Origin of the sequence: Paenibacillus aestuarii (genome assembly GCF_027789125.1) — a bacterium.
GTDB classification, from domain to species: Bacteria; Bacillota; Bacilli; order Paenibacillales; family NBRC-103111; genus Paenibacillus_E; species Paenibacillus_E aestuarii.
Genome location: NZ_JAQFVF010000069.1, coordinates 1 through 57,671, shown reverse-complemented (window position 1 = coordinate 57,671; position 57,671 = coordinate 1). Strand labels below are relative to the sequence as shown.

At 46.3% G+C, this 57,671-nt stretch carries 38 protein-coding genes, 1 pseudogene and 1 riboswitch (1 of these 40 running past the window's edge); of the genes and pseudogenes, 3 read left to right on the top strand and 36 right to left on the bottom strand.

The features are described from left to right. From O9139_RS24605 to O9139_RS24570, 8 genes are all read right to left on the bottom strand, one after another. On the bottom strand, positions 1-347 hold the start of the coding sequence (locus O9139_RS24605) for an ABC transporter permease (protein ID WP_270884404.1). It extends 565 nt beyond the left edge of the window; only the first 347 of its 912 coding nucleotides appear in the window; it begins with the start codon at positions 345-347; the stop codon falls past the left edge of the window. An 80-nt stretch (positions 348-427) separates the two neighbouring features. Then, the gene (locus O9139_RS24600) at positions 428-2,071 is read right to left on the bottom strand and encodes a type 2 periplasmic-binding domain-containing protein (protein WP_270884403.1); all 1,644 of its coding nucleotides are present in this window, start codon (positions 2,069-2,071) and stop codon (positions 428-430) included. A 209-nt stretch (positions 2,072-2,280) separates the two neighbouring features. After that, positions 2,281-4,596 (bottom strand): helix-turn-helix domain-containing protein, encoded by a 2,316-nt coding sequence (locus O9139_RS24595; RefSeq protein ID WP_270884402.1) that lies wholly within the window; start codon positions 4,594-4,596, stop codon positions 2,281-2,283. Between the two features lie 85 nt (positions 4,597-4,681). After that, positions 4,682-5,809 (bottom strand): alginate lyase family protein, encoded by a 1,128-nt coding sequence (locus tag O9139_RS24590; RefSeq protein ID WP_270884401.1) that lies wholly within the window; start codon positions 5,807-5,809, stop codon positions 4,682-4,684. Between the two features lie 355 nt (positions 5,810-6,164). After that, positions 6,165-6,350: a hypothetical protein gene (locus O9139_RS24585; RefSeq protein ID WP_270884400.1), complete on the bottom strand. Its 186-nt coding sequence runs from the start codon at positions 6,348-6,350 to the stop codon at positions 6,165-6,167. Between the two features lie 143 nt (positions 6,351-6,493). Continuing rightward, positions 6,494-12,883 carry an S-layer homology domain-containing protein gene (locus tag O9139_RS24580; protein WP_270884399.1) on the bottom strand — a complete coding sequence of 2,130 codons (6,390 nt, stop codon included), beginning with the start codon at positions 12,881-12,883 and terminating at the stop codon, positions 6,494-6,496. Positions 12,884-12,894: 11 nt separating this feature from the next. Next, on the bottom strand, positions 12,895-17,988 hold the full coding sequence (locus O9139_RS24575; RefSeq protein ID WP_270884398.1) for an Ig-like domain repeat protein: 5,094 nt from the start codon (positions 17,986-17,988) through the stop codon (positions 12,895-12,897). 143 nt (positions 17,989-18,131) lie between these two features. Further along, complete coding sequence (locus tag O9139_RS24570; RefSeq protein ID WP_270884397.1) at positions 18,132-22,568, bottom strand: AAA family ATPase; 4,437 nt, start codon at positions 22,566-22,568, stop codon at positions 18,132-18,134. 665 nt (positions 22,569-23,233) lie between these two features. On the opposite strand from O9139_RS24570, the gene O9139_RS24565 reads away from it, so the two are divergent. Then, complete coding sequence (locus O9139_RS24565) at positions 23,234-23,404, top strand: hypothetical protein (protein WP_270884396.1); 171 nt, start codon at positions 23,234-23,236, stop codon at positions 23,402-23,404. Between the two features lie 681 nt (positions 23,405-24,085). Here O9139_RS24565 and O9139_RS24560 read toward each other — a convergent pair. From O9139_RS24560 to O9139_RS24475, 18 genes are all read right to left on the bottom strand, one after another. Beyond that, a complete protein-coding gene (locus O9139_RS24560; protein WP_270884395.1) occupies positions 24,086-24,511 on the bottom strand; it encodes an exosporium protein C in 426 nt (141 codons plus the stop codon). Between the two features lie 353 nt (positions 24,512-24,864). Further along, positions 24,865-25,863 (bottom strand): endo-1,4-beta-xylanase, encoded by a 999-nt coding sequence (locus tag O9139_RS24555; protein ID WP_270884394.1) that lies wholly within the window; start codon positions 25,861-25,863, stop codon positions 24,865-24,867. Positions 25,864-26,114: 251 nt separating this feature from the next. Beyond that, positions 26,115-27,623 carry a response regulator gene (locus tag O9139_RS24550; RefSeq protein ID WP_270884393.1) on the bottom strand — a complete coding sequence of 503 codons (1,509 nt, stop codon included), beginning with the start codon at positions 27,621-27,623 and terminating at the stop codon, positions 26,115-26,117. Beyond that, positions 27,616-29,265: a sensor histidine kinase gene (locus O9139_RS24545; RefSeq protein ID WP_270884392.1), complete on the bottom strand. Its 1,650-nt coding sequence runs from the start codon at positions 29,263-29,265 to the stop codon at positions 27,616-27,618. Before O9139_RS24545 ends, O9139_RS24550 begins: the two co-directional genes overlap by 8 nt. Before the next feature lie 199 nt (positions 29,266-29,464). Then, positions 29,465-30,982 (bottom strand): response regulator transcription factor, encoded by a 1,518-nt coding sequence (locus tag O9139_RS24540; RefSeq protein ID WP_270884391.1) that lies wholly within the window; start codon positions 30,980-30,982, stop codon positions 29,465-29,467. Positions 30,983-31,108: 126 nt separating this feature from the next. Further along, positions 31,109-32,020, bottom strand: a complete 912-nt coding sequence (locus O9139_RS24535) for a carbohydrate ABC transporter permease (protein WP_270884390.1) — start codon at positions 32,018-32,020, stop codon at positions 31,109-31,111. Between the two features lie 13 nt (positions 32,021-32,033). Next, positions 32,034-33,008: an ABC transporter permease gene (locus O9139_RS24530; RefSeq protein WP_270884389.1), complete on the bottom strand. Its 975-nt coding sequence runs from the start codon at positions 33,006-33,008 to the stop codon at positions 32,034-32,036. A 71-nt stretch (positions 33,009-33,079) separates the two neighbouring features. Then, positions 33,080-34,756, bottom strand: a complete 1,677-nt coding sequence (locus O9139_RS24525; protein WP_270884388.1) for a type 2 periplasmic-binding domain-containing protein — start codon at positions 34,754-34,756, stop codon at positions 33,080-33,082. A 623-nt stretch (positions 34,757-35,379) separates the two neighbouring features. Next, positions 35,380-35,769 carry a hypothetical protein gene (locus O9139_RS24520; protein WP_270884387.1) on the bottom strand — a complete coding sequence of 130 codons (390 nt, stop codon included), beginning with the start codon at positions 35,767-35,769 and terminating at the stop codon, positions 35,380-35,382. An 87-nt stretch (positions 35,770-35,856) separates the two neighbouring features. After that, a riboswitch (cyclic di-AMP (ydaO/yuaA leader) is annotated at positions 35,857-35,991 on the bottom strand. A 599-nt stretch (positions 35,992-36,590) separates the two neighbouring features. Then, positions 36,591-37,820, bottom strand: a complete 1,230-nt coding sequence (locus O9139_RS24515; protein ID WP_377526121.1) for a serine hydrolase domain-containing protein — start codon at positions 37,818-37,820, stop codon at positions 36,591-36,593. A 566-nt stretch (positions 37,821-38,386) separates the two neighbouring features. Beyond that, positions 38,387-39,313, bottom strand: coding sequence for a nucleoside hydrolase (locus O9139_RS24510; RefSeq protein WP_270884385.1), 927 nt, complete (start codon positions 39,311-39,313; stop codon positions 38,387-38,389). Positions 39,314-39,532: 219 nt separating this feature from the next. Next, positions 39,533-40,042 carry an AAA family ATPase gene (locus O9139_RS24505; protein WP_270884384.1) on the bottom strand — a complete coding sequence of 170 codons (510 nt, stop codon included), beginning with the start codon at positions 40,040-40,042 and terminating at the stop codon, positions 39,533-39,535. A 245-nt stretch (positions 40,043-40,287) separates the two neighbouring features. Next, complete coding sequence (locus O9139_RS24500) at positions 40,288-40,554, bottom strand: hypothetical protein (protein ID WP_270884383.1); 267 nt, start codon at positions 40,552-40,554, stop codon at positions 40,288-40,290. Positions 40,555-40,911: 357 nt separating this feature from the next. Further along, on the bottom strand, positions 40,912-42,015 hold the full coding sequence (locus O9139_RS24495) for a GerAB/ArcD/ProY family transporter (RefSeq protein WP_270884382.1): 1,104 nt from the start codon (positions 42,013-42,015) through the stop codon (positions 40,912-40,914). Between the two features lie 21 nt (positions 42,016-42,036). Further along, the gene (locus O9139_RS24490; protein ID WP_270884381.1) at positions 42,037-43,158 is read right to left on the bottom strand and encodes a Ger(x)C family spore germination protein; all 1,122 of its coding nucleotides are present in this window, start codon (positions 43,156-43,158) and stop codon (positions 42,037-42,039) included. Positions 43,159-43,320: 162 nt separating this feature from the next. Then, the gene (locus O9139_RS24485) at positions 43,321-44,817 is read right to left on the bottom strand and encodes a spore germination protein (RefSeq protein WP_270884380.1); all 1,497 of its coding nucleotides are present in this window, start codon (positions 44,815-44,817) and stop codon (positions 43,321-43,323) included. A gap of 366 nt (positions 44,818-45,183) precedes the next feature. After that, the gene (locus O9139_RS24480) at positions 45,184-45,543 is read right to left on the bottom strand and encodes a YmaF family protein (RefSeq protein ID WP_270884379.1); all 360 of its coding nucleotides are present in this window, start codon (positions 45,541-45,543) and stop codon (positions 45,184-45,186) included. A gap of 1,031 nt (positions 45,544-46,574) precedes the next feature. Further along, positions 46,575-46,769 carry a copper amine oxidase N-terminal domain-containing protein gene (locus tag O9139_RS24475; protein ID WP_270884418.1) on the bottom strand — a complete coding sequence of 65 codons (195 nt, stop codon included), beginning with the start codon at positions 46,767-46,769 and terminating at the stop codon, positions 46,575-46,577. Positions 46,770-46,939: 170 nt separating this feature from the next. Between O9139_RS24475 and O9139_RS24470 the strand changes: the two genes are divergently transcribed. Then, positions 46,940-47,725 carry a glycosyltransferase gene (locus tag O9139_RS24470; protein ID WP_270884378.1) on the top strand — a complete coding sequence of 262 codons (786 nt, stop codon included), beginning with the start codon at positions 46,940-46,942 and terminating at the stop codon, positions 47,723-47,725. A 27-nt stretch (positions 47,726-47,752) separates the two neighbouring features. On the opposite strand, the gene O9139_RS24465 is transcribed toward O9139_RS24470, so the two are convergent. Together O9139_RS24465 and O9139_RS24460 are read right to left on the bottom strand one after the other, a co-directional pair. Beyond that, a complete protein-coding gene (locus tag O9139_RS24465) occupies positions 47,753-48,316 on the bottom strand; it encodes an LOG family protein (protein ID WP_270884377.1) in 564 nt (187 codons plus the stop codon). 392 nt (positions 48,317-48,708) lie between these two features. Then, on the bottom strand, positions 48,709-49,464 hold the full coding sequence (locus tag O9139_RS24460; protein WP_270884376.1) for a YheC/YheD family protein: 756 nt from the start codon (positions 49,462-49,464) through the stop codon (positions 48,709-48,711). A gap of 481 nt (positions 49,465-49,945) precedes the next feature. Between O9139_RS24460 and O9139_RS24455 the strand changes: the two genes are divergently transcribed. Further along, the gene (locus O9139_RS24455) at positions 49,946-50,578 is read left to right on the top strand and encodes a hypothetical protein (protein ID WP_270884375.1); all 633 of its coding nucleotides are present in this window, start codon (positions 49,946-49,948) and stop codon (positions 50,576-50,578) included. Positions 50,579-50,764: 186 nt separating this feature from the next. On the opposite strand, the gene O9139_RS24450 is transcribed toward O9139_RS24455, so the two are convergent. From O9139_RS24450 to O9139_RS24415, 8 genes and pseudogenes are all read right to left on the bottom strand, one after another. Next, positions 50,765-51,709: a glycosyltransferase gene (locus O9139_RS24450; RefSeq protein ID WP_270884374.1), complete on the bottom strand. Its 945-nt coding sequence runs from the start codon at positions 51,707-51,709 to the stop codon at positions 50,765-50,767. Next, positions 51,706-52,650, bottom strand: a complete 945-nt coding sequence (locus O9139_RS24445; protein WP_270884373.1) for a glycosyltransferase — start codon at positions 52,648-52,650, stop codon at positions 51,706-51,708. The genes O9139_RS24450 and O9139_RS24445 overlap by 4 nt, the downstream gene beginning before the upstream one ends. Next, a complete protein-coding gene (locus O9139_RS24440; protein ID WP_333742874.1) occupies positions 52,640-53,821 on the bottom strand; it encodes a UDP-N-acetylglucosamine 4,6-dehydratase family protein in 1,182 nt (393 codons plus the stop codon). The genes O9139_RS24445 and O9139_RS24440 overlap by 11 nt, the downstream gene beginning before the upstream one ends. 171 nt (positions 53,822-53,992) lie before the next feature. Next, positions 53,993-55,153, bottom strand: a complete 1,161-nt coding sequence (locus tag O9139_RS24435; RefSeq protein WP_377525967.1) for a DegT/DnrJ/EryC1/StrS family aminotransferase — start codon at positions 55,151-55,153, stop codon at positions 53,993-53,995. Between the two features lie 45 nt (positions 55,154-55,198). After that, positions 55,199-55,861 (bottom strand): acetyltransferase, encoded by a 663-nt coding sequence (locus O9139_RS24430; protein ID WP_270884372.1) that lies wholly within the window; start codon positions 55,859-55,861, stop codon positions 55,199-55,201. A 565-nt stretch (positions 55,862-56,426) separates the two neighbouring features. Continuing rightward, a complete protein-coding gene (locus O9139_RS24425) occupies positions 56,427-56,675 on the bottom strand; it encodes a tautomerase family protein (protein ID WP_270884371.1) in 249 nt (82 codons plus the stop codon). Positions 56,676-56,736: 61 nt separating this feature from the next. Beyond that, the gene (locus O9139_RS24420; protein WP_270884370.1) at positions 56,737-57,474 is read right to left on the bottom strand and encodes an SDR family NAD(P)-dependent oxidoreductase; all 738 of its coding nucleotides are present in this window, start codon (positions 57,472-57,474) and stop codon (positions 56,737-56,739) included. A 23-nt stretch (positions 57,475-57,497) separates the two neighbouring features. Then, positions 57,498-57,671 (bottom strand): annotated as a pseudogene (locus O9139_RS24415) (NAD(P)H:quinone oxidoreductase, type IV); the annotation flags it as partial.

The following is a 57,671-nucleotide window of genomic DNA, read 5'->3' as shown; positions in this document are numbered from 1 at the left end:
ACGGTCTGCACCGTTCGTTTGAAGAAAGCGTGTTTCAGCTCATTGAGCAGAAGCGCCAGAATGATAGGCGCCGGGAAGCCGAATAACAGCTGGTAAAAGCTGATCAGCACCGTATTTTTAATGGTTCGCCAGAAATAGGGTCCTGTGAAAAATTCCCTGAAATGTTCAAATCCGACCCAATCGCTCCCCCAAATCCCGAGCCTCGGGGTGAAATCCTTGAAGGCAATTACGGCGCCGTACATCGGCACATAGTGGAACACGACATAATAGAGCAGAACTGGAAGCAGCATCACATAGAGCAGTTTATTTTTATGAATATCGAGCAGCAGCCCCATTCGGAATCTCATCCCCCTCTCCAATCACGGCCAGGTTCTGGCGGGAGAGGGATACGGAAATGTCCTTCCTTCGCCAGATTTGCCGCTGATTCTTACCGCTTGTTGTATCGATCCAGTGCGCCTTGATAAATTTCGGTCACCCGGTTGATCCCCATGTCTTTGATCCGTTTCACGTAATCATCAAACTTGTCGATCGGTTCTTTCCCCATCACGAATTTAACAAACATTTCCTCTTTATAACTGGAAATCGCCGTATTCAATTTGGCCAACTCTTTGCTCTCTTCCGCTGTAGGCGTCAGGAAGAGCGGCATCACATGCTTGACGGCATCCGTTTGCCCCCAAATCTGGATCGCCTCATCCTGCTCCTTGAATGTATTGAAGCTTTTCCGGCTATCCCCCAGGAATGGGCCATTTGGCTTCGTATACTGGGAAATCATCTGCTGCAGGTTGTATTTGGGATCTTTCGTGATTTTATCGGAAAACTTCGGCACGCCGTCCACGAGGTTATAGCTTTCTCCTTCGATCCCGAAGTTGAAGAGCATACTCCCTTTCTCGCTATAGGCATAATCCATCCATTTGACGGCGAGCTCCGCATGCTTGGAATCCCCTGACAACGCTTTACTTGCAGCCGGGTTATATTTGAAGTCTCGTTGGCCGATAAACGCCCGTTCCCCTTTATTCAGTGTTGGATAGGGTGCGGCTACCAACTGGAACTTCGGATTTTTCTTTTTACCGGTATCCATCCATCTGCCCATACCACCGCTTAATAACCCGACAGTGGCTCCCGAAGCATCGCTCATTAATTTCGTATCCAGCGATTTGGAGTCCGTATTAAGTGCGAAGTCTTTATCCAGCAATCCTTCGGCATACCATTTGTGCAGCAAGCTCAGCGCATCCTTGAATTGTGGGTCCGTCGGCCCGTACTTCACTTTGCCCTGATCGTCGATATAGAAGCGGTTCGCTGTTTTGAAGGCGCCAATGAACGCGTCCTGAATATTCAATTCATTGCTGTACTGAGCCGTAAATGGCGCGCTGGCCCCTTTCTTCTCCTTGAAAGCCTTAAGAACCGTATACCATTCATCAATCGTCACAGGCACTTGCAGGTTGAGCTCATCCAACCAGTCTTTGCGAATCATCGGTCCCCGGAACACCAGGCCGTTATCCGGACGGATCATTGGGAATGCATAGTAAGTGCCGTTGTCCGTTTTGATCATTTTGTCCAGCTCTTTATCCTGCTGCAGCAGTTTCTTTAAATTAGGCGCACTCTTATCGATTAAATCGTTAAGTGGAAGGATCACTTTGTCAGCGATGGCCTTCTCGGGTCCGCCCGGGTACGCTGCCGATCCCCCGCCTCCCCAGTTGTACTCAATGACATCCGGCAAGTTATTTGAAGCGATCAGCAGATTAAATTGATCTTTCGATTGACCGTCGGCCGGGTGCGTGTATTTGACCTTCACGCCCGTTTCACTCTCCAACCGCTTGCCGAACGGCGACTCGGCCAGGTTGGGAACGAAAGAAGCCAGGTTCGTATCGATTTGCTCCCAAGAGGTTAAAGTCTCTTGCGTGCTAATCGGATATTGGACTGCTGCGGCTGAAGGCGCTGCCGTGGCTTTTGCGGCTCCAGTCTGGCTTGGGCTTTCCGAAGAACCATCTTTGGAACAGGCGACGAACAGATTGGAGGCTGCCACAACGCTCAGAGCCAGGCTAATGGATTTATGTGCGGATCGTGTCCTCATGTGAATCCCCCTCGTATGAATTCGTGCAGATTGCTTCTTTGCTGCACTGTAGCTTTAGTATGGGGGGAAGCCCCCCTGATTGGGTATCGTCAAAACTGCGAATCACTCATTAAAATTCGTAACAAGCCATCATTAGAATCCAAAATGGTCATGCAAAAAATGAAAAGTCGCGCAAGCAAGCTTGTACGACTTTCGTCCATGCGGGAATTTCACTTTAGCTCTTTGAATTTTCCCGGTGTAATGCCTTCGAACTTCTTAAATATACGGTTGAACGTATTGATGTCCGCATAACCGACCTTTCGGGCAACTTCCATAATGGAGACGGTTTGCTCCGTTAACAGCTTCTTGGCTGCTTCCAAACGTGTCCGGCTTATATAATCGAGCAGCGCGTCACCGGTTTGCATTTTAAACTGCTTGGATAAATAGGAAGGGGTCATTCCGAATTTCTCCCCGATCATCGATATGTTCAGATTTTCTTCGGCATAATTAGCCTTCACATAAGCACGGACAAGCTCACCCAGCGGTCTCATCTCCTGCTTGCGCTCCGCTTGAACGGACTGGCAGACCTGCTCGAGAATCGAAAGAATTTCCCTTCTCATCTCTTTAATCGTTTCGCATCCGGATAGCCGTTCAACAGGATTGAATGGGTCCATGAACGACTTCAGATGGCCCTGCGTGCCGATTTCATTCATCGTTTTCAGCATCGTGCTGGCCAGATCGAACATCAGGCATTTGCCGAGCGGCACCGATAACACGGCATTGGATACGTTCGTTTCCATTATTTGCTCAATGATCGAGCTCGACTTCTCATAGTCACCGATCTTGACGAAATTGATCAACTGCTGTTCCACATGTAAAGGATAGTAATAATTGCCAGCCTGGCGGAGAGCTTCGGAACTCGGTAATTCATCGTAACCGATGATAGCTCCACTGCCGATGACAAGGCGATAAGCCATTGCTGACAACGCCTCTTGATAAGCTTCGGCAATACCGAACAATTCGCAATGGATTCCGCTGATGGATACTGTTAAATGGACATGGAAGTGGTCAAGCAGGAACAGTTGGACCTGCTCGGCCATTCGACGCAGCTCTGCCGGGTCTTGTTCGGAGCCAAAGTTAAACATGCACGCCAGCATATCGTCAATCTCCGTCGTGAAGCCCCGATGCTGACTACCGATCACTTCTTCCACCACGTTCATGAGAATGAACTGCACCAACTTGACCTTCTGCGAATGCACCGGGACGTCTTCCTGAAATTTGCCGAAATGATCAATGTGAAATAACAGAACGGCAAAATGAGGTGAAGCCAACTGGATGTCATGTGCAGAAAGCGATTCGTGTACGGGAATGTCCTGCTCCAGATTCCCCTTCAGAAGCCCCTGTAAGAAATGCGAGCGGATGGCGTCCCGGTGCTGATGCAGCCGGCGATCGACCTGCTCCTTCTCCGCAAAAGTGTTGTTCAGAGCCTCTTGCAGAAAGCCGTACTCATTCGTCCCCTCGGCAAACGAAATCCCCGCTTTCGTCGAGAAGCTCCGGATGAGCACATGTATCGGATTGTAATTTCTGCGAAGAAACAGGATTGTGACAACCCCTCCCAGTAGAAGACTTAGCAAAATACTGGCATATACAAGTCTTTTCATATATTTCATCTTGTCGTCAAAACGCTCAGCGGGGATCATGGAGACATATTTCCAGCCTGTTCGAGCTGAAGTGGTATACGTAACAGCGACTTTCTTGCCGGTCACATCTCCGTAGAAAAGGCCGTTCTCCCCAACCAGCTTGTCGTAGGCGAGAAACGCCGGACCTTGCTCCAGTCCGCTTGAGGCGACCACCCGGTTTTCTTTATCCAGCACGGCAACGGACGTCGCTTCAGAAGGCGGAATATTGGCCAGCAGCTTGGAATCCTTCATGACGAAAAGCAGCACCGCCCCCGGCTGATCCCGATTCGCCAAGGTCACGGATTTGGCAAACACAACGGCTTTATAAGGAATGTCGTCTTCCATCATCGTAACCGGAACATATTCCTGGATATATCGGCGGTCCAGAAACAACTTCCACGCCTCGAAGCCTTGGAGGTTCTGTCCGTCCAGCATTTGGAACAAAGTGCGGCTGTCCGTCCGATTGCGCGTAGATATCACCGTATCACTGTTTTTATAGTACAAATAAATTTGTTCGATGAAATCGTTAGCTGTCTGGTAAACCCGCAAATCGTTGGAAATCGTGACTAGATCATAGTAATCGTTATCCGTAAGCGGCTGTGAAGTATTTATGAAAGCGTTTACTTGTTTGTTAAGGGAAACTTCCAAACTCAAACGTTCAATGCCGCCCAGACTGTTGTCGATCGCTATTTCCATCTGCTTGAGTGCGTTATTGTTGGCCCGGTTCACTTCCGATTCGACCACATGCCAGGAAGCCGCATATAAGATCCCGCTAATGATGATCGGAACGAGCAGCACTGAAATATAGGAGGTCAGCCAAGTTACCATTACGCTGCGTTTATTGAACCGGATCCGATTAAGCTTCATTCGCACTAACCCCTTATCGCCATGTTGGAACTGCTTTCATTTATTATAACGAAAATCATAGAAACCGTCTCGTGTATCCGGCTTTTTACATCCAGAGCAGCGGTTGCCGAATCGCCATATTCCGGCGTACTTCCGCCTCCCGCGGTTGTTGGTCGAGCCTCTGCCATAAGGCAAGGAGCCGATCGGAACCGTAAGCCAGCCCTGCAAACAAGAGGAACGACATTCCGGTAGGCCAACACGCATCGTATTCCACATCGCGCCCGTACGGCCATGCAGGCTTATTTTCCAAATATGGCAGTATAAATGAAATCCCTTTCTTAATGCCTCTGCCATCAGGGAGTTGATATTCCCACAAATTGTCGTTTTCCGTGGAGAGAATATGGGTAAGCGTGACGAGATTGTCCAAGGTGAACAGCGAATAGGCATATGGCTTCGTGCGCGCTAACTCCCGGGGAAAGCTGCCATCCGTATCCATCTGTTCTCCGAGCAGCCGACGCTTGTATTGCTCCCTGCACCCATCCAGCAAGTCATGACGACCGGTCAGCCGAGCGAATGCGGCTGCCTGCACGAACCAGCAGATCCCGTGGTTGTTGGCTTCGTTTCTTTCCTCCACGCCTTGCGGGTGTTCGTTCATCCACTGCAAGTAGGTTGCGAACCACGTTGAGACCTCTCGCAGCACGCGGGCGTCGGCTTCAGATGCAGGCTCTTGGTCCAGCACCGGAACAGCTGCCGCCACATCGATCAGGTGCAGGGTGTCGATCACGCCGATCCCCCGTCCGTCACATACCCCGGGCACCGCCTGGGCATAAAGCAGATGTGGATTCATCCGCGTTCCTGCGTTTACGAAAAAAGCATCCAGCAGGCTCACGGCTTTCTCTGCGTAACGCCGCTCACCCGTGATGCGATAGGCGGCAGCCAACGATGCGACCCGGAACCGCATCCGTCTGAGCAGAATCCGGTGTTCATGGAAATTCGCCGGATTGCTCTTGCCGTCACGACGAACGTACGGCAGCCCGTCCGGTGTATCAGGATTCGGCCACCAATAATCTCCGTTCGAGTAATAGTCATGCGCGCTCCCGGGGCTTTGCGGAGCGATCGCTGCTGTGATCTGTACAACCGGAGCTGTCAAAGCGGCCTCTGCCTGGCTGATGATGCGATTCAAGTCCAAATACAACGCCCAGTGCTCTCTGTTTAATTGACCTATCGTTTGCATGTTGATACACTCCCTCCTATGAGCAAGTAAAGCACCAAATGCAGCAGGCATTTCCCCGAAGACTGGGAGGCGAACCTGCTGCATGCGTTATTTCGTTGTTATATACTAGCGCATAACTCTATAATATTGAAATCGTCAAAACGCAAACTTGACCATTAAAATCTAAAAAATGCCGATAATAACCTCGTATGGAGATCGAATGATCAGCTTCTTGCTTGCAGCCAGGTAGACCAGACATGCGTGCTTGCCGACCACCGGACTTCCTGAGTGCAGCAAGGCCTGAACTTGCTTTCTTAAATAGTACGGCGAATATTAATCGTAATGATCAAATATTTAGCCCTGCTGATGCCACAATTTAAGCATTAGCTTCGGACAACCGACTGCCATATTCTTCTATTTTTTTGATATTCATGCTGTCGTTATTAATGATAATAATCAATTCTTTGCGCTTGTAGCGCTGATTCCGGAAATTATGCAAAATGTTCATGAAAAAATCGGGATGATTCGTGCATGTGAAAATGAACACACCTGGACCCGGCATGAGCTTTCCCTCCGCTCGTTTCCTTCTGCCTACTTCCTTTCAAGTATTAGATTCATATTGAGGCAAATCGGATTGGTCAGCGTTCGACGCGAAGAACTAACAAAAACAGGCTCAAGCCCGTGAAGGCCTGAACCTGTCTTTATTTAACGAACATCTAACATACGGCTAATGATCGCTGCAGCTTCTTCCCTTGAAATTTTCGCCTCAGGACGAAGCGTACCATCCGGATAACCGCTGATCACGCCAAGCTTCACCAGCTTGTCCACATAAGGCATAGCCCACTTCGGAACATCTGCTTCATCCGAAAATGCCAGGCTGGCGCCACTGCTCTCCCCGGCGGATTGGCCCTCAAGCATGCGCCCGATGATTGCAATAGCCTCTGCCCGGGTAATCGGCACCGTTGGATCCAAATGCAGCTGGCCATCCCTCTCCGTGCCCCCTAACCAGCCATGATTGATGGCTGAAGCCAGATAAGGCTTCGCCCACGCTGCCACCTCATCGCGATCAGCAAAATCAGCAGACAGCTCGCCAGTTGCAGCAACTGAAGCAGCAGCCGCAACGCCAACGGAGATTTTAGCAAATTCCTGCCTGGTGATAGCCCGCTCCGGTTCAAATGCCAATGCATCGCCGGACTGAACGCCGTTCACGGCGCCGATCGAAGCCAAGCGGTAAACCTGATCTTGCGACCAACGGTCATGCATGTCTGCGAACAGCGGCAAATCAGCATTGTACAGCAAGGCGAACTTGCTGAAATGCGGCAGCTGGGCCGTAATGGTTCCCGCTATCAGGTCTAACCGCCCGCCGACATACTCCCATCGCTTCATCTGCTCATTGTACCAATAAATCGCTGCCCGGTTTGGATCGGGCAGCTCCTCCAAATTGAAGCGGATCGTGAGCTCAGCCGGTTTCTGAAGTGTAGTAGGCGGGTCGAATTTGAATTCGTAGATATCACCGATGACCTTTAAGCCGCCATACTCATATTTTTGAGGCGATCTCACCGCTCCGACGCCAAGCCCGACACGAGCTTGCAGAGGCTGAGCAGGAATACGAAGAACGGCTCGATCCCGAATCTTGACTATACTTTCCTGATTCGTCGTCAGCTCGGCAGAAGTAATAAAATCTACATCCTGCTCCTGCTCGATCAGGCGTTTCAATATATTCTGCAGCGTGTGATCGACTTGGCCGCCAGTTTGCTGCTGCGAGTCCTCGCTGCCGCCAGGCGTGTTATTACCAGGCGCCACGTACCAGTCGTCGTAATTGATAGGCGGAGAGTCCGGGGCTCCTGCCGGCTTGCCGACATTCACAATGAACGTATCCTCGAAGGCAAAGTCGCCGGTTACAGAATAGGAAGCCTTGATGACCATTTGACCCTCATAAGCGGCGTGAACGCGTCCTTGCTCGGAGATGGATCCGTTCGTATCGCCGTATAATACGCTCCAGGATACACTTCCAGGATCCATCACGAACGATTTGCCATCCTTGTCCGTTCCGACCAATTCAAAGATTTGCTCACTGCCAGCCGGCATCTCCAGCTCACCGTTTGCCGGCAGCCCGCCGACCGGTCGAAGCTTCACACCGGACAGCTCACTTACCGTACCGTTCACCGCATCCGTGTTCAGCACGGATTCGTTGCCGGCGGCATCCTTGGCTACGATGACGATTGCTTTGGATAGCAATCCTTCCATCGGCAGCGATGCCTCAAAGCCCCCTCCTGCTTGAACGGGAGCCGGCTCGGCGTTAACGGTCACCGAGCTGCCCGGCTCCGCAACGCCCTTGACCAGCACGTTAGGCTGATCGGAGACGATGCGCGCGCTCTCGACTTTCAAATCGGGAGCCGTTGTATCGGAAGTCACGCTGACGCTCGTCATCGTGCGATCTCCGCTGCTGTTCGTCGATAGGAGTTGAATGACATTTTCGCCTTCAATCAGCGGTATCGTTTGTGTCCATTCGCCGCCTGATCTTGTACCGACCTTGGCGTTATTGACGAGCAGTTCGCTCGTCACCGCTTGATCGGCGTGCATGCGCAGCTGAAAGCTGCTCTCATTCACGAGATAGGTTGTTTTTCCGTTTTGCGAATACGTATTCGTTACCGGCTCGTTACTCGACTTGAGGACAGTCAACTCAACATTAGCCGGCTGTGGCTGAGGCAGCACCATAGCGGCAGTGACAACCGGCTCACTGTAGACCTTAGCGCCGTTTACCAGCTTATATGCGCCGATCGAGGCTTTATAAGCGGTTCCAGGCAGCATGCCTACCTTCTCACCGGCTTCATTGTTCACCGTGCCGCCGATGTTGGCATTGGTCGTATCGCCGGCAATTTCAATAACGCCCAGGCTGGGAATCGCACTGCCTTGCTCGTCCAGAACCTGAACGGTATAGCCGTCAACAGGCTGTGATTCCTTCCAGGAAAGATGGAACAAACCATTCCCTGCAGGCGCCAGGTTGACTGCCGATGGCGATGCAGGCTGGTACGGATTCACAATGGCAACCGATTGACCGCTGTATTTGCTGCTCAAATTCGTCGAGCCGGATGCCGTGGACAGTACCGCTTTCACATAATATGTTCCACTCGGTGTCGTATCCGGCAGCGTAATTTGCGCTGTGCCATCAGCAACATGAATATCCTTCGCCAGCAGTGTACCGGGATCATTCACATTATTGGAAGCCAGGAATAAGGCAACCTTTTCATCCGATGTATGATCACCCTGCCAGTTGACCGTCAATTGATTAGCGGACGTTTGCTGCACATCTACGTTCGATAAGGCCGGTGGCACTGTGACTTGCTCCAGTGTCCACTCCAGCTCGCGATCGGAAGTAAGACTCCAATTACCAGCCTTTGGCTGCTTCATAGAAATGAGCACACTTTGTTCAATTTCACCTGACGCAGATTCATCGGCGGCTACTTGTTGAATATCGTAGTTCTCGCCTTGAACAAGCGGATAGATTTGGCCGTCAGGATCCTGGACCTGAAGCTGGGTTGGATCGCCTGTGTATTTCACTTCCACTAGCGCCATCTCCTGCTGGGCGGGCACCGGAATCGTATAGACGTTCGGGCTGGCAGCCCGCAGCATCCGCGACTTGGTTTGCGGCAGGTTGCTCCTTGGGCCGGATGTCGCAAGTGTACTCATATTCGTCCCGAAGCTCATCGTTCCGGTAACGCTGCCCGCTTCATCGTAATACGTCTGCTCAATGAAGCCTTCGGCTTTCTGATTTGTCTGATCTGTTGGAGCCTGCTCTGCTGATGCAGCCGTGACCTCCATGCTTCTGGCTTTGAGCAAGCTGGCATGCTTACCGATTTTGATTTCTGGCGTTTTATCGCCCCATTCATAGGCAAAGCCCCATGGAATTCCGATAAATTCAACGGTGCCGGCAATTTTCTCGGTACTGATTACCCCTTCTGCAGACGCCAGAACGAGTCCGCGAGGCAATCTCAACTGCACGTTGCCGCCACCTGCCAAATAGACAGGCCCGAGCTTGCCATGCGCCTCGGGATCATAACGAAATACCGCGTAAACCTCACCTGTTATGATGTTTTTCAGGTTTATTTTGGCTCCCGCTTTGAGCTCCACGCCAAACTGGGTCATCGAGTCCTTCAGCAGCAAGCTCCCATAAATTTCCTCGAAGATCGGAATGCCCAGCACTTCGAACGCGCCGGAGAATTCCACACCGCGCATCGACAAGCCGATGGTCGCATCGTCAGCCTTGAACACTTTCCCGACGCTAAGTCCACCGATCACTTCCAACTTCAATGGCGGTAAGAAGTTATAATTGCCCATTAGCGTATCGTAGACGTTATAAAAGCCGCCACCGCCTTTCGTAATATACGCCACCGGCGCAACTGGAATTAGCGGGATTCCCGGCTCGCCGCCGACGACAAACCGGAAGTTGTCGACAATCGGAAAGTTCGTGTCGGTTAAGCGCAGCGTCAGCATACCGTTCACTTCGACGACCTTAAATTGGACATTCGCTTCAATCTCATATTTTTTCGCAAACGTATCTACACGCACGATCCCATCAGCGCCTAGATCCAAGCCCTGGAACAGATTTTTCGGCAGCGCCGCTTCCCCTTCTGCACGAAGTCCGAGAAAGCCGAACTTTCCGGCTGGACCGAAGGCGTCGGGTGTCTGCCTGATGCCAAATTTGGCTTCATCGAGATCGACAGACACGAGCACGGAGCTTGCGCCGTCATCTTCCCCTTCGTTCAAGTTTTCGGATGTATCTTGATCGTTCTGGTTGTTATTCGAATTCGAGCCGTCTCCCTCTCCGTCTTTCGCTTTCGCTGGGCCCGGCTCAAAATCTAAGGCAAGACGTCCGCTAAACGAAACGCTTTCCGTACCGATGACAGCTTTATTGATGCTCAGCTGAAACCAGGCCAGTCGCTGGACGACAGATAACCCTTTCAACACGTCCCAGTCAATTTCAATGCGCTCTTGCTCCTGCGGTTCCTCCTTCGCCAGACTCGAGTCGTCTGTCTCTTCAAGCACATACTTATGACCGTCAAGCATTTCAATACCGAAAGGACCGTAAGCAAACTTGAAGTTAGGAATCGAAAGCGCCCCGTTCCCTTTGATGTTAATATAGTCCGCATCGTGAGCGCTGTCTCGTGCGCTTTTTTGAACAGTAATCTTTTGCGAGGCATCTCCGAAAATAGCAGTCAGCATATCGGTCGTGTCATGTCGAATAATCGAATTGATGGTACCTCCGCGATCGATCTCGTACACGACCTTGCCTTGCTCTCCCGTTTGTGCGCGGATCGAGCCTCGAAACTCCAGCAGCAAAGCTTGATTTCCACCGCTTCGCTCATATTGCATTTTCAAGTCTGCAAGCTCCGCTTCACTTTTTACCGGAACAAGACTGTACGTCTGCGACTCGTTTTCGTTCATATGATCCCCGACGACCAGCAAAATGCCGTAGTCTTTGGACTTATAGGTTTTGTCGTTCGTAAATTCAATCTTTTTCTCAAACGTTTTCCCGCCGGCTGTCAGCCTTACCGTATAGGAGCCAACCTCAACCTTATGCTGCTTCCAAAGCTCGTTCGTTAAATTCAACAGCACTTTGATTTGCTTATCGTCCTGAACGGAAACATCCGAGCTCGGTACAGCTACGCTGGCTTGATCCCGGTCGCGGATCAACTGCACATTCCAGCCGGACGAGCCTTTCAACAGTTCAAAGCCCGAGCCTTGTAACGTGAGTGAAGGCCGGTCATCTTGCGTGTACAGCTTCTTCGGAAAAGCCTCCATCAGCTGCATGCTCGGAATTTCGCCGGTCAGTGCAGGGAGCACGACGAAGGAAGCTTGAATGCTCTCCTCCCCTCCGGCCGCTTGGGCAATGACTTGATAAGGTGCTGCTTTATAGGCAAGCTGCGGCTTCGGTTTCACCTTCCAGACGACCGTTCTCGTTTCACCGATCTTCATGCTGCCAGCCGGTTTGGTGATCGTCTCGCCCGCCGCCAGCTCCAATTCGGCCGGAAGACCAAGCGTCACGTTGACGCCGTCCATCGCGACCGAGCGGTCCAGTGCGTTATCAATATCGACGCGAATCTCAAACTGCTCTTCTTTATAACCGTTGCGGTCATCCGTCAGCGTTAACTGCTTCGGCGCGCCAACTTCGAGCCGATAGGTCGCTTCTTTTTTCGAGGTGAAGAAGTTTCCAAGACCGTAATACGTTTCAAATTCAGCCTCGCCACCGGGCGCAATGCTGGATGGATCCCAATATAAGGCGACTGCGCTATCCGCAGAGCCGTACGCGTTAAGCTTACTTGTAAAATCCAGCAGCGGATTGACCGTATAATCCCATTTTGTCTGCGAAATACCGTCCCAATGGGCGATAATCATCTGGTCCGGCGCTTTGTTGCCCCACCCCTGCATGAAGCCGTAAGACATGACCTTGGGATTGATCGGGTTGTCCGTCGCGCTCCAATAATAAGGCATCTGGCCTTTAATCAATTTCTCATTGCGGATATACTCCCCGCCGCCGGCAATCGAGATCGGGGAAGCATCCTGTGCGCCCAGCATCGTGTCCAGCAAAATGCGTGAACCGACGCTTTGCGCTTGCTGCGTCGTGTTCTTCACTTTATAGGAAATTTTCATATTTCCTGCGTTGGGATTCGTCGGATCGTCGATAAGCGTCAGCGTCTGGGTAATATCCAAGCCCTCGACGTTCCATACGGACTTATTCGTTAACCCTTGATTTGCCGGAGCGGCTGTGAAGCTCCCATTCATTCCGAGGAACCCATAGTTGTTGCCGAAAATGACATCCTTGCCATTAATCCGAAACGTCGTAAACGACGTCTCGGGCAGCTTGTCACGGAACAGCAGCGGTTTGTTATCGTCGCCGGCTCGAAGCGGTGAGCCCACCTTCGTATTCACACTGAATCTTCCGGTTTGTTGATCGACGCTCACTTCCATAAACGAATTGGCAACTGTAAGCGGAGTAAGCTCCGCTTGAACCGCCAGCGCCAGTCCGCTCCCAGCTGGGAACAATAGGACGAAAACTAATAAAATATACGATATTTTTCTCCAACTATTTATCATCACTCACACCCCTAAGCCGTTTGCTTCGGCAATATGTACACGTGAATGAGCTTCATTTGCCGCTCTTGATCCTGGATTAACAGCGTGTAATACCCGTAATCCGTGATCGGTAATATTCCGTTTGATACGAGATTGGCGTTCATTTTGAAATCCCCCATATACTTTGGACCGCGCAGCCATTTGACGACGCTTGCGCCTTGCTTGCCGAACAGCGACAACTGGATGGCATCGCCATAGACGACGACATCTGTATCCTGCACCTTGACCGAATTCACATATACGGTGAAATCTGTCGGTGCGATGACGGCAGCTTTGCGTATGACCGTAGCTTCGTTGCCTGCCTGATCTGTTACCTTGTAGGTCACGGCATATTCGCCCGGCACGCCCGGGTTGATCGTGTTTTGAATGACCGTGATCTTCGCCGTCATGTCTCCGTCGGTATTGTCCGAAGCTGTGACATCCTCAAGCGGATTCACTGTACCGCCAGCCTGAACGAGCAGTTGATCGCCGCCGATAAAGTGAAGAATTGGCGCTTCACGGTCAATATTGCTGACATCGACGCGCAGCGAGTATTTATTGCCTAAGGCATCGACAGCCTCGATCCAACGAGTGCCATTGGCCGTAAACGTCAGCTTATTGCCGGTAATGCCGGTATACGTCAGCGGCTGGTCGGATGTCAGCGTGACAGTCACATCATTTTTGGTAGGCTTCACTTCACTGAATGTGGCTGTAACTTTGGCTTTCGTTTTATTGATGTTGTTCACGGATGCCGTTATTTCGGTCAAATTCCCAACTTGATCTTGAATATAAAAGGTAAAAGTTCCATTTTCCTTGAACACAACCTGCTTAGCCCGATTGTTGTTCAGGACGTAAAACGGTTCGTTCGCATCGACAGTTACAATCACATCGTCTTTGGTCGGCGCCATCGTGCTGTAAGTCAACTTCGGTACCGGCGGCGTCCGGTCAATCAGATTGACGGACGCCTTGATAGTGCTCTGGTTGCCTGCGCGGTCCGCAATCACGAACGTATACGTACCGTTAGCCGTAAAATCGTAGTTGATGCTGCCGCCATTGCCGATCACCGTAAACGGCTCGTCCGCCACGACAGTCGCGCGTACATCCGATCTTGTCATCACAGTTTCCGAGTATTGAATGGCAGCGACCGGCGGCGTTTTATCGATGCGATCGACTGTTGCCGTCAGTTCGCCCTGGTTGCCGGCAGCGTCTTGAAAGACGAAGGTATGCGTACCGTTACTCGTAAACGTAACCTGAGTGCCTCCGCTGCTGACAAGCTGCACCTGCTCGCCGGAGTTATCGACAGCCGTAAGCGTAGCGACGACATCTTGGTTCGTCCAGCCGGATTGGCTGTAAGCAATCGATGCGCTTGGCGCCTCCCGATCGATGTAGGTAACCGCTGCCTCGATCTCGCCCTCATTCCCTGCCGCATCCCGGTATTCGAACAGGAACGTGCCGTTGTTCGTAAACGTATGGCGCGTGCTGCCGCCATTGTTCGTCACGATAACCTGTGAGCTGTCCGTAAAGGAAATATCAACGTTCACGTCTTGATTTGTCCATCCAGTTTGGCTGTAGGACAGCGCAGCGACTGGCGCCTCTTTGTCCATATTGTTCACGGTTGCCGTCCTGGTGGCGATATTCCCCGCTTCATCGCGGAATTCAAAGGTGAACGATCCATTATCAGTAAACGTGTACGTCGGGCTTCCATTATTATTTAGAATCGTCACGGTCCCGTTCTTGTCATCTTCAGTCATAAGCATGACGGTCACGTCCTGATTGGTTGGTGCTGTCGTACTGTAAATGAGCTCACCAGTCGGTGGAATCATGTCGATGTTATCAATGCTTACTTGCTCACTGCTTGTCAGTCCCGTACTCACATTGCGCACCTTATACTGCAGCGTGCCGTTCGTCATAAATTCATAGACAGCGCCGCTCACAGTCTGACTGACGCCGTACCCGTCGCCTGTTGGCGAGAGATCGAAAAGCTCGCGTTCCGGATCACCTGACGCATCAATCGTCACGCGTACAGGTCCATTCGTCGGTCCATGAGGTGACAACGTGACTTCCGCCGAAGGAAGACTGCGGTCAATCCAATTGACAATCGCTTTGGCAGTTCCCATGTTGCCCGCCGCATCTTTAAATTCGAATTGAAACTCGCCGTTGTCTGTAAACACATGCTCCTTCTTCCCTTGGCTCGTGTTCGTCACCGTTACCGGTTCGTCCGTTGTCAGTGTTGCGGTTACATTGTTTGCCGTCAAACCGGCAGGGTTGTACGTAATCGTGCCGACAGGGCTCGTGTTATCCAGCAAGAACGGGTTGCTGCACAGCGTCGCTATATTGCCTGCAGCGTCCGTAACTTTCACCCATAGGTACCACGTTCCGGTCACACCGTTTTTCTCAGCGATGTGGTTAGCCCCTAATGGCGACCATACAGTCGGCACTGTGGTGCCTGAAGTCGACCATGCATGCGCGAACGACAAGTCACTTACAGGCGCGCCCGTATCCGTCGCATAGACAGCCGTGCTTACGGATTTTGCGGCTGGGGAGCCGTTCGTGCCAAGCGTGATGACCGGCTTCGTCTTATCGATCCAGGTCACGGTTGCCGTCGCCGTGTTCACATTGCCGGCTTGATCTTTGAAATTGAACGTATAGCTTCCATTTGTCTGGAACTGATAACTCAAGCCTGTAAGTCCGTCCACCGTGATATTCTCTACGGCTGTCACGTTATCGGCAGCGGTCAAAGTCGCGGTTACCGGCTGATTCGTCCAGGAAGCCGCACTATAGGTAATGCCTGTCAGTGTCGGCTTCGTAATATCGTAGGTGACCGTATCCGCATAAGTCGTACTAATATTGCCCGCAGCATCCTTGTACTGTACGGCTATTGTACGCACGCCCTGCGTTGCGGAAATTATCATCGTTTTGCTGGAAACAAACGTCTCCCAACTCCCCCACGCGCCTCCATCGACTGCAAATCTCATCTGATCGACAGACCCTTGCAGGTCGGCAGCGGTTAATTGAAGCGGCACTGTCGTCACGTTGGTGAATTTCTTGGGAACCGTGATCGCTCCCGTAGGCAGCGCGTTATCCAGCTTGTACGGACCACCGGTGGCAAGCGTCCAGTTGCCGGCTTCATCGTAGACCTTCGTATGTATATAAAAAATACCCGTTTTATCCGCAATCGAAAGCGTTCGGCTCGTGGAGCTGCTCCACGTCGAATCGTCGCCATTCGTTGCGGCTTGATCCGAAACGATATACTTGATCACAAAATTGGCGACATTCGTCGTAATGTTATCCGATATATTCAAATCCGTAGATACCGTTTTACTGTAGAGCGAAGTGCTCGGAACTGTGAATGAAACGGACGGCTTCGTATTATCGAGCACGAAGCCCTGCGTCGTCTTGGCATAGCCGATGTTGCCGGCGCTGTCCAACGTTTTGATATGCAAAAATTGCGTACCGTTCGCGCCTGCCGGAGAAGTCAGCGTAGCGCTTTTGCTCGTCAGTGAGCCGCTGCCGTCAAAAAACAGCTGCCATCCGACATCACCTGCTGCCGGCGTATTCACGTTGTCCGACCAAAGGGAGTACGCTTGACTTAACGTTCCTGTAGCTTCCGACAAGGTGACGCCAACTTGGCGGGAACTGCTGGGCACGCTATTGCCTTGTGTCGTGAAGGAAACGGTTGGCGCTGTTTTATCAATGATGAAGACGAGGCTGTCCTGCGTCTTCACATTGTTGAGGTTGTCTGTAGCTGTAAGCTTAAGCGTATATTTGCCTTCGGCCGTGTTAGGAACCGTCAGCGTACCGCCCGTTATGCTCCCTGCACCCGTGGAATACGATACGCCGTCCTTCAACCATTCATAGCTAACCTGCTTTAAGCCGGAATGTGCATCCGACACGGTGTATGTCACGGTATGGCTTAATTTGGCATCTCCGGACATCGGACTGATCGTGACGGCCGGCGCCTGATTATCGTAATTAAAAGGCCCTGCCGTTTTAATTGTCGTGTTCCCGGCAAGGTCTACAGCTTTGGCGTGCAAATAGTACGCCCCAGTGCCTGTCGGCTCTACAGGAGCGGCACCGTTTACCAGACTGCCGGTAATGCCCGAGGCTGCCGGAGGCGTTGCGCTTTGCGTCCAGACAAAAAATAAGCTGGTGTCGGCGGTCGATGGTGTATCAGCAGTGGTTATCGTTACGCCATGACTCTTTTTGTAAGTCGTATCCGACTGCATGCCAAAAGTGATCGTAGGGGCGGTCTTGTCTAAGTAAAACGGCCCTTTCGTCTGAATGACTTCATGACCGACAACGTCGACCGCCCGCGCATGAAGGTAATACATACCGGGAGCAGTCGGGTCGGCTGCGGCGGTCCCGCTGGTTATCGCCGTATTAATTGCTGCAGCTGCCGGCGCTGCCGATGTTTGCGTCCACGTGTAATACATGTTGACATTTTCATTCACCGGCAGGTCGTTAGATGTCAGCGTAATATTGAACGCGTTCTTATAGCTCGAATCGGTCGGCAGATTACCGAACGTGATGGTCGGCGCTGTATTGTCGATATAGACAGGAGCCGGGATCAGGCTGTTGAAATAAGCGACGTTATTCATCGACGTTCCGTCCGTGAAATACGTCGTCGCATTGGCCCCATTCGGCCATAGTGGCGCAGGGATCGAGGTACCGTTCGACGGACCGCAGCTATCCGGACCGCTCTGGAACGTTATAGGGCCGGAGGGCATGTCCGCCGTAATGCCTCTGGCATAAACAGGCGCCGAGTAGCCTTCGTATACGGCATCATACAAATAAATCCAGTCCTGCTTGCCATTCAGTAATACGGGTACCGTTGATTCCATACTGCATTTCACGGTAGGATTGGAGGATTCGAAGGCGACAGCCAGCTTGATCGTCTGGCCATCGGTAAAAAAATACTTGCCGTTAACCGGCTGAACAGTACCGTTTGCTGAGCTGATCGTGATCGAAGTAGGCTGTTTCACTGCCCCAGCCGGTTGCAGGGTCGCCGCCAGGAGCGTAGTTGGATATGGGAGAGCTGTACTTACGAGTAGCAGCGCCGTCGATATTGCTGTAACGAGTTTTTTCATAGGACCTCCTTTAATCGGCATATGCACATAGACCTACATCATTTTAGGAGTAATCCGACAAAATTCGATAGTGCCAAAGGTCATTTTGGGACAAAAAAAGACCTGGCTGTTGGCCAGGTCTTTCTAAATCTTCGATTGGTCAGCTACTCCCATACCTGCCAATCCTTCGCCTTCGTCACCGCCTGGGTACGGCGGTTCACCTGCAGCTTGCCGTAGATGACAAGCGTAATGTTCTTCACGGTGCCGACAGCGAGCTCAAGCCGCTGGGCAATTTCCGGGTTCGACAAGCCTTTGACCATAAGCCGCAGCACGTCCTTCTCCCGCTCCGTGAGCTTCTGGAGCAGCATCGTTCCGCCGGCTTCAGCCTTTAGCTTGCCGGCTGCAGCGACCTTCGGCGCAGCAGGGCCGACCGGCGCCTCGCCTGCAAACTGGTTCAGCACAGCGAGCTGAGCGGACATCATTTGCATCAGTTCCAGCCGCTGCCCGGCATGAGAGGCGGTCACCCCTTCATTTTCCAAATAGACAATGCCCGCCAATCGATCGAGATGCTGCACCGGCAAGCAGATGACGGATCTCGGCCGCACGCTGCGAATATACGGGTCCCAGGCAAATAGATCGTCAAGATGCGCATCGTCAAGGATCAGCGGTTCTTTGGTTCTGGCTACAAAGCGGATGACAGAGATCGGCAGATCGAAACAGCTCTCCAGCGTAGCCGAATGGCCGTTTTTCGTCACGTTGCGGTTAATATCCTGCTCGGCCTCAATCCACCAATCGCCTTCCTTGTTCACAATCCAGAAGCCCTTCGCCGCTCCGGCGTTTTCCATCAAGGTTTGCAAATACTGCCCAATCAGCTGCTCGAAGCCCGCCGCCTGCGTAAGCCGGTCAGCGGCCTTCTTGAACATATGCCGTTCCGCTTCCAACGGCAGCTCGGTCTCGCCCTCGTTCTGCCCTTCCCTTGCAGCATCGTTTACCCGTGCGTCGCCAGGCCCAAGCGACCCGCTTGCATCAAAGGACGGCAGCAGCAGCTCCGGGAATTGCTTGCGCAGCTGCACACATTTCTGGTACGCCCCCCACGTTTGATAAGCAAGATAAGAATCGATCAAATACGTTTTGGCGAATCTCTTCTTGCCCTGTGCAAGCAGCAGACGCCCTGCACGTTCACAAGCTAATGCCTCCATATGCACATATCCGGCCTCATTCGCGGTATCTATCGCCTCGTCATACAAGGAGACGGCTTGCTCCCACTTCCCTTTCAGCCGTGCGGCTTCACCTTTCAACAGCAAATATTTATGTTGAAAATGTGCGGGATTCAGCTCCGCCCAGTGCCGCATTTGCGTCAGCATCGGCTTCAGCTGCTTCTCCACCTCAGCCCCATCACGAGCCGATTCATCGCTGCACAATGCCAAGCATCCGTAGAACAGGCCTTCCGACAAATGAGAATGAAACTTATAATACCGTTCGCTGTGCTCCGTTTCCTGCCAAAGCTGAAAAGCTTCCGCATAACACCCGAACACGTACAACAGCTGTATTTTACAAATCTGATATTCAAAATAAAGGCCGATCCGCTTTTCAGCCGGGCTCATGGCTTGCTTAAACGATTCTTCATCAAACGTTCCGTCGTTCAACGACATCGGATCATCCGTCTCGCCACGCAAGCATTGCGAGAATTGTCGATACAATGTAAACGATTTTAAAAAGAGCGGGGCATGTTGTTGAGAAGCCTCCATATGCTTTTGACAGAATGCCAGCAACTCGTCCAGCCGTCCGGCGGCATAAAGACTAAACATCCAGCCGCGCAGCGAAAATCCGGCATAATACAAGTCGCCGTTCATGATGCTGATCCGATACGATTCATCGAACAAAGCCAGCGACTCCCGCCCGCTGACCAGCCATAATCGAACCAATGCCCGGATAAACGATAGCTTCGGTATAACTGTGGACGAGGACGGACCGGCCATCTGGCATGCCGCCTCGGCAAGCTCGGCGCCTTCCTTATGCCAGCCGCATTCAGCTGACAGGAAAGAGGCGAAGATAGCGACGATTTCGGGATACGCCTTCACTGCATCATGCTCGATCAGCTTGCCAATGCACTTGCAGATAATGACAACAAATACGTCCATATCCACAAATGATGAAGCTCTCGCCAGGATTTGTAGCAAATGGACGACGGCAAGCTCGTACGCGTCCGTTCTTGCAGGACTTCTCAGAGGCGGCTGAAGAATTTCCGTGCTCAGCATCCGGCTCGCTTCAAGCAGCGCTTTCCGGCGGCTTGATACGCTCGTCCTGCCAAGCAGCTCAATGCCCTCCTCACGCAGCAGCTGCAAGCCGTCTTCAAAAGCGGATCCGGCCTTGCCGAGATTGATATCGATTTCCAACTTCAGCGAATGCACCTTCAACCGCTCCAGCTTGTCTGGACTTCGAGCGAGCAGCTGCGCGAACAGCAGCTCTCCTTGCTCCACATGGCCGCTCAAACATTCGATCTGCATACGCTCCAAATGGACAGCATGGGCAAGCTCGTAATGATACCGCCAATCATCGTCGTTTAGCAGCTCCGTGGCGAAAGCAGCGAAGGTCGAAGCCGATTCATAGGCGGCCGTTTTGCGCGCTTTCCTGCTAGCCTGCAAGGCTAACTCAGCGGCGTGGAGCTTTTCCGCATGACTCAAATGCAGTCTGCCGAGCATCAAATGGTGAGTCACCGTATACAGATTATCGTCAAGCTCATCCGCCAGATGCGCCCATTGCACACGGCCAATGGCGGCGTGGAATGCTTCCTGTTCAGCAGCTGTCATCGCTTCATAGACGACCTGTTGGACCGTATCGTGTGCAAACATGAATCTCGCATTCAGCGTGCTCTTCGGCGATTGCCGGCTATCCGCTTCGCGAACGGGCAGGATCATCCCCTCCCGCAGCGCCTGCTCCAAGTCTGCCAATACTTGCTCAACGCTTTTCCGGTGAACGTCAGCAAGGGTCTGAACAGCAAACGTATGGCCGACACAAGCAGCCAGGCTCAGCGCTTGCACAACGGCCGAAGGAAGTTTGTGCAGCTGATTGCGCAAAAACTCCCGGACATCGCCGACGCTCTCCAGCTTGTGAATGCCGTCCGCATCCCACAGCCATTCTTCCGCCCGCGTTTCGAACCACAGCAATTTTTGTTCAAATATAGTTTGTAACAACTGCCTGATATAAAAAGGATTGCCTGCTGTTTTATGATAGATTGCCTCCGCCAGCGGTCTTGCCTGCTTATGCTCCATCTGCAGGATCGAGCCGATAAACTTCTCCGTCTCCGTAAGCGTAAACGCGCTCAGCTCTATGCGCTCGAGGGATACGGCATCCGCAGCTTGCTCGCCTAACCACTGATCGATCTGCAGGTTCTGACTGCGATAGGCGAGAATCAGGAGAGAATACCCAATATCTCCTCCCTTCGCGATGCTGGCGATCAAATCCAGCGTAGCTGCGTCCGCCCATTGGATATCGTCCAAAAACAAAATGAGCGGTGTCCTTTTTCCTGCAACGGCGCGAAGCAGCGCTTGAAACGCATATTGGAGCCTGTTCCTGGACTCCATCCAGGGAAGCGCCTCCACAGGCGGCAGAGGGCCGATGATGAGGCTCAGTTCAGGGATCATCTCCGCAACGAAACTGGCATTGTGGCCAAGCGCCGCATGCAGCTTATCCTTCCACCGCAGGAGCTGTTCTTCACTGCCGGCCAGCATTCGGCGGATCAGCTCCTGGAACGCATGGATCAGCGGCGCATAAGGGGAATCGCTATGCGCCTGGTCGGCTTTTCCCGAGATGCAGAAGCCTCTCTCCTGCTCCCTGCACCACTCGCGGATCAGCATCGTTTTGCCGCTGCCCGGCTCTCCGCTCACGGCGACAAGCTGCGTCTTGCCATTGAGGCTGGCGGCATAAGCGTTTGAAAGCAGCTGCTTTTCCCGCTCGCGACCGCTGACGTCGGCGGGCATGCGCAGCGGTCCTGCGAAATCTTTGCCGCCGAGCGTGAACGTCTCGATTCGCCCATGCTGCTCAAGGCTGGAACGGCACAGCCTTAAATCATACAAAAGCCCATAGGCGCTTTGATAGCGCTCCGCCGCCGACTTCGCCATCAGCTTGACAACCATGTCTCCGACTATTGGCGGAATGGCGGAGACGCGTTCGCATGGATGCGGTGGTCGCTTGGCTATATGCGCGTACATCCACCCGGTCGGATCCTCCGCCTGATAAGGCAGTTCGCCTGTTAGCAGCTCGAAGAAAATAACGCCTAACGCATACAGGTCGGCGCGTGCATCCACGATGCCGTGTATCAACCGTCCCGTTTGCTCCGGCGCTCGATAAGCCCAGCGGGGCGGATCGGCTTCGCTGACGGTCTCTGTATTCTTTTTAAAACTTATAGCTGTTGGTTTGCCCTCATGATTGACAAAAATCGTATCCGGGCTTAGCCGTTTATGAACATTCCCTTCACTATGAAGACTTAAAACCGCTTCTGCAACAAGTTCAGCCGCTGCAAGGAAGCCGGGTAATCCAGCTTGATGTAGCTGCTGCCCATATAATCGAAGAGAAACGTCTTTCATTTGGTGCGATATCATTCATACCCCCGTTGTTCCCAATCCGTAAAGTGTCTAACTGAATTATAGCTTTTTTTGGAGAATAAGCATACGAAATGTGCCCAGATACGGGGTATCCTTTTTTAGGAAGGAATTAATACATTGGGCTGGCGACACAAACAAAGGTGCTTTGAATTAAAAAATCCCCGAATTACGGGGATCTGAAAGCACGCATGTTTGTGTCACCGGACAGTATAAGCCCAATATTCCTCAGCTGTTGTTAGACTCTTCTATACTTTGCTAGCTAGCAACTTTTTTGTACGTTATCTGAAATGGTTTTCCTATTTTGAAGGAGAAAGCCTATTTTGCTGCTTTTTCACTCGCAAAACGGAACATGTGTTCTTATAATAAAAACGTTAAACATGTTAAAAAAACATATCTCATAAAAGGAGACAACCTATGACAGTACCGTCACCCGCTACTCAGGCAAGACTGTACTTGTGCTGGAATGCAGTCGTATCCCATCGAAGACGGACAGATTGCTGAGACCTGGATCGCGATGCATGGACGATGAACCGCAGCCAGCATGGACGAACCACCTTTAATATTTAGGAAAACTGACCGTTTCCCTACGGCCTTATTTTTAAACGGAATGTCGAAATTTGTAGTAATATAAGCTATTACCATAACAGCAAGGATGACAACTTATGCCAAATGACTTTTACGAAGAACTACAAAATCTCAAACACGATGATGAAATGAGACCAAAGGTACTAATATATGGCATCAAACGAATCCTTGAAAAAAGACAGCGAGAAAACAAAATCAAGAGATTTTTTAAGAGGAAAAATAAAGTTGAGCCTAAAAATTGGAGCTAGTGTTTCCAATGTAAAATATATAAGCGGTATGATCGATAAGTTCCCGCACCTGGCAAGGACGCGCCGTGCCCTTACTGATAGCTGCCGGGTCGGTTCCGGGGCTACCGATGCCCGACTTGGAACTACAGCCATTAGGTCGTCGAGGAAAGCAATATTAGAAAAAAACGACCGTTTTTCGTCGATCGTTTTGCTTTGATTTATTAATACCCGTTGTCGGACAGCCACTTTTTAAGGTTATAAGGCGAAATAGCGTTTATCTTTAGCGAGTTAGTCGTAAGATTACCGACAGTTTTACCGTCGAGCAAGTGATCGGCGGTGACAATGCCAGGTCATTAAAAGCACTTTTAGAGGATATATTGCTGCCGTATGTGCCCACGTTATTCCAAATGATCTTTGATGAGAACTCGATTTTTCGACTCAGGATGTGACCAGGGAGTTATTCGAACCACCGGCACATCATCATAAAATAAATTGCGGACTAAGATCACTATCGACATTTAAATGCCGTGCAGTGGGACTTTTCTAAAACTATATAATTTCCATATTGCGGCAATAGCAAGCATCACTTATGTACTGTCGGGTCATCCCTCTTTACTCATTCTTAGGACATCAATAGAAAAACAGCTCTTCCACCTGACGAGGAACGAGCTGCTTTTGCTTAGTAAACCCTAGAGACTCATTTTAAGTTCTCGTTTGAACGGCTAATCCACTTAACGATATAGGCCCAACAACATCGGCTCTTGTATTTGCAGTACGGTTTTCTGCCGTGACTGTATAAACATGGGAACCCACTCTTACATTTCTATCTTCCGCCTGGAATGTAACAGCATAATTTTGTTCAGAACCCGTTGATTCTATACCTACTTGTGTGTTGAAAATCTCTCTTCCATCGCGGAAGATTCTAAAGAGAACTTGCGCAATGCCAGTAACACCTCGTACACCTACGGTTGCTACTAAATCTACCCGATTAGGTTGAGAATTCATTGGAATCCGCAATGTGATTGTTGCAAGGCGAGATCTTGCTGGCGAACGTCTGATAATAAATGAGTTTGCTAAGTTGAATCTGCGGCGCGGCTGGACAGCAGCTTTATCGAGTACACGTACCAAAATATCCACTCCTCTTGTTTGATATATTCTAAGATATGTTTGACAAAACGAGATTGATTGGACAATTTGGAAGATTTACTACAGGGTGATATCCTACGAATTCATGAGCCTGAGTGATAAAACTGAATCATTCCGAGGGAGCTTAATTCATTTAGAAAATACTCCTACTGATCTTCCGTCGGGAATGGGACAAAGTTCTTGTCATTTGGTTTTGACAAGAACTTTATCCCATAAAACAAAATAGCCGCGATTTTCGCGGCAATTAATGAGGTAATGAATTTCTCCCTCTATAATGAAATCTGTCCAAACCCTTTGCAATCGCTCACAAATTTATTCCAATATCTTTCTACTACTCAGGCCTCCCCGATTACACGCCAAAATGCCTGCTTAGGCTGAAGATTCACATCGAATAGAAACGGCCAATTCTTACGGCCGCGAACCGGGAAGTTGTCCAACCAAGTATAGTTGTCAGCGGCTCCCCAGAACGTTACCGACGTAATGACACCCCGATATTCCTTAAAAAGCCCGAAGATTTCCTCGTAACGCCTCTGCTGCAGCTCCACCATTTGCACGGTTGGCGCTGTCAGATCGGTCCGCCTGTCCTCAAAGTGGAACATGGAAATATCCAACTCGGTGATGTGGAGCTGCAGATCGAGGGATGCGTAAAGTTCAATCGCTTGCCGAATTTCATCCACGGAAGGACCATGGATGTTCCAATGACCCTGCATGCCGATTCCATGGATAGGAACCCCCTTCTCCTTCAAGGAACGGACAAGGTTATAAATCTTAGACCGCTTGACCGGCTCTGTCTCGTTGTAATCGTTATAGAACAGAAGCGCATTCGGATCAGCTTCATGTGCCGCCTCGAAGGCATGCCGGATATAATCCTCCCCGAGTATATCCAGCCATTTGGTACTTCGCATCACCAGGTCTGCCTTGTCTTCGATTGCTTCATTAACCACGTCCCACGCATAAACCTTGCCCTTATAACGACTGGCAACCATACGGATATGCTCCTTCATCCGCAAGAGGACCAGATCTTTGTCGGCAGGACCGCCAGAAGGGCCTTCAAACACCCAATCGGAGGTTTGATTATGCCAGACCATCGTATGCCCCCGAACGGCAATTCCGTTCTGCAAGGCGAATTCCATTAGTTCATCCGCCGCCTCAAACGTATACCGCTCTTCCTCTGGATGGATCTCCTCGAACTTCATCTGGTTCTCCGCGGTAATACTGTTGTAATGCCTGGCGATGAAGTCCCCCTCGGATCGGATGGTCTTCGGACTAACAGCAGCCCCGATTCTGAATATGCCATGATAAGCCTCGTGCAAATTCGGTACCTTGTTATACATAGATTGGCAAACCTCCTCATCATACCCTCTTTAAACAGGCCTTTATGTTATATGATATAGAACCTGAATACACTTACCATACACAGATTAAAGTTCTCTCCCCCCCTATTCATGAAAACCCTTCAAGATTATATATGCTGTTTCCATTCGCACTCATAGCACATAGCAAATAGACGTGTATCTCTTAGAAAAAATATACACGTCCTTCATCCTTTCCGTTCAATCACCAATTCGCAGAATTGGGGCGTCCTTCAGGCTTTGCTTAAATGTCTATAGACAGCGGGCTTTTCAGATACACGTTTCTCAAACTCTTTAAGGAAATGATGATAGTGCATGTATCCGATCTGCTCCGAGATCAGACGAATCGTCTCATCCGATTCGCGTAGCATACGCTTCGCCTCATTAATACGCAAGTCATGGATATACTCAATAATGCCTACGCCGTTCCTCTTCATGAACGCTTGGCCTAAGTAAACTGGGTTCATGAAGAACCGTTCTCCAATATCTTTAATTGTCAGTGGTTCCCGATAATGCTCCTGGATATAACGATCTATCATCCGAAGCGGATGGCCGGAGAATTTCTCTTTATGCTGCTTCAACTGGCCCATATAAGTCTGCACATACAGCTGCAGCGATTCCTCCACTTCCTTCAAGGAACGATGCTCTCTTCTCAAAAAATCGCGAATTCGAGGCAGCGCTTCCGAGTCAATACCCATCTCCCGCATGACGGCAGCGCTTTTCAAAACAATGCGAATGACCAGCAAATGAACGACTTCCCGGGCCGTTTTGTTAGCAAACAGTGTCACAAACAGTTGCTTAATTAGATCCTCAACCCGCTTATCCTGAAGCGCCTCGATTGCACTTTGAATGTCATCTACGATAGAAATCGAATTAAGATCATAACTGCTAGCTTGCTTGTGATGAACCTTATCGTAATCAAGGGGACCACCGGATATATGAAAGAAATGATACACTGATGTCTCTAGAGCACCTGCATACGAATCTTCTATATGACGGAGGGAGTCCACTCGTGGTCCTATCGAAAGGCAGCATTCGATACCTTGCTCACGCAGATCTTCGTATACCTGGTGAGCCCACTCCTCGATATCAGGTGCAGACGGCATGACAAGCCCCTCCTGATTCCCAAACAAGTCGATTGCATGTGCTTTACGCGAAAGGAAGTAACGGGCATCCAGCTCCTGTTCTGAGCTGCTAAGCCATTCGACATGAATATACCTCCAGCCATGATCTCCTTGTTCCAAGGGATCTAATATCCCCCCTACGTTCCCGTCTGTTGCCGATATTTCCCCCCTAAGAATCTGAGCAAGAAGAGTCGGTACTAGACGGTCGGCAACGAGGTCTTGGCGTACCCTTTGCTGTTCTCGGTGCTGCAGCTGATCAATAACTAATTGAATGACAGTCTCCCATTCCCTATCCAAAGCCGGTTTAAGCAAATAATGCTTTACCCCGTACCTCAGGGCAGACCGAGCATATTCGAAATCATTGTAGCCGCTTAAAATGATGAATACCGGATCGTTCCCTGCCTTTTGCACCCGATCGATCAATTCTAATCCATCAATTACCGGCATCCGAATATCCGTCACTACGAGATCAGGCTTACAGGCTTCAATGCAAGCTAAGGCTTCTTCGCCGTTTTCGCACATTTCTACGATTTCAAAGCCAAGCTCCTCCCATTCGACCATGAGCTTTATGCCTTCCAAGGCGAAAGGCTCGTCGTCCACCAAAATAACTTTAAACATGTTTGCTAACCTCCTCTTGTTTCCTAATGAGATTCAGAGGAATTTGTATGGTAACACTTGTTTTTTCGAAGGGGATGCTTTCCATTTGGAACAAAGAGCGATCCGCATAAAACAGGTTTAAACGACGATACACATTGCGAAGTCCGACGTTCTTGCCGTTGTCTTCTCCCTTATACAGACTTTGAACAATTTCATCCAGTTTTGCGCTATTCATACCGATTCCGTTATCTTCGACCTTCATGAGCATGTTCATCCCTGCTCTTTCTACAGATATCCGAATCCTGCGATTCCCTTTTACCGATTGAAGCCCATGCTTGCAAGAGTTCTCAACCAGCGATTGAATGCTCATCTTCGGAATTCGATACAATAGAACAGATTCGTCAACGGACAATTCATATTGAAACCGATCTTGAAATCTGAACTTCTCGATCTGGAGGTACATATCAGTGAAGCTTAGCTCTTCTTCTACCGTCACCAAATCCTCCTTCCAGTGTAGCAGCCTTCTCAAAATCTGGGACAAGTTTTGAATAATTTCTATCACATGTTCATAGCGATATTTCTTGCATACGACAAGAATCGCATTTAACGTATTGAACAGAAAATGAGGATCTACCTGGCTTTGCAAATAATTCAGCTCGGCCTGTACGCGTTCCAGCTCCAAATCTTTTTTTTGAATTTCGAGCTTGTACACATCGTTAATTAAATTGCGAATTTTCTTCGTCATCAAATTAAAGCTGCGAAGAAGATTACCGATTTCATCTTTTCCTTCATACATCGTAATGGGTTCAAACCTCTCGTTTTTCACCAACTGCATATGCTTGGAAAGCTTTCTTACCCGGAAATTAAAAGAGTGCATAATGATGTAAATCAATATCGTCGGTATGATCGTACTAATGAGCGTCAGCCAGATAAAGAAGTGGATAACCCCCTTTCTTTCCTCCGCGATTCGACTTCCCTCCGGAATTCCGACTAGCCGCCAGTTATGCATATAACTAGCGCTACTGAGAGGACTGACAAAGCTCTTCTCAGGTAAGCCTATAAGCTGAGAATCCTTTGACACAGGCAGGGTCGGGAGCAAAGAGTCACTTCCCTTAAACGCACCTGCCGATTCAAGAACAAGCCGATTTTCCTCATCCACGAGCTTGATTAACAAGTAATTGCGCTCTTTATCAAACAGCTCCAGCAGCTTATCCATCCGAATATCGATACGCAGATATTTGGAGAATTTCATGAGGTCAGGGAAATTGTCCAGCTTCCGAATGATACTGACATATACCAATTTCTCCGCAGGATTCATGGGATTCGTATCCAAATAAGAGGTCACTGTCACCTTATCTTTCTTTTCGTTCATCTTCTGATACCATTCACTCTTCAGATCATTGGGCTTTAGCATAAAGTAGCTTCCACCATTGGATAGCGTTGGGTTCGAGGTGTATACGCCAATCCAAGAGATGTAGGGATAAATATTCGGATACTGCTCCAATTTGTCTCGAAGGTAACTGTCGTATTCTTCGTAATAAGCAACATTATCCGAGTACGTATATTCAAGCATCTCATTAAATACACGATCAGCGGAAACAGCGTTGCCAATCACAACACCTGAGTTCACCATTTGCATGATTTCGTTATCGACCCTATCCATAGAAATCCTCAAGTTATCCATCTCTCTACGTTCTGTATTTTTGCTATCCTGCAAGAAAAATAAGCTGTTTATACACAAAATCGGTAGCAGCACACACAACAAGTAAATGATCAGAAACTTGAATTTTAGGGGTATATCATCAACGATACGCAACAGTTTCCATTTCCGGTTCATCTTTGCTCTCCTTGTCAGTCCTAGGTTAGCCCTTCTTGTAGGCAGAGGGTAACAAACCAGTAAGTGCCTTGAACTTGGTTACGAACTGTTCGGAATCCGAGTAACCGACACGATGAGCGACATCGGATATTTTCAGTTCTTCACGGCGAAGTAATTTTTTGGCCTCGTCAATTCGTACGACATGTAAATATTCATTGAAGGTGAGGCCAACTTGCTTCTTGAACCTCTGGCCAAAGTACGCAGGATTCAGTCCAAAGTGCTCTGCAACAACCTGCAGCTGCAGCTTTTCCCTATAGTGCAATTTGATATAGTCTCCCGCTGCGGATACGACTTTATCTTGCCCTACGCCTTTCTTCAGATCAATCCACTCTGTAACTTGCAGAATTTCTTGTGTTACCTTGCGTTCCAAGAGGCCAATGTCCATTGGAACGGTGGGAGCAAACCAATTTGGGGCCCACACAAGATCACCGCCAAATTGGGCAATCATTTTAAGAATTTCAAGCTTAATGTTGCCTAAATAAGCACACAACCAAGATTCAGATACAGACTGCCTCGAAAATGCGATGAATAAGTGTTGTACGTGGGTTCGCACTGTTTCTGAACACCCTCTCCCTACGGCCTCTAGGATGGATTCCGTCATTCCAACAAATGCAGGCAGCGTCTCCGCTGACCACTCTCCTTGATAGATGTAAATCCCTTCTGTTCCACAAGGGATTTTGCACATTTCGGCCATAAGCCCCTCACGAAATGCTTCTTTTAACGCTTGCGGTCCCTTGTGTTCACCGCTAATCGAAAAGGAGAGCGTTCTGCCCCAGTTATGTCTGACACTGTCAATTATCTCAGTTATCATCGCAGAAGAAAGATCGCGACCCTCGGTTTCTGTGACTAGTAAGAATCCATGTCGCTCTTTGCCTACGCCAAATGGAAGCAGCGTCGTTGGAGTAAGCTTTATTCGATCTGCAATAACCTGCATAAGGTCCGTTTGGACATGAGGCTGAATGTCAGGCTCTAGCAAGATGCAGCGAAAGTTGGAACGTTCATGAAAATCCATTAAGGCGTTCGCCTGTTCAATCCATTTCTGTCTGATTTCTCCCTGTAACATTCTTGAAATCGCTTCCAATCGTAAGCGCTCCAATGCAGCGCTTTCGTACTGGCTGTGTGCTTCACGCTCTCGAATCGTAACCGTGATCTCTTCCACTGCAGCTATAAGCTCATCTTCAATTAAAGGCTTCATCAAATAATTGGCCACACCATGCCGCATCGCTCTTTTGGCATATTCGAAATCTGCGTACCCACTCAAAATAATAAATTTCATTTCAGGGTGCAGGCCGGAAGCTTGTTCAATCAATTCCAATCCATCTATAACAGGCATTCGGACATCCGTCAGCACCAGATGAGGCAGGGTTGACGCTATTACAGCCAATGCGTCTTCACCATCCGATGCTTCTCCGCATACTTCAAAGCCAAGTTTATTCCAATCGATCATCGATCGCAGTCCCTCTAGCATGTAAGGCTCGTCATCAGCAAACATGACCCTTAACATGGGAATCACCTCATTTCAGTAAGTAGATATGAACTATTATAAAGGATTAGATGAGCTTGAATAAAGCAAAAACCGTCCCAGCTCGGAGCTGAAACGGAAATGATTATGAACATCGCATACTTTGTCTTACTCTTTGACGCTTCCAAGATTCATACCGACGATGAAATACCTTTGCAGAAAAGGATACACGAACAGAATCGGAACCGCCGCCACAATCGTAATCGCCGCCCGTATGGAAGCAGGCGTAACCATGGCCTTCGTTTGATTCGTGTTTGCCCCAGCCAGAAGACCTGGATCATTGTTGCTGTTCATCGTAGAGCCAAGCAGCTTCATCATTTCATACTGAAGTGTACTCAACTTCAAATCAGAAGAGGCATACAGGAACGTATCGAACCAGGAATTCCAAGAGCCAACTGCAATAAACAAGGCGATGGTCGCTAGTACAGGTTTACACAGCGGGAGTATAATTCGTACAAATATGGTGAAATCACCTGCTCCGTCTATCTTCGCAGACTCAACCAAGCCTGATGGGAGGGTACGAATATACGTCCGAATGACGATAAGATTAAACGCACTTACCATCCCTGGGAAAACATATACCCAGAAGTTGTTCAACAGTCCCAAGCTTTTAATCAGAAAGTAATTGGGAATTAGCCCCGCATTGAAATACATCGTCAACACAAATATTAAACCTATTATTTTACGAAAAATATATTGGGGCTGCGCCAGTGTATAGGCAAGCATAGAGGTGAGAAATACACCTAGTACAGTTATTGTAATTGTACGAGCCACAGAAATCCAAGCCGCATGATAGATCGTACCAGAAATGAAAATCGCCTTGTAATTTTGCAATGACCAGGAGCGCGGCCATAAATAAATGCCCCCACGAAGCGCATCATTACCTTCATTAAATGAAATCGTTAAGGTATGAAGGAAAGGATAAAGCGTAACTATAGCAAGAAGGAGCATGAAGATGCCATTAATCGTATGGAACAGAATAGGCTCAATTCGAGCTCTGCGAACAGTTGTTGCCCCCATTGTCATCTCTCCTTTATATCAACCGCTCTTCACCAAGACGTTTGGCGGTAGAATTTGCAATTAGAATAAGGACTATGCTTACAACCGTTTTGAAAATACCTGCCGCAGTTGCCAGCGAATAATTGCCTAGAGCAATACCGTACTTAAGAACGAAAATATCAATTGTTTGCGACCAGTCGACGATCAACCCGTTACCCAGCAGGTATTGAATCTCAAAGCCTGCATCTAGGATGTGCCCCACGTTCATGATTAATAGAATAATAAAAGTCGACTTGATACCGGGCAGTGTGACGTACAGCATCTTCTGGTAACGATTTGCACCGTCGATCCCGGCAGACTCATACAGCGATGGATCAATCGAGGTAATTGCTGCAAGGTAAATAATGGTATTCCACCCAACCTCTTTCCACACATTAGACAAGCCCACAATCCCCCAAAAATACTTCCCTTCGCTAAGCCACATCACAGGCTCCTTAATGATGTGCAACTTCATCAACAGTTGATTAACGATACCATCATCAATTGATAGCGAAGTCGCTACGATACCCGCAGCAATAATCCACGACAGAAAGTGAGGCAGATATGATATCGTTTGGATAGACCGCTTCCAAAAACGAACTTTGATCTCATTCAGCAATAGAGCTAGTAGGATGGCTGTTGCAAAACCTAAAACCAAATTGATTATACTCATAGCAAGCGTGTTGCGAAGCACCGTCAAGAACGTATCATCTTGAAACAGAAATTTAAATTGCTTCAGCCCCACCCACTGCTGTTTGGAAAATTGTAAAGCCGGGCGATAATTTTGGAACGCCATCAACCATCCCCAAATCGGTACATAATTGAAAATCAAAATATATATTAAGATGGGAAAAGACATCATAATTAACTGCTTCTGATTTTTTATCGTCTTCCAACTTAAATCGACGCCGATTTCCGGATCAATTTTTTGCTTTTTCTTTAATTTCTTGGGCAGTATGCTCACGGCCATCGACATTTCCTCCTAGGAAGTAAAGCGGAGAAGACCTGAGTCTCCCCCACTTTACTGCATGTTTTATCCCTTTATTTACTACTCCAGTTCTGAATACGCCAGTTAATTTGATCATTGATACGATCTTCGTAGGCTTTGACGTTACTTTTGGAAATTTGATCCACATATTCCTTCCATACACCTTCAAAGTCATCCGGTTTTCCCAAAATAGCTTTTGGCAAATATTTTACAGCAAGGTCGGTCATCTTTGTATTGGCCACTTTAGCTGGTGAACCATCAATCAAATCAATACTCCAGGCTGGATAGTATACGGGATTCTCAGCTGGTGTTTTGAAGAACTCAGCCCATGTCTTATGGTTATAAGCTTTCAATACTTCTTGATCCTGCGGCTTCAAGCTGTCATAGAATTCCTGCGGCTGTGTTCCTGGATCAGTTGCATTCCCGTCACTATAGGTCCCTTGCATTTTAGGCGAATTAGCAAAGAACGCTTCCGCTTTATTTGCAAGCTTCCATGTATTATCGTCCGCTTTAGCGCGTTGTTCAGGGGTACGATAGAACTTACCATCCTTCACCATATAATCCTCGCCTTGAATCCCCCATTGGAGAGTCTTCTGCCAATCCTCTGTCATTAGGGAATCCAAAAATTTAATAATTTGTACAGGATCCTTGGCTTTTGTTGAAATCCCGTATCCGCGATTGATGTTCAAAACTGGACGATCACGGTAGTACTCTTGGGCGCCTGGGTATAAGAGCGGGAACCCGACGTAGGTACTGCCAATTTTATTTTGTGAAATCAGCGAGCGTTCGCCATCACCGAAATTCCAGTGTTGATCAAACATCCCAATGACACGGCCGCTAGCAATCTTTGCCAAGTACTGGTCGTAGTTCTGCACCAGAGCTTCCCTATCCATCAAGCCTTGCGCATTGATCTCATTCAGCTTCTTGTAATATGTCTTGGAGATGTCCTTGTCTGCAAAGATTTGCGCTTTCCCATTCTCTACGATAACTCCGCCGTCATTTGGGTGACCAGCTAAATGCTCTGGAGGATTAAGCAGCGGGAAGTTCCTCCAGTCAAAGTTCAGCGTCTCGAAGCCGATCATATCGGGGTGCTTTGCTTTATATTTCGCAATGATATCGAAATACTCGTCTAATGTTTTAGGCGTTGGATAGCCCATTTCCTTCAATACATCCTTTTGCAAATAGAAGCCTGGTCCTTCATACGCGGTTTCGTTAAATTGACCGCTGAACACATTGTAATTTGGTAGAGCATAAATGTGACCGCTGGCAGGATCCTTCATTTGATTCCACACGCTTGCATAGTGCTTCTTCAAATTCGGTGCGTACTTGTCAATCAAATCCTCGAGGGGTACAAAAGCACCCGCCGCAATTAATTTGTCGTTTCCTGTCATTATATCTGGATAATCACCACCGGCAATCATGACGCCCAGCTTCTGCTGCAGGTCACCAACCAGAAACTCCATTTTTAAGCTAACACCTGTCTTATCTTTAATCATCTTATAAATCTTGTTATCAGGAGTCGGCTGTTGATACGGGCTATCAATGAACAAGGACAATGTGACTGGCTTAATTGTATTGCTCTGCGTTGCCTCAGGCGTTGTCTGGTTTCCGCTAGGCGAAGAAGTGCTATTCACCGCATCCTTCGAGTCGGTGCAGCCTGTAAGCGTTAATCCTAGAGCCAGAACAGGTACAATCGTTGCTAAAACAGGACGTTTTATTTTCTTAGCCATCTTGTAATCCTCCCTTATTGTCTCCATGAAGATGCATGTTTGTATAGGTCAGTCATTTATTTGCTTATATTGATTATTATACGAAATAAGAATGCGCTTACAATTCACAAAATAAAGATATTACCCCTACGAATTACAGTCATGTAACCACTTTCTCACCCGTATCCGCAACAGGGGAGCACTGTTTACACGGATTACTTACTCCCTACTGCCGCACCATCTTCTATGTGGATCCGCCCGTAATGGATAAACTTTTACGTCCTTTTGCATACCGTCATCTTGGAGAGGAACGGGAGCAGGATACCAAACGTAAAATCATACCTGCTCTGTAACTGCCTACAGATGCATCCGAACCGCACTTGGACAGTGTCCCGATTGGCTGGTGCCTGTGGTTACCCGGCGAGTGGGGCAATGCCGGGCACTTCAGGCTACGCTGCCTCCAAGGGTTTGGCCAAAATAGAATGAATGGGGAATTACTCTTGCTATCATATAAAGAGCCTTTTTTGAGATTTTTCTCAAAAAAGGCTCTTGTCAATGCTTTGTAACATCTGCACTCTAGTTTTGGTTCAAGTATCATCGGCCTGGTTGGCTTAACGGTCTTGTTTGAGATCATTCTACAATGTTCATAAAATACTTCTTTCAATATATTCTCTTAAGCTAGGATACGGTCCACTCAAAATAAAAGCCATGGTTATGATAAATTTCTGATGCTCTTTCAAAACTTTCAGGGGAATGTCACTGCAATTGATTATTATTTGTTCAACAGATATTTTCTTTTCTGAACAAGTAAGTTTGTTTAGCAACTCACCATTTCGTGCAACTCTCTTGCTTATTTCTATTAAATCCTGTTTTTTGATTTCTGTTGGCTGATACACCAAACTCGAGAAATGAATGTCAAATTCCATCAATCGCTTCTTTAAATGTTGAATCTCTTCTTGACGATGTACAGAATTGTTTGAACTTTTCAATTGAAAAAGTTTCTTCACTTCTTTGGTAATTTTTTCAAGAAGCATTTCTAATTCCTCCTTTGTTCCGTTGAACGAAAAAAGGAAGCGAGGGAATAGAGCCCAAAGCATTATGGTCTCAACTTAATGTTTCTATTAATGACTTTCTACGCTGGCGAAGTTAGCTGACGGATTCGGGTTGAAAGTTAACCCTAACACTCAAAAGTATATTCACCCCAGAAAACTTGGTTCCCCCGCTTCTTTTATCCAAGAATTAAGCGTATTATGGTTCATTCTTATTTTAACAATTTACCTTAATTACAGCGTAGAAAACAATAGTAATATTTACTCATATTTTTTATGTTAATAGACTTTGTGGGTCATAAAGGAGAACCTCATAATCAGTATCCCCAGCCCTTGTTGACGGAGGGAATATATAAGTTATGGCTTACGGACCCACATTCCAAATCAGCACACCACCCTATACAAGATACAAGATCAAATTCTTTAGCATACATATCGTATAAGGATTGTCCGTCTTTAATAAAATCTGCAAAATATATAGTCCCCGGATAACCGTCCCTCGAACGCATGTTGAATTCTAATTTCGATTTTTTCATTTTGAATTCCTCGCACTACAGAAAAAAATTATCATCTTATAAGAATAAAACATTTATAGAACATTCCTGCCCATTAAGTGAATAAAAAAAAAAAAAGAGACCCACAGCAATGGGCCGCAAGTCTAGGTTATATATTTTAAAGGGGGTCTTGATTCTTAGTATGGCCTTAATTCATTAAGACAGAAAAGAATCTGCTGTATTGTTCCATTCTCTTCCTCGCCCTGCCAATTCGGACGCCAGAAGACTGACGTAACAAGCATGGACTCGTTGTTAATTTTCGATCGCCTGGTAAAGCGTGGTCCAGAAGTCGTGGATAAGCCGTGCTGAATCCGGGGTGGACATCCCAACCTGAGTGAGCAGGATTCCGGTAAGCTGGTTATCTGGGTCAGCGTAGGTCGAGGTGCCGCTTCCGCCATCCCAGCCAAACTGGCCGATGGGCGCGTAGTCACCACGGTAGGTACGCACCGCCATCCCCATGCCCCAACCGCCATGCTGCCCTTGGCCGAATGACACATGAACGTTGTTGATAGCCATGGATGTTCGGGCAGCTTGTTGCTCGGGCGTGAGGCGGTTGGTGATCATCAGATCGACGGCTGGACGGGACAAGATCCGTTCGTTCCCATGCATCCCGTGATTCAGCAGCATCCGGAAGTAGGCGTTGTAGTCATCGACAGTGGAGACCAGCCCGCCGCCGCCGCCCTGGAAGGCAGGAGATTGGCTGTAGCGTCCTCCTTTGGCCTCGTCCCACACGATGAACTCTCCGGTCTGCGGGTTGGGGGCGTAGAGGGGGGGAAGCCGATCGATCTCGTCTGTGGGTACGTGGAAACCGGTGTCCTTCATGCCAAGGGGGTCGAAGATGCGTTCGCGCAAGAACGTCTCATATGATTGGCCCGTTATTCTGGCGACGAGAACGCCGAGTAGATCGTTGCTGATGTGATACTGCCAACGCTCTCCGGGCTGGTGCATCAGCGGAAGCTCGCCAAGGCGTCGCATCCATTCATCCGGCTCGGGCATTGGCACTGGTAGATCGGGCGTGAGCCCCCGCTCGAAGATCGCGCCCATGATCGGAGTGCCCAGCGACGTCATATCCATGCCGAGCCCGAACGTGGATGTCAAAAGGTCGCGTACAGTAATCGGCCGCCGCGCCGGCACGGTGTCGTCCAACGGGCCGTCGATCCGCTTCAGCACCCGCCGGTCGGCGAGCTCAGGCAGCCACGTCTCTACCAGGTCATCCAGCCTCAGCCTGCACTCGTCAAGCAGGACCATCGCCGCCGCGATCGTAACTGGCTTGGATGTCGATGCCATCCGGAAGATCGTGTCCCGGCGCATCGGCGCGCCGCCGTCATGGCGCATTGTCCCGATCGCCTCGACGTTCGTCTCACCGCACCGGCTGACCAGAGCGACGAGCCCGGGGATTTTTCCGGAATCGACATGCCGTGTAAGCACATCTCGCATTCTTTGAAGCCCTGTTTTGGAGAAGCCGTTATTGCTATGTCCCATCATTTTTTGCATTTGGTTTCCCTCTCTTTACTTTATAATCAGTTAAAAAGGTATATCCGTTGCATCAAAGAGACTGAATAATGGTAATTAAAATCTAAACTAGATCACCTCCTTTTCTGGGTTATCAGAATCGAGGTATGTCATGCACTTCGTATAGAATCGGTCTGAAGTCGACGCTTCATCGGAACTCGTTTCAGAAAAGGGTATCAACAAATTGCTATTGATAGCAATATGAATAAAGCCTTAATCGGTTGACATTATATGTCGATAAAGCTCCCGGCGGCCGTCAAAGAATCATTCTTCGGATGATAAGCTCAAGCACAAAGAGTTTAAACGGTATCTAAGATGACTATTCGGCTTCGGACAGCACCGCAATTCGGATCATACTTTTTTGTTCAACGTCAAATGACTTAGCAGCGATAAGATGCTCCTCAGCGATTCCTTCTTGCCTTAAAACACTTTTGTGTTATTGGATATGAAGTAATGCGCGAGGTTCGACCAATAATGGCCAGTTGGTGATGTTGGACGAACTGAATTCTTTTCTAGTTGAGCAGCCAGGTCAAAATCTAGGAATACTGCCTTAATGTATTGATTAATAAGGACCAAAACTTTTCCTGATTCAGATGTATCGCCACGTTGGCGTTTGGTTGCTTGCCTGTTACACCCTGCAGATCAACTATAGACGCGCCATATAACAGCTCATCCTTCGTTTCTATGTCTACATAAACATGCCTTGTTGCAAACAGCGAAGAATCGATGCAGTATGCAACGCAACAAAGATCATGGACGACCGCTCCTTCGAATCCCATCTTCTTGTAGTTGCTATCGTAAAACCCAAGCAACTCTAACACAAATTGAGAAACATCGTTGTCTATACTAGCGATCTGATCTTTGACAGTTTCAGTGGCAATCGCTTGATGCGTTAAATCCAGACCGATCATCGTTATAGGAAGAGCACTTGCAAATACAACGGCCGCAGCTTCGGCATCAGCGTAAAAATTAAACTCGGCTGCCGGCGTTATATTCCCGAACGTGCCGCCCCCCATAATCACGATCTCTTGAATTTTCGATATAATGGACGGCTCTTTGCGAATCGCCAAAGCGATATTCGTCAGCGGTCCGATAGGGACCAGTGTTATATCCCCTTCCGATTCCAACAAAGTACGTATGATGAAATCGACCGCATGCTCACCTATGACCGTTTTGGTCGGGAATGGAAGCTCTACGCCGCCGATTCCCGATTCTCCGTGAACATCTCCGGTGATCGGTTCGCGCACGAGCGGGCGTTCGGCCCCTCGGGCGACTGGAGTATCAGCAATTCCGGCAAACTCACAAATTTTAAGAGCATTAAGTGTTGTTTTGTCTACTCCTACGTTTCCGGAAACGGTCGTGATGCCGACAAGCTCGATAATTGGGCTGCACGCAGCGAGTATAATAGCGATCGTGTCGTCAATTCCTGGATCGCAATCTATCAGAATTCTACGTTTTGACAAGATTTGAGAACTGCTGTTGCTGAGTCCCATCATCTTTACCTCCTTTGTTCGTTCCAGAAAATGGTATCAGTGAATATCGAATATAGCAATATGAATATAGGCTTAATCGGTTTACATAAAATGTCGATAAGATTGCAATAAAAACAAAAAACAGATCGAAGGGAATTTTGTCGATCTGCCCAGTTATGGTTGAACTATCGTGTCCGTTAGTGCAATCAACTAAATTTTGCTACGCTCCCAATCCAGTTGATCAAATAATGTCATCATGCTTTCGGCAACCGTTTTATTAGCTGTGTCTATAACGATGTGATTCCGATCCCAAACTTCGTACTGTCGTTTCCTGACCTGCTCCCACGTAGGTAGAACAAAGCCGGGAATATCGGCTTCACGGGTTTCGATTCGATGCCTGTGTTCACGATAGTCCGAACAGACCACTTCAATTTCCACATACGATGTATCCAGAGACTCCGCCACGTTGCGCCAAGCCTGGCGGGTGATTTGGATGGGATTGACTGTATCTGCAACTACGTCGAGCCCCAGCCGCAGATTCTGCAGTGCAATCGCATAACATACGTTGTAGCCCTCGGGACCATCGACCCTAATTCCAGTATCCCGCATAGCCTGCTCCACGACATCGACCCGGAGATACGTAGCCCCTATCTCTTTAGCCAAAGCGGATGATAACGTGGACTTCCCGGTGCCTGGTAACCCGCTAAATATATAGAGCATTAAACTCGACCTCCTTTCATTCTTCTCTGCTCCCGTAGGGAATGAGATAACCCGTATTGCATTTTATAGATATCTGCTTGCATAAAGACAGCTCGCTGCCACTATTTTTTGATTTGAAACATGTTAAACAGAAAACCTTTACGAATTGATTACTTTATTGGTTGAATCGGATTATTTTTAGAATAAGAGTGTCGGCGGCTTCGTTCTGTGACATGAAAACACTGGAAAATTATAACATCCACACCTTATTGCACATGCTTTTTTCTCTTTAACTCAATATCGAACTGGTCACAAGCCATGGCAATCCATAGTTGTCCATTCCATATACCAAATTGTCTAACCATGTCTGCAGAGTTCCAATAGTTGTTCACCTTTACAATAAATAAGGTGTCCCCACTTGATTGCTTCTGCACTCTTAAAACCTTGGCAAAACGGCCCTGCTCCATGAGATTACCCGTGATTTTCACTATATCGTTAGGTTCAATTTCTGTAAGTTGTATTATGTTTTTCATCAAGTTATATCTCCTCTCCATCTCTACGAAAAATGGTTTGAAGCGGGCATTGTTTTATTGCAGTTTGATATGTAAACAAAAAAGTACTCTTTATATAGGACAAGTCATCAAAGGAAGATGTTCCACGAAATGCATTACCTAAGTCACTGGGGTGAACTGCATGCGCTTGCAATCCATCTATCTAGCATAGAATTGGACACTTCTTCATAAATAGTGATAGACGATTTGAGGATCACAGTTACCGGTAAATAGAAGAAGCAACCGCCATGGTTGCTTCTGATTATTCGTTATTACCGGATTTTTTACGTTGTGAACACATTACGAGGTAATGTATCTGCAGAATTATATAAGTGACCATTATATCTTTGCCTTCATCCACCCCAACCGATCATGTATCCATACAAATAAGAGTAAACAAAAAGGAACAATGTACTCAATAAAAAAGCCGATTTGACCAAGTATAGTATTCATCTGTTCACTCTGAAAAAAAGTCGGCATGAAAAAATACGTGCCCACAATAATGACAAGCCAAAGCAGCCTCAAATGATTTCGGTGATCCTGCTTACCGATTAGCCAAGTTGTGCAAAAAACACTCATGTACATCGTCGGTATCCATGATAATGAAAAGATAAGTAAATAAAATGCAATAAATAATACTTCGATCCTTGATATAAACTTAAACTCGATAGACTTCAATACATTGATCGTCGGTTCGTTGTATTCCATAATTGCATCTTGACTAAAATATACGAAACAGATAGCTGTGATGAACAGATACATGAGCATCGTCAGTGTATACGCGATGACGATTCCGGCTGAAGCCTTCTGCTTGTTTTTAAGAAATGGATACAGAATGAACGTGGTTGAAAATCCTACATGATAATAGAGTGTGCTAGGTAATGCTGAGAAAACAGGCTTCCATCCATCCTGAAGCATAGGAAGCAGATTGAGCCAATGAGCGTCCTTAAGCGGAATCAAATAAACGAAGGGGATCCATAATGATAGGATTATGATCACTTCCACATATCTGCCCAATATGCGGGGGCCGTTCCGCACAACGACATAAGTGGGAATGAGCAGCAAAAGCATAATCATATACGCTGGAGTTTGCTGTAAAAGATATTGTTTTGTAATCAATATTGTATATACGAGACCGGTATATCCGTAGTAAATGAGATATATGGCAAATAGTATTGCTCCCACTTTGCCTGCCCATTTGCCAAAATACAACGTTATTAGATCTAATAAGGTGCCATCTGGGTACCTCTTCATCACCTGTATAACGATCAAACTCGCTGCAATAGAGATCAACCAAACGATGATGAGAGCGATCCAGCCTGCCGTCCCTGCCTGTTCGGCTAGAACTCTCGGCAGAGATAAAAAACCAACGCTTGTAACCATACCAAAGTTGAGAAAGATATACTGCATGAAGGTAATTTCATTCAATGCATATTTTTTCACTTGCTGTCCTCCTTAGAGCTTTTACTTCACTGTTCCCATAGCCCCTATGATTGTTTTCACGGAAACATGAACGTCCGCTTTGGCCAGCGCTTCTCCCCAATGATCTTCCACGTTCTTGAAATGGCTATATTTGTGTGCCCTCGCGTAGTACCCAAGCCCAATGGGGTCGATTTTATCCGCCTGTATTTTCTTGATAAGGCTTTCTAACTGCTTTTGCATTTGTTCGGTAATCTTATTCTCCAACTCTTTTCGATGATTTCGCACGTCGAAAGGAAACGTAAGTTCCGTTAGACCAACATGCATGGTAATGTGCATATCGAACTGAAAGTTATCCTTGAGGTAGGAGGTCTTGATTTTCACCTTTATTTTTTCAGCACTTAAACTTAATTTATCTGTATGAAACGGTCCAATCTTCTTTTCTCCAGTAATGGGAACTGTTAAGCTGACGTTTTTATTTATCTTGTTTTGCAATATTCGCAGTAGAATGCTTTCCTGAATGTTCAGAGAATCAGCAAATTTTCCTTTATGATCAAGTAGTGTCGTTCCTGTCAGCGCAATCTCTTTATCTTTCACTCGAACTTCCGAAATGATAGGAGTGACACCCTTCTCACGTATTTGCTGGTGCAGGCCCTGTAAAGTCGTCTTTACTGTTTCTGATCTTGCGTCCTTCGTTTCGATCATATCGCGTAGAAATAAAGGAAGCATCGGCTGATCTTTCGAGTTTAAGTATATAATTTCTGAGAGAGGTCCATCGACAGCAATGATCCTTGGTGTTAACGTATTTTTGGGATCGCGAAACCAGACATCCGTGAGCTGGAACCAATTTTCTTGCTGTAGGATTCGCTTAGATATCAGTATAATTTGAATACTTCTGCCATGGAAAACCCCCTGAGTATAACTATCCTGTTTTTCTCTTGATTGACGATTTGTCTGTGGTTTCACCCTAAGTTCACGCGTTTTTTTCTCAACATTTTTGCTAAAAACAGGAGCTGTACTATATACAATGAACTCATTTTTATTATCGAGATCTAAACCCACTAATAATGCAAATGAGGAATCTTCCATATCCAACCTGTCACTGCAGCTCGAAATAATGAAGGCAAATATCACAAAAAGCGTTATATGAAGGAGTTTCTTGTTCATAAGCGCTTCCTCCACAGAAAGTGACCATGCATCCGTAAATAAATGAGTAAGCCAGCCTTTTCGGTTATTTTTTGTTGCATCGACAAAAAGAAAACACTTATTTGAATGCCGTTACTCAGAGAATTAGATTGCATATGATGACCTCTTTGAATGCAAATTTCTTCATTTCCGAACCCTTTTTGGACGGTTTGGTCCTTGCCTCTGCGATTGAGTTGCTCTTGTACCTAAAGGTCGTTTACCCATTTTCCACAACGGTAAACGGACGAATGAATCTTTCCAATCGGAGAAACGTACTGGCGCGAAAGGAGTGCCATACGGTGTTCCAAGCGATTCAAGCGCAATCAGATGCCCGATCATAGTCATAAATGCAATGATGATGCCAACAATGCCGAACATGGAGGCAGCAATCATCATGATGAATCGGCTAAGCCGGACGGCTGCGACCATATCATAATTAGGCAGGATGAACGATGCAATGGCCGTAAAGGCAACAACAATTACCATGATATTGCTGATGAGACCTGCCTGAACAATTGCTTGTCCAATAACAATGCCTCCGACTATACCAATGGTTTGCCCAACTGGAGCAGGGAGTCGTACACCAGCCTCCCGCATCATTTCAAGTGTTACCTCCATCAGGATCGCTTCTACAAATGGCGGGAACGGCACTCGACCTCTGAACTCACCAATAGTGAGTAGTAATTTTACGGGAATTACCTCGGAATTATATGAAATGACCGCAATGTAGAGCGCAGGCAAAAAGACAGCGATTAAAAAAGCGAATATTCGCAGCAGCCGGATAAAAGTAGATATCGACCAGCGTGTGCTGTAGTCGTCGATGTTTTGAAAAAATGAAATAAATGCTACCGGGGCTATCAATACGCTTGGTGAACGATCTACAACAATAGCAAATCTTCCTTGCAATATTTGTGAAGCCGCAGCATCCGGTCTTTCCGTCGTAATAAATTGCGGAAATGGTGAATAAGGATTATCCTCGATAAACTCTGCCAACTCACCTGTGTTAAGGATGACATCAACATCAACTTGCTGAATTCGGTCTTCCAGTTCTTTTAGTACCTCAGGATGCGCGACATCAGCTAAATATAAAATAGAAACTAAGGTATTTCCTCTTCGCCCAACCACCAGTTCCTTAATTTTCAATTCACGGTTTTGAATGTATCGACGGATTAAAGCAATATTCTGACTGCCAGTTTCAACAAACCCTTGATGCGCTCCTTTTATAGATGCCTCGATCTGTGAGTCTTCAATTGCTCGCTGAGGCCAGCCCTGAGTCCCTAAGGCGGAGGCCTCCGTTCGCCCATTAACAAAGAGTACACTACTGCCTTGCAAAATGGCATTCTCCACATGAGGCCAAGTATATAGACTTTGGACTTCGCCTATATTAACCGTTATATTGTCGAGAGCACTGCTGTATCCCTTTTCAAATTGCAGCGGGCGAAGCACATTATTATTAATTGCGTTTTTATCTACTAATCCACTTAGGTAGACTAACGCTGCCTGCTCACCAGACTGCATGATGAGAAAATGTCGCACAACCAGGTCAGGGGTTTGACTGAACTGACTATGTAAATAGGTTATATTTTGTACTAATGACGTACTGATGGTATCGCTAAGCGGCTGTTTTACTTGCTCTGGCACCGAGCCATACTTCCTCCTTCTGAACCAGTTTGAAAATAGCATCGATCTTCACCACGCTCTTCCCTGTATTCATTTCTTTTATTATCCAAGTTTATGGGAAATTTATACACGCTTTAGACCCTACACCCAAATAGCTCGTATTACACGATAAAGCTTCTATGTGTGTGCAGCAAAATAATGGCAGCCCTTTTGGTATTCTGATTTCATCAAACCGGCTCTCCTTCCAGTCTGTAGTCGAGACTTGAGATTGTTCAGCCCTTCCGTTGTATGGTAGGATTCAATTTGATGAGCGTGTATAAAAACAAAAAAGGAGTACTACGGCAGCTCCTTTTTCGTCTGTTTATAGTAGGCTCATATTTGATAAAATCATACGAGTGGTTGTTGAATCAACGTTGCGAAGTTGAATCTATGCCTATGACCATCATTTAATGTTGTCATTCCAGTAACAAAGTGTACATGTTTCCCATTTCCAACTGGAATTGCTGGTCCAGTTCTAATTTTTTTGAGATTATGAAAATGGTTTAAGAAATCTGTGTGCGTAAGATCGATTTCATGTACATGACTTTTCCCAAATGGGATAACTTGCCCGGTAACCCCTGCAAAACGATGATTGTGGCGATCAGCACCTTGTTCAGCCAATTTAGTACTACCCTCAAACTCATGCACATGTGTTTGCGCCTGTCTAATTTTCGCTTTACTTTTTAGCGTTAGCTTTTTATTTATCATATGAACATCCCTTCTAAACAAAGTAATCCATGCTTATCTATTCTGGTAACAACAACATTATAAATAACTCGATCTTTGTCCAGTAAGGGATGACTACCCATTTTTTAAGGAATAAGTATACGATGTAATCGCAATGTAGCATGCGGGAATAATAGATCTTTATCCGAAACCACACATTGTTCCTTGCCCACGCCAGCATGGCAGCCAATCACTCCGCGTTAACAATACGGAGCGCCCCTCTTAATATCTGATCATGGTTAGGACAGAGTAACAGTCCATTTTCTGGATCAAGTCTCTCGTTACTATCTTCGCAACTAGCAGGAGATGGTCCTTAAATATGGACTGACCTGCCCTTAATTTAATCATGGTCAATTTTTCGGTCTTAGAAAGATCATCCATACCGCTTTCAATTTCGATTGAAAACTGCTCCATAACTGCGGGATGAAGTATGATGTAATAGCCTCCTCTTCACCTGACCAATAGAAAAATCCCGACCTCATGCGGTCGGGATTTTAACGGTACCGTTATTTTTTTATCGATGTTGATCAAAAAAATTTGATTCCCGTCCGGATCCTCAATGATAAAATGCGCTGGTCTGGCTCCACCCTGGATTAAAGGTGAGAATGTTGTTTTCAACTATTCCTTATTTTATGATGACCGTATTCGTGTAATTGCTCATAGTTGAATAACGGCGGATCTTTAAAAGAGAATCCGACGCTAACATACTAAAAAAGCCGGCGATAAAGTTCTCTTCGACGCTCTCCGCGTAGCTAAGCATAGATTTACGTCGTGAAGGCTTTTTCATGCCCCAACTGACTTGGATAGAATCTCAAGGTGCCCAGTTAACAAGCAGCTGGCATGCATAGGTATGACGAAATCGAAGGGGGTACACGTTTGCCTCAATTTCTTCTCGTTCTGCAAGCCTTATTAATGCCTATCTGAGTAGCGTAGGAATGGCCGCTATATAAGCAGCATTTAATAAGATTTGTTCTTGTCACCCAACTGTTGGAGTTGACAAGAACTTGATGCCTTTATTGTTTTAACCCAGTTGCTTTTGGATCAACAATACGAACACTCTTGCTCGCATCGTCCCACTCCATTTTGCTGCCTAGGCTTTCTGCAACATAGGTAAGCGGCACGTAAGTCGCATTGTCAATGAGTGTTGGCGTCGTATCAAAAACCGTAATAACGCCATTGACGCTAGCATTTTTTGAACCAATTTGCATCACTATTTTATATCATTTCTTTCGGCAATGATCTGGTTATGCTCTGCGTCTCAACTAACAGCAATGTTTGAAAAAATAACCCTTGAGAAGTGCCGTTACCCCTATCTGCCATTTACGTACTGTGTAATAAGTTATGATAAGATAAATCTTTAGAGTAGGGGAGCGATGGAATGAACGATAGAGCAGGAAGCGCTATAGGCAGGCATGGAGTTTCCATTATTACGAGCACCAATCGCCCAGGCTTTATAAAAAATTTGTTTTATAATTACGTCAGACAACGTCATCACAAGAAAGAACTCATAATTATCGTCAACAATAATCGAATCCCTCTTTCTTCTTACCGGCGCATCGCTGAAAAGCTCCGAAACGTACAAATTTTCCGAGTTCCGGAACATCGCTCTCTTGGCGCTTGTTTAAATTTCGCCGTTCAGAAAACTAAGTATCCGTACATTGCCAAGTTCGATGACGACGATTATTACGCCCCCCATTATCTGACCGACTGCTTGTTGACATTACTAAGAACAGACGCCGACGTCATAGGAAAACGAGCGCATTATTTGTATTTACGCGGCTCAAAGACACTTATCCTTCGTTTTCCACACGATGAAAATCGCTTCGTAGCAAATCTTCCAGGCGCAACACTTATGATGAAACGGACAGTTTTCAACAAAGTGAAATTCCCCAATCGAAACGTCGGGGAAGACGACTTCTTCTGTATAAGAAGCAAGAGGATGGGCTTCAAAGTTTATTCCGCAGGAAAATACAATTTCGTCGCAATCCGCAGAAAAAACTCATCTGGGCACACATGGATCATCAGCGATAAAGAACTCATAGCTCACCATAAAACCATCCCGGGCGTACGAAATTATAAGAAGTTCGTACAAAGAATACCTCGAGTCGGTCTATCACGAAGAAAGAACTTATTACTGGTCAGCTGCCTTCGTGTTTTTGGTTGAACTTACGAATCCAATAGCTGAAGGGGCTCACCATTTATGTATATAATCCGCTCTATAGTTTTTTAGCTTTTGGATTAAGTTTGTTGAATCATCGTCTATTAAAATTAAATTTTTATATAGCTCTTTTACAAACCCTTGTTCAATCATATGATCAAAAAGCGATAACATCGGTGTGTAGTATTTATTGATATTTAACAAGGCACATGGTTTATTGTGATATCCTAGTTGAGCCCATGTAAAGACTTCAAACCATTCTTCTAAAGTGCCTGTCCCACCAGGGAGTGCGATAAATCCATCAGCATGCTCTGCCATTAACGCTTTTCTTTCATGCATAGTATCCACGATATGAAGTTCAGTTAGATGTTCGTGGGCAATTTCGACATTTGCCAACTTTTTGGGTATCACTCCAATAACCTTACCGCCAGACTCCATGACCGCATCGGCAACAGCTCCCATACAACCGACTGTTGCTCCTCCATATACAAGATCCAACCCATTTGCTACTAAAACTTTCCCTAACTTCCTTGCTTCATTCATATAGATAGGGTCATTTCCAGTGCCGGATCCACAGTACACAGCTATTGTTTTCATATCTTCGTCCACTATCCTCTCTACATTTTTCTTTTTAGATTATCTTAAAGTACGTCTCTCTTCAAGGAGGGCTGGTTCAAAACATTGAGCTTAGGTGCGTTAACCAGCCCAATAGCTTAATGTCAAAAGGAGCAGCAATAACTTTCATTTGTCCAAGAGTAATCCTTTATGAGCAAAACGCTATTAGGACTTATAAAAAAACGTATACCGACGTGAGCGGGATTTGAAACCGCATTTTAAGACTATCACCAAAAATGAAAGAGCGGTAGCTATGGACAAGGAAACTCGTGTCCTAGGCTACCGCTTTGATTTGATCAGAAAATTTCAGAAAACATGAACGGCTAACAATGAAAGTTCCTGTCCCCGACAACCGCGTATTTCTTTTTGCCTAACTACATGACTCTGCCGTATTGCCTGGCAGCGAACATGATGCGACGATACAGCATTTTGCCCTTCAAGTGCTTCCATGGATAAATGGCCGGCCTCGTATTCACTTCCAGAATCCATAGATTCCCCTCGGTGTCTAGAGCCACATCCAGCCCCAGTTCTCTAAATCCTCTTCGATTAAGATCAAAGCTCTTTCCGACAGCAATGCCGAGCCGCTTCAATGCAGCTTCCTTACGAAGGATCGAAGCGTGCTTGTACCCTGCTCCCACCAGCGTTTGGCGAAGATAGCCGAGCTTACCTCCTTGGTGATAATTCGTGGCAACCTTGCCCGGCTTGCCTATTTTGGTACAAATGGCCGTGCTTATCCATTTTCCTTTATTCGTCTTCTGAACCATGACTCGGATATCGAACGGCTTGCCTGTCGTTTTGGCAAGTTGGATCCCCTGCTGAAGCAGATACGATTCCCTTCCTGAGAACCGGGACAGTTTCTTGTATAAATGACCTTGTGTCGGACTTAGCGATTTGACGGTATTGAGTTTTGTTTGGTACCCTCTCGCTATTCTCTTGATACGGATGATGCCAAACCCACCCGTACCTCCCGTAGGCTTAAAATAGACAGTCGGAAAAACGGATAGCATCATCCGCAAATTTTTTCTGTTAAACGGCACAGTTCGGGGGATATGCCTTCGCAATCTCCGATGCTTTAGCAGCCATTTGGTCTTTTGCCATTTGCTCTTGAAAGAAATGCTTGCATTTTTCATTGGCCTCAACCTCCCTTATTCTAAGCATACGCATGGAAATAGGTGCTTGTCACAGCATCTGCCTAAGCCGTTCCCCATGGCATGGACTCCCACCTGAGACTCGTACCTTCATATTCAGAAGCTATTATGAAACTGGAATTACTCTTTTGCTGATTTTGAACATGCCAATAATACTAAAAACGAACTTAATATTACACAAAAAGCTGTATACCTCAGCCCGTTAGCTGTTAATTGTAGGACTGATTAAACTGACGAGCCCCCGTTTGTTGAGTAAATAATAAAGTGCCCAATAAGCTGTGAAATACTGAGAATGACGGAGCAGACATGGCTTCCTTGATTGAGATTGTTTGTTCCGAAGATGAGGGCAAGTATCTATACGACACATCGAAGTGACGCATATACCATATTAATGGGTTCAAGTGTAACACAGTATAGGTGACTTCCATTATTTTTGGTAAGCATGAAAGGTGTGAGTCGAAGGATGATATCGCGTGCTGTTTTTGATGTGAATGTTGTTCCTGATTTTAGAAATCGTGCATTCTTACTTGCTGGCTGCGGAGGTTCGCCCTTGCCTACATTCACGATACCTGACGGTAATGTGGTCCTGCGACGAAGAAATGCGAAAGTAAGAGTTTTACTAAGTAACAGTGATGCTTCCGAATGCATTGATAATAGAATTGACGTGGATGTATCAACTGCACATACGTTAGGTTTGATTAATAAGAGACGTTACAATTTACGGTTTAATTCGGTGGATCGAAGCATTTCGTTTTTTGCAAAACCAATATCGCGTACTACAATTGCCACGAGGATTGGGAGCACAGTCGTTGAAATAAATACGGGTGGCGAAACAACAACTACTCATATAACGGATAATGAAATATTCGTTTCGGCGATCGGTGTAGTTGCGCTCGGAATTATCAAGAATCAGCTGTTATTGAAGCGTGGACTTGTAACGAAGAAGGTCCAACTTCGAGCAGGAAACGATATTTTTGTTGAACCGTTCATTCAAGTAACTCCAAAAACTGCGAAAATGTTTGACTTATTCGAAGGTGGCACACCTGTTGCATTCAACCAAATCAGCTCGGTCCTTCGCCTCGATCCCGGTAAGTGAAAGCACCTATCAGATATTGTGGGTCGACACACAAGTCTGAAAGGTTTTATAATACATCATCGCTAGGTTGTTCGTCACTCCCCAACGAATAACAACCCCCTAATCCTTACAATTCCGTTATCTTCAAATTTTCTTTAATCTCCATAGACACCATTTTCAAAACTTCAGAACCACAAAGGAACTTCATTATCCATTTTTGGACAGGAACTTCCAAAGTCCATCAACAAATTGCCTAACTCGGATATCAGTTGTGTGACGAGCGAGAACCATTTTATGTCCCGCTCTTGTAATTATCTTTCGTTCTTCTTTATATTTATTATAATACTTTGCTTTTTCTTCAAAATTTTCCTCATTGATCTCCACGAAAGTCTTTTTGTCAATAAACCCAAGGTCAAGTAGCTCAGGGAATCCAGAGGCTAATAGCAAAGTATTGCAGGCTGGTACTTCAAAATATTTGCCTAGAGGGTAATTATAGATAGAACCGCACGTTAAAAAAATCTTGGCTCGGGCAACTTCCTTTGCATATTTCTCACCCACAAATATGTTTCCATTCTCTTTTAAACTATAATCATAACCAGGATGTTTGTGAGTAACAAATCCTTCCACATTCTTCATTCGTTGAAACATTTTGTTACGTAATGGGTACTTCTTTTTACCCAAACTTCCCATCATTAAAAATCTAATATCTTTTTTTATGGATCGCTTACAAAAAATCGGTCTGTACACATGTAATGGAAGCCAGATAAACCGATCCTTATACTGAGGATACAATGAAAGAAAGCCATCGCGATAATGGGCATATAGAAGATCAATCTTACTCTTCTCTACATATTCAACAAATATATCATTATCTCTATATAGATCATGAAACAAAATACCCTTTGGAATATTGACCTTATCTAAGTCTGTGGGAAGTCCATACACCCGATTTATACGTTCAAAATCATCAAAATAAATAAAGTCCGGTTTATCATTTAATTCTTTCAAAATATCAGAAATGTTACCTCCCTTATATTGAAAGTAAATTTCGACATCTGACAGCTTAACTAGCTCTTTTTTAAAATAATCATCTGTTTTATCAACAAAATTGGAAGTATCAGTTGTAAAAAATAAAATCTTTAATTTCTTCATTTTAATCCTCCTAAATACTCTGTTATCATGTCCACGAATTCTTGGCTCCTCCTATCTATTGAATGTCTCGCTCTAACCATTTTGTATCCGTTATTAGCAATTTGCTTCCGCTCTTCTTTGTGCTTGAGATAGTATTTTGCTTTTTTTTCAAAATTTTCTTGATTTATTTCAACATATGTTTCTCCATCCACAAATCCCAAGTCCTTTAGTTCTTGTGAACCTGAAGCAAGAAGTAATGTATTGCAGGCTACGACCTCAAAGAATTTTTTAACCGGGTAGTGATATATTAAGTCATCCGTGAAAAATATTTTAGCTCTGTTTATTTCTTTAGCATATCTGTTTTCAACAAACAGCTTATCCTCTTGTTTTTTCGAAAAGTCCCTATATCCTGGGTGTGCGTGGTATATAAAACCTTCTTTATTTTTCATACACTTATATATCTTGTGTCGAAGCGGATAAAATCTTGGATTTGTGGCACCCATCAACAAATAGTTAATGGTTTTTCTCTTATGATAATTTTTAAAGATAGATAAATTCACTGCATAAGGAAGCCAACGGAATTGATCTTTATAGTTTGGAAAAAACCGGGAAAATGCATCCCGGTAATGAGCAAATATTAGATTGATATGATTCTGTTCGACGAACTCTTGCAATATATGTCCGTTTCGATGGAGATCATTGAACAACAATCCTTTCGGGATCTTTACTTCGCTCAATCCAGTAATGTTGCCTCTCTTCAATAAAAACTGCTCCAAATCGTGGATGTATATAAAATCAGGAGAAAAATCAAGTCTGGTTATGATCTCTCTCACATCCCCCCCTTCATGAACAAAACGAACGTCTACATTTGGATTTTTTACTAACGCAATCTTAAAGTAATCTTCTGATCGCTGGTTGAAGGGGTGTCTCGGAAAACAAAAAAATAAAATCTTAACTTTCATTCATATCACTCCTAGTGACCTCTTCGTTAGATTCAGAATTTGAAGGCTGAGCTGGCCAGTAGAATTCTGGAAAAATACCTCTTACTCTAGCGAGAAACTCTTCTACTGCACCAACCGAATCATACTGAGAAACTAAATGTTCCAGTTGTTCTATCTTTTCATGCAGATCATCTGAAAGGATAGGAGGATCGCATATATGAATCCGATCATGATAATAAGCTCTATTTTTCTCAATTTCCGTTAAAATTTCTTCCACAAGCTTTTCTCCTTGACGAATTCCTGTATATACAATTTGAATATCCTTTCCAGGTTTTAGGCCCGCTAAAGCTATCATTTTATAAGCTAAATCTACAATTTTATATGGCTTGCCCATATCAAGAATAAAAGTTTTCCCTCCTTTAGCCGTCACCCCAGCTTGAATGGTTAATTGGACGGCTTCTGGTATTGTCATAAAATAACGAATCATTCCAGGATGGGTTATTGTAATAGGGCCCCCCTTTAATATTTGTTCTTTAAATAGAGGCACGACACTTCCTCTACTCCCCAGTACATTACCAAATCGAACAATAACGAACTCAGTTCCGTTTTCTTTCCGCATGCTTTGTAGAACTAATTCTGCAAGCCTTTTACTTGTTCCCATGATATTTGTTGAATTAACAGCCTTGTCAGAGGAGATAAATACAAAGCGTTCCGTATTATACTTTTGGGCACAATCTGCAACATTCCGAGTTCCCCATACGTTATTTTTTATTGCTTCGGAGGGGTTTAGTTCCATTAATGGAACGTGCTTATGAGCAGCTGCATGATAGACTACATTTGGTCTATAAAAAAAGAAAATATCATCAAGTCTTTTTTTATCTTGAATGTCTGCAATAATACATACCATTTTTATATTTTCGTTATGGTTCCTTAGTTCTTTTTCAATCGTGTAAATACTGTTTTCACCATGTCCCAATAACAGTAATTGACGTGGCCCGAACTTAATAATTTGCCGGCAAAGCTCAGAACCAATCGAGCCTCCAGCACCAGTAACTAAGATAACTTTATCTCTTAGATAACCACTGATTTGTTCCATATCAATCTGAATTGCCTTTCTATCAAGCAATTCTTCCATAGTAATCTTTTCGAGAGCTGCACGAAGGTGATATTCTCTTTTACTGTACTGTTTCATATTCTTTCCCCCCCCAAATCTATCATTTCTTTAGTATATTTATTTCTTTCTATTTTGTTATGATTGAATACCTAAATTAGTAATTTATTTAAGTGAAAATGATAATCTTAAAAATGAAAAAAGAGCTTATCCTTTAATCAGCTAAATTGCTTAAAGGATCAGCTCTTAAGATCAATATTTATGTCCTGTTCTTAAAATTTCAGAAATGCTTTTGATGACCCGTTCAATATCCTTCTTGGTTAGACTGGAACCTGACGGTAGACAGAGTCCTTGCTGAAATAATAAATCTGACACACTTCCTTCTTCGCTATGCTGAAAATAGCTATATTCCTTATACAGAGGCTGAAGATGCATTGGCTTCCAAACTGGTCGTGCTTCGATATCAAGCTCTGCTAATCCCTGTATAATTTGAATAAAAGATACTCCTGTACGTGCGGAGTCGACCATAAGAGCTGTAAGCCAACGAGTAGAGTGGCAATTCGGAGGTTCTCCCATAAATTTTATGCCATCTCTCTTTGAAAAAGCTTGATAATATGACTTAAATATTTCACGACGTTTTTCCACACGTTGATCTAGTACACGTAACTGCGCCCTTCCTATTGCCGCAGAAATGTTACTTAGCCGGTAATTAAATCCTAATTCGCTGTGCTGATAATATATCGCTGGGTCGCGAGATTGCGATGCCCAAAATCTAATCTTCGCTAACGCTTCTTCATCATCAGATATTACCATTCCTCCACATGATGTTGTGATAATCTTATTTCCGTTGAAAGAGTAAATACCGAACTTTCCAAAAGATCCACTCTTTTTCCCTTTATAAGATGCTCCCAACGACTCTGCCGCATCCTCGATCATAGGAACCCCATATCGCTGACATATTTCCAATATCGCTTCCATATTTGCGCTTTGCCCATACAGATTTACGACTATAACGGCCTTTGGCATTTGACCTTTCATTTTATAATGTTCGAAAGCCCGCTCTAATGCTTGAGGGGACATGTTCCATGAATCCGGTTCCGAATCAATGAAAACTGGCAGTGCTCTTTGGTATAATATGGGGTTTGCACTTGCAGCAAAGGTAAGAGTTGAGCAAAAGACGATATCACCTGTCGTTACACCTAAATAAATTAATGACAAATGCAAAGCAGCTGTTCCCGAGCTGATTGCTACAGCTCCCTTCACACCCGCATATGCTGCTACTTCCCTTTCAAAAGCATCTACGTGAGGACCTAAAGGAGCAATCCAATTATCCCTAAATGCCTCTTTGATTAATTTCAGTTCATTTCCGCTCATATGCGGGGGAGATAAATAAATCTTTTTATGTTGAACCAAGATCGTAACTTCCCCCTTTCTAGTCAAATATCATCAAAAACTAAATTACAAATATTTATCGCCCGCTTTTCTCGTACGAACAATTCTTGCAGGGGATCCATAACTCACTACATAACTAGGGCAATCTTCTAATACAACTGAGCCAGCTCCTATAACCGTGTTCTCTCCTATTGATACATTATGCTTAACACATGCTCCGATACCAATTGCAGAGAAGTCCCCAATTTGTACATTTCCTCCAGTTGTAACGCCGGGAGCTAAGCTAGCGAAGTGCCCGAGAACACTCTGATGATCCAAAGTAGCCCCAGTATTAACAATGCTGAAATTTCCAATTATTGCTTCACGATTAATGACACAATTGGGCATAACAACCGCCCCATGCCCCAGACTAACGCCTTTTCCTATCTGTGCAGAAGGATGAATAGCTCTGACAAAAGTAAAATCCGGATAACAATTTAGGACCCCCACCATTATTTTATAACGCGTCCAATTGTCGCCAATGGCGATAATTCCATTCTTAATTCCAAAACTCGTAATACATTGAGATAAATCACCCTCTCTCCCAATGATTGGGTAACCAAATGCTGAAGCCCCCAAATTATTACTAGAATCAAAGAGAGCGACAATTTGATATTTATTTTCCTGTTCAACGATATCAATGACAACGCCAGCATGACCAGATGCACCTATGATTATAATTTTCTCCACTAGCTTATCCTCCGAATTCAAAGTCTTATATTCTATATGTTATGCAGCTATTGATTGTTTGCTATGGAATATTCTAGGTAGAGTAGTCAAAAAGTTTCATTAAAATACTAATCTGCTTGAATGGAACATATCATTTCTGTGCAATCCTCAACTTGTTTCAACTAGAATACTAGACATCACTTAAGCGAATAATGAAATTTCCTTTTAATGTCGGGCACATTCTTCTTATCATAACTAAGATCTTCGAGTTCGGGAAAGATCTGAAGATCAGGTATTTCCTCAGTATTTCCTTTATCAAATTGCTTTTGGATACACCCACAGCAGTCCTGCACGTTCTGTGGCAGGGTAAGTTTATGCAAGCCAAGAAGGCAGCCGATTTAATAATCGACTGCCTTCATTTGCTATTATTTGCGTTGTGCGCACGCATTTCCCCAACCAATGTTGCAATATGCAATTACGTTCTCATCAGACTGACTGCAGTTCGGTATTGACAGCAATTTTGCAATAGTCTGTTGAATGTTTATACCCTACCTGACGCTGCCTTTCGACTTCTTTCCTTCTAGGACTAGCTTTCAGCGCCTGCCTTCTGCGCAGCAACCTTCCGACGATACTCCAATGCTGGTAGTCCACCCCAGCCCCAATTGTCAGTGTCGACTTCTTCAATCACTACGAAAGTCGATTCCAGCGGCTTGTTCAACACATTTAGCAGCAGTTCGCTTACGCCCTTGATGAGGGCTGCTTTCTCTTCGGCGGTTACCGAATCACGGTCAGGTGTCGTGCCCTCTCGCGTGACTTGAATATTTACGATCGGCATAATGCATATCTCTCCAATCCTTTACTTGTTGGGTTGTACTTCGGCACTTCACCAGCTAAGATTAGTAGCCAGCGCTCTGGCCGCCGTCCACGTGAAGAATTTCACCTGTTACAAACTTCGCGGAATCCAGATAAAGCACCGCTTCAACGATCTCTTGCTCTTCGCCCATGCGTCCCATCGGATGCAGCTTAGACAAAAATTCGTACGTTTCAGGCGCATGCATTGGCGTCTTAATAACGCCAGGCGACACGGCGTTCACGCGGATGCCACGTTTCGCGTACTCAATCGCCAACGCTTTCGTCGTCGAGTTCAAACCGCCCTTCGTCAAGTTCGCAAGCGCGGAAGGCACTTGCTCCGTCGGAGAATCTGTCAGGCTTGTCGTGATATTAATGACGTGTCCCGCGCCTTGTTCCAGCATTTGCACAAGCGCGCGTTGCGTCAGATGGAAGAAGCCAACTACATTCGTGCCTAAGTATCTTGTGAACTCTTCCTCGGTGTACTCCGTGAACGGCTTAGCGATGAAAATGCCCGCATTGTTGATTAGCGTGTCGATGCGGCCGAATTTCGCCAATGTTTCGTCGACTAGACTTTGTGCGACTCTTGGATCCACGACGTCGCCAGCTACGATATGAACGTGCTTGCCTGTCGGATCGATATCATTTGCGGCATCCGCCAGGGCTTGTTCACGGCGGCCGTTAATGACAACATTTGCGCCGCGCTTCACTAATTCGACAGCCATTGCTTTACCCAGTCCGCTACTGCCGCCAGTGATGACATATACTTTTCCTTGATTGCTCATTTTTAATATGCTCCTCGCTTCTATTATTGTTGTCCAAAACCGATATTCAATGCTTTTGCAATGGATACGGTTCGTTTGGCCTGATGTTCTACCGCACCGCGAGCATCTTCTTTAATCGTGCCGTCTTGACCGACGGTTACGCTTGTACCGTATGGATTGCCTCCGGCCGTAAATACTGCCTGATCCGTAAATCCAGG

Excerpts from the sequence above, each read along its gene's own strand:
- O9139_RS24480 (WP_270884379.1), bottom strand. The coding sequence starts at position 45,543 with ATGATAAATAAAAAGCTAACGCTAAAAAGTAAAGCGAAAATTAGACAG.
- O9139_RS24570 (WP_270884397.1), bottom strand. The coding sequence starts at position 22,568 with ATGATATCGCACCAAATGAAAGACGTTTCTCTTCGATTATATGGGCAG.
- O9139_RS24590 (WP_270884401.1), bottom strand. The coding sequence starts at position 5,809 with ATGCAAACGATAGGTCAATTAAACAGAGAGCACTGGGCGTTGTATTTG.
- O9139_RS24515 (WP_377526121.1), bottom strand. The coding sequence starts at position 37,820 with ATGGGACATAGCAATAACGGCTTCTCCAAAACAGGGCTTCAAAGAATG.
- O9139_RS24445 (WP_270884373.1), bottom strand. The coding sequence starts at position 52,650 with ATGAAAGTTAAGATTTTATTTTTTTGTTTTCCGAGACACCCCTTCAAC.
- O9139_RS24600 (WP_270884403.1), bottom strand. The coding sequence starts at position 2,071 with ATGAGGACACGATCCGCACATAAATCCATTAGCCTGGCTCTGAGCGTT.
- O9139_RS24585 (WP_270884400.1), bottom strand. The coding sequence starts at position 6,350 with ATGCCGGGTCCAGGTGTGTTCATTTTCACATGCACGAATCATCCCGAT.
- O9139_RS24470 (WP_270884378.1), top strand. The coding sequence starts at position 46,940 with ATGAACGATAGAGCAGGAAGCGCTATAGGCAGGCATGGAGTTTCCATT.
- O9139_RS24500 (WP_270884383.1), bottom strand. The coding sequence starts at position 40,554 with ATGAAAAACATAATACAACTTACAGAAATTGAACCTAACGATATAGTG.
- O9139_RS24555 (WP_270884394.1), bottom strand. The coding sequence starts at position 25,863 with ATGTATAACAAGGTACCGAATTTGCACGAGGCTTATCATGGCATATTC.
- O9139_RS24465 (WP_270884377.1), bottom strand. The coding sequence starts at position 48,316 with ATGAAAACAATAGCTGTGTACTGTGGATCCGGCACTGGAAATGACCCT.
- O9139_RS24455 (WP_270884375.1), top strand. The coding sequence starts at position 49,946 with ATGATATCGCGTGCTGTTTTTGATGTGAATGTTGTTCCTGATTTTAGA.
- O9139_RS24450 (WP_270884374.1), bottom strand. The coding sequence starts at position 51,709 with ATGAAGAAATTAAAGATTTTATTTTTTACAACTGATACTTCCAATTTT.
- O9139_RS24535 (WP_270884390.1), bottom strand. The coding sequence starts at position 32,020 with ATGGGGGCAACAACTGTTCGCAGAGCTCGAATTGAGCCTATTCTGTTC.
- O9139_RS24425 (WP_270884371.1), bottom strand. The coding sequence starts at position 56,675 with ATGCCGATCGTAAATATTCAAGTCACGCGAGAGGGCACGACACCTGAC.
- O9139_RS24520 (WP_270884387.1), bottom strand. The coding sequence starts at position 35,769 with ATGCTTCTTGAAAAAATTACCAAAGAAGTGAAGAAACTTTTTCAATTG.
- O9139_RS24575 (WP_270884398.1), bottom strand. The coding sequence starts at position 17,988 with ATGAAAAAACTCGTTACAGCAATATCGACGGCGCTGCTACTCGTAAGT.
- O9139_RS24490 (WP_270884381.1), bottom strand. The coding sequence starts at position 43,158 with ATGAACAAGAAACTCCTTCATATAACGCTTTTTGTGATATTTGCCTTC.
- O9139_RS24440 (WP_333742874.1), bottom strand. The coding sequence starts at position 53,821 with ATGAAACAGTACAGTAAAAGAGAATATCACCTTCGTGCAGCTCTCGAA.
- O9139_RS24595 (WP_270884402.1), bottom strand. The coding sequence starts at position 4,596 with ATGAAGCTTAATCGGATCCGGTTCAATAAACGCAGCGTAATGGTAACT.
- O9139_RS24475 (WP_270884418.1), bottom strand. The coding sequence starts at position 46,769 with ATGCAAATTGGTTCAAAAAATGCTAGCGTCAATGGCGTTATTACGGTT.
- O9139_RS24580 (WP_270884399.1), bottom strand. The coding sequence starts at position 12,883 with ATGATAAATAGTTGGAGAAAAATATCGTATATTTTATTAGTTTTCGTC.
- O9139_RS24505 (WP_270884384.1), bottom strand. The coding sequence starts at position 40,042 with ATGCTCTATATATTTAGCGGGTTACCAGGCACCGGGAAGTCCACGTTA.
- O9139_RS24460 (WP_270884376.1), bottom strand. The coding sequence starts at position 49,464 with ATGAAAAATGCAAGCATTTCTTTCAAGAGCAAATGGCAAAAGACCAAA.
- O9139_RS24530 (WP_270884389.1), bottom strand. The coding sequence starts at position 33,008 with ATGGCCGTGAGCATACTGCCCAAGAAATTAAAGAAAAAGCAAAAAATT.
- O9139_RS24550 (WP_270884393.1), bottom strand. The coding sequence starts at position 27,623 with ATGTTTAAAGTTATTTTGGTGGACGACGAGCCTTTCGCCTTGGAAGGC.
- O9139_RS24420 (WP_270884370.1), bottom strand. The coding sequence starts at position 57,474 with ATGAGCAATCAAGGAAAAGTATATGTCATCACTGGCGGCAGTAGCGGA.
- O9139_RS24525 (WP_270884388.1), bottom strand. The coding sequence starts at position 34,756 with ATGGCTAAGAAAATAAAACGTCCTGTTTTAGCAACGATTGTACCTGTT.
- O9139_RS24540 (WP_270884391.1), bottom strand. The coding sequence starts at position 30,982 with ATGTTAAGGGTCATGTTTGCTGATGACGAGCCTTACATGCTAGAGGGA.
- O9139_RS24545 (WP_270884392.1), bottom strand. The coding sequence starts at position 29,265 with ATGGATAGGGTCGATAACGAAATCATGCAAATGGTGAACTCAGGTGTT.
- O9139_RS24565 (WP_270884396.1), top strand. The coding sequence starts at position 23,234 with ATGCCAAATGACTTTTACGAAGAACTACAAAATCTCAAACACGATGAT.